Origin of the sequence: Erythrobacter sp. (genome assembly GCF_035194505.1) — a bacterium.
In the GTDB taxonomy this organism is placed as follows: Bacteria; Pseudomonadota; Alphaproteobacteria; order Sphingomonadales; family Sphingomonadaceae; genus Erythrobacter.
In genome coordinates this window covers 2,593,147-2,650,817 of sequence record NZ_CP136573.1, presented here as the reverse complement: position 1 = coordinate 2,650,817, position 57,671 = coordinate 2,593,147, and the positions used below count along the sequence as shown (strand labels likewise).

The following is a 57,671-nucleotide window of genomic DNA, read 5'->3' as shown; positions in this document are numbered from 1 at the left end:
TCAAGTCACGGCAGTCATATTCGCGCGGCTCTATGGTGCAGAAGAGTGCTGTTGCTCGCATCGAACACGCGCAGGAGCTCGAGGTACGCTCGGCAAGCCTGCCCGGCATGCTGGCCGAAGGCTTCGTTCCGGGCTTCTGTCGCGGCGTTTCGGTTCTCGCCCATGAGGGGCAAGTCCTTCAGGCATTCCAACACCGCCGCTTGCAGCAGGAGCATGCCACCGGGCCGAGTTCGTCGCGCGTTTCGGAACCGCTCGATACCCGGCTGCTCGATGCGGTGCAAAAGCTCATAGCCCATGCCGGCTATACCGGGATCGCGATGTTCGAGTTCCGCTACCAGGAGGGGAGCGACGCGTTCGTGCTGCTGGAGGTCAATCCGCGCATCTGGGGGTCGATCCAGCTTGCGATGCACGCCGAGGCGGACTTTGTGGCTGCGCTGCATGGCCTGCTCGTCGAAGACCGGCTGCCACCAAGGCGGATGGCGTTTCCGGCGGGCAGGCAAAAAATGTCGATGGAAGGCGAATGGGACAGGCACGTATTCGAATGGCAGGCGGCCGCCGGCATCACGGCTCAGTTCGTCTGCCTTCTCCGGTTTGCCACCTATTGCGGCTCGCTGGTCAATGGCGCCGGCTTCGACAGCTTTACGAGTGACGATCCCGAGCCGTTCCGGCGCGAACGGGCGGTAATCCTGTCGCGGCTGCGCGACAAGTTCCGCAAGCGGCATCCCCAAGTGCTTTCAGGAGCGCATGTCTGATGTCTGGCGCAGCGCAGGGCCGGACGAGCATTTACCGCGGCGCGGCCATGGCAGTCTTGCTGACATGGGCCTTGCGGGCGATCGGCCTGGTGTCGGTGTTCATCCTCGCCCGCGTCCTGCAACCCGACGATTTCGGCGTGGTCGGCCTTGCGATGACTGCGGTCGCGATGGTCGAGATCTTCTCTTTCCTCGGACTGCGGCAGGCTTTGCTGCTCTTGACGGGGGAACAGCGCGACTACTACGATACCGCCTTCACCATCCAGCTGACCGTATTTGGCGCTCTGGCTCTTGCCCTTGTCGCCCTTGCCGATCCCGTCGCCAGATTCTTCGCCGAACCACGGGTAGAGCCAGTGATCTTCGCCTTGGCCTTTCGCTTTATCCTTCTCGGCGTGACCAATATCGGCATCGTCGAGTTCGACCGGAACCGCGATTTCGGGCGGGATCTGAAGATGCGCGCCGGAGCACGAATCGTCTCATTTTTCGTGACGGTTGCCCTCGCACTGACGCTCCGCAATTACTGGGCGCTGGTGGCAGGCATGTTGATCCAGTCCGCGCTTCTCACTGCCCTTTCCTATAGCCTGCAGCCCTACCGTCCCAGACTTTCGCTGGTACGACGGGCGGAGCTGCTTGGCGTTTCCCTGTGGATTTTCGCCGGGGTCGCTGCGCAAGCCGTCTATTCACAGGTCGAGCGGGTGGTGCTTGGCCGCGTGGCGGATACCGAGACGGTCGGAGCCTTCGCGGTCAGCAAGGACCTGTCGAGCATCCTGACCCAGGAAATCGCGACGGCACTCAATCGGGTGACTTTCGTTCAGACAGCAGAATCAGGCGCGCTGGCCGAACAGGGCACACGCATGGCCAAGGCGCTCGGCGCCTATGCGCTGATCGTTGCCCCGCTGGGGCTTGGACTTGCGGCAGTCGCCGAGGACTTCATTGCCGTTGTGCTCGGCACAAAGTGGATAGCGACCGCCGTGCTCGTACCGCCGATCGCTGCCGCAAGTGCACTGATGGCGGTCTACAAGCTGGTTGCCTCCTCGCTCCAGGCGGGAGGACATGAACGCATCTCGGCACTCGCCAGCATGGCAGGCGCTGTGGTGCTGGCGGTGACTGCGGGCGGTGTTGCGGCCAATGGTGGAGGCGTGCTGGCCATCGCGCAGACCGGTCTGCTGGTGACAACGGCGCTCCTGATCGGCGGGCTGATGCTGCTCGCGCTCAAGTCGCGACACCCAATTGGCGGATTTCTTGCGTCTGTGGGCCGCCCTTTCCTGGCTGGAGGAGTCATGCTGGTGGCCCTGCAATGGCTTCCTAGAGCAACCGAAGCACCCTTCCTTGAACTCGCTTGGCGCGTGATTCTCGGGGCCGGCATCTATTGCGCAATGCTTCTTCTGCTATGGGTTGCGGGAGGGCGTCGTGATACGGCCGAGGGCACGTTGATTACCCTCGTGGGCGGCGTGCTGGACCGGCGAAAAAGCAGTGAGGCTGCCTGAGGGCTCGGTCGATCTCATGCAGCGGGGCAGGTGGCGGAGCTGCTCTTCGGATCGCAACACATCTCGGTTTGATGACTGCTTTTTGCCAAGAACAGCCAGCGTTCGCTTCTCCGGAGGGGCGCTGGGTCAGGCTGCCGTTGCGCTTGCAAGGGCGTGGGCGAACATCGCCCTGTGCACGGGATTTTGCAGCATCCGCAGGACCTGTTCGTCCTTGCCGGTTGCGATTAGTCTCTTCCCGACTTCGCCGGCAGTCTTGCGATCACCCTTGGCGGCCGCGGCAATACACAAGCCTGCCGCGCTAAAGGGGTAATCCGGCGCTTGCACATAGGCTTCGAAAAGAAGTTCGTATGCCTTGTCGATTTGGCCTTCGAGCAAGTGCGAGAGCCCAATCCCGGCTAGTGCATAGGCACGGACCGCCCATATCGGTGTGATTTCCAGCCCCCGTGCCAGTCGCTGCCTTGCGCGCTCCGGCCGGCCGCCGATCAGATCGACCCAGCCTCCCCAGAACAGAGTGGAGGAATGATCGGGAAGCAGGGTGAGAGCGCGCCCAATCAGCTTGTCCGCAATCACCATGCTGCCGCCCACAGCCACCAGCGTGCCGGCCGCATAGCCGAGAACCTGAACATTGTCGTGATCGAGCCGCAAGGCGTTCTGATAATGTGCAAGCGCGAGATCACGCGTCTGGACGGGATCAGTGGTCCAGCCGTTGGCATAGGCAGTGCCGTTGCAGAACGCCGACATGGCATAGGCCCATGCGCTGTCCGGGTTTGTTCGAACCAGTTCCCCGGCTATGGCAACAGCCTGGTTGGAGGACGCTTGGTCAAGCTTGCGAAACAGCGCGTCTGCACGCCAGTAGAGCTCATAGCTCGATCGCGATTTCAGGGGCACAGTCAGGCTTTTGTGCCGCTCGTTGATGTCGATATTGGTCCAGACCTGCGGGATGATCGAGGCTGCGATGCGCTCCTGCAGGGCGAAGATATTGTCGCTGCTTTCAGTGAAGTTGGCCGACCAGACCTGGGTCAGCATCGGCGCTTCGACCAACCGGACGCGAGCCTGGATCTTCTCGCCGCTCTCGAAGATCTCGCCGGTGACGAGGTATCGCACCTTGAGCATTTCGGCGATCTCGCTGATCGGCAGCTTGTCCCGCACCAGCGTCACCGCGCTGACAGTCGAGATCACGAAGAGCTGCGGGTAGCGCGCCAGCTCGTCATTGATCTGGAAGGCGATCCCGTCGCCGATTAGCGACGTGCCGCCGGGTCCGTCAAACGGGAGGACAACCAGTGGCGGCCGTGGCGAGCCATCGGGTGCAAGGTGGACACCTCGAAGAACCGTCTATTTTCGGCCTGACGGCGGCGCGAGGGGTCTGATCGCGGTCTTTGGTGCGTGAGGGCTGTGCCTTTCGGCCTCGTTTCCTTGTTTTTCTGAGCTGGAGCGCCGCTTGGCACCTCGTTTTCGCGCTATGCGGGCGCACTTCGCCCCTCGAGCCAGGCGAGGCGCTGGAAGTTGTAGGCCAGGTTCGCCATGCCGATCTTGATCTTTGCGCGGGCGATGCCGATGGTGCGGATAAACAGCCCCATGCGGTGCTTCTGTCCGGCGAACACGTGCTCAACTGCCGAGCGCACAGCGGAGCGCTTCGCATTGGCTCGGGCGATGTGCTCTGGCATCGGCCGACGCGGCATGCGTCGCTGGTGGATGTTGCTCTTGAACATTCCCCGCTCGAGGAACGCCTCGTTCTTCTTTGAGCGATAAGCCGTGTCGGCCCATACGCCCGAGCCGGTGTTTTGCTTGCTGATGAGCTCCGGCAGCCGTGCCCCGTCATGGGCGTTGGCCGCACTGGCATCCCAAGTGCGGATCAGCCCGTGAGCCCGGTCGATGCCGATGTGGTTTTTGTAGCCGAACATCGGGATGGCAAGATCGACCGGCTTGAAGCCCTTGGGGTCGCCGCCCTCCTTCACCTTGGCCTTCGAGTACTTGACCGTCCAGCGCGCATCGCGGTCCTTCTGACGGACCTTGGCAGGCCTCTCCTTCCAGCGCTCCGGGATCTTGCCCTGCTTGATCGCGGCCTTCTCGTCCTCGGTGTTCCGCTGCTTGGGCGCCGGCACCACGGTCGCATCGATGATCTGCCCGCCCATCGCGAGGTAGCCCCGATCGGTCAACGCCGCATCGAAGCGCGCGAAGAGCTTGTCGATCGCCTTGGCCTGTACGAGCCGCTCGCGGAACAGCCACACCGTGGTCGCATCGGGCACCCGGCCATCGAGCCCCAGTCCGAGGAACCGCTGGAACGACAGCCGGTCCTTGATCTGGAACTCGGTCGCCTCGTCTGACAGAGAGTAGAGCGCCTGAAGCACCAGGATTTTGAACATCATCACCGGATCGAACGGCGGCCGGCCGCCTTTGCCCAGATCGCTCCGCCTGAGCGCCACGATCAATGGCCCGCGGAACACCTCGAAATCGACCACCGCCGTCAACCGCTCCAGCGGATCACCCGCCGCACTCAGCGCCGCATACCGGTCCGACAGATCAAAGAAACCAGGCTGGCCAACCATCTTCGCCTCCGCTCATCCGCAAAGGCAGTGAATCAGATCAACGCCTCAAAGGCGAGGGTTTTTCGAGGCGTCCAGCTTGTCGATCGCCTTGGCCTGTACGAGCCGCTCGCGGAACAGCCACACCGTGGTCGCATCGGGCACCCGGCCATCGAGCCCCAGTCCGAGGAACCGCTGGAACGACAGCCGGTCCTTGATCTGGAACTCGGTCGCCTCGTCTGACAGAGAGTAGAGCGCCTGAAGCACCAGGATTTTGAACATCATCACCGGATCGAACGGCGGCCGGCCGCCTTTGCCCAGATCGCTCCGCCTGAGCGCCACGATCAATGGCCCGCGGAACACCTCGAAATCGACCACCGCCGTCAACCGCTCCAGCGGATCACCCGCCGCACTCAGCGCCGCATACCGGTCCGACAGATCAAAGAAACCAGGCTGGCCAATCATCTTCGCCTCCGATCATCCGCAAAGGCAGTGAATCAGATCAACGCCTCAAAGGCGAGGGTTTTTCGAGGCGTCCAGGTTGCGTTCGTTCCGGCCAGGCCCTGCCTGACGGATCCCGACCGCGGCATTGTCGCCACCTGCTGAAAGGATGGAGCGCAGCGACGGAGCGAACAGCTGGCCGATCCGCAGGCGCTCCTCGCGCAGCCAATCAAACCTACAGCGGAATGACCCAAGCCCAAATGATCCATGAACACTTACACCCGAAAGGATGTATACTTATGAAGTAATACAATATTAACTAATTTTTATACATTAAAAGAGTAAAGAGAGAAGGCAAAATTTAATTTATAAATCAGAAATTTAAAGGATAAATATATGCTTGTTTCGAGATTTATCCGTAATATTTTTTATAATACGGCTGGAATAACTTCGATTGAGTACGCTTTGATTGCTGCGGTTATTTCGGTTTCTGCTTTCGCAGCTATGGGGAGCATTGGTGAGAGCGTCAACACTATGTTCGATGCCATTTTGGTTGGTCTTAATCGCTAATCGCTGACCAAGATGGGCTGTCACTACCCCAATTGGCTTTGGTTTGAGGTTGATGATGCTCTGATCGAGTTGCCCATTCTGCCGCCGGCTCCAATCACCAATGGTCGGGTTCAGGCCCTTCATGAGGGACCTGCCTGTCGATTATCACTTAAGAAATTTGCGTAAATCCCGGCAACCAGGTGGTGAGCGCAGTCAAGGAACGATGGCGCGACTTTTCCCGACTGGCCCGGACAGCAACGTTGTTTCGCTGTCAATTTGAAAAGAGTCACATCGATGGAACGTTCTTTCACCCGTCGGCTATTCGCTCATCGGGGCATCGGGGGGCAATACAATCTCCGAGCGCCGAACGTCGCCGCGCACGCCGCTGCTGCTCCCCGCAAAGCTTGTCTGCGTTTACGGCACCGTTGACTGCATTGTGCTCGATCTTTCGGCGGTCGGCGCGCTCATCAAGACGGCGAGCCCGCTCTCTGTTGGTGCAAGCGCCTACCTCCGCGCCGGACCTTTCGACATTTTCGTGGCCGGCGTCCGGATAGCTTCCCGCTCACGTGCCTATGCATTAACCGGCATATTGTTTGAAGACCGGCTCACGCAGGCCCAGATCAAGGAGCTGCGTAGCTATGGGCGGAATTGTATCCAGGCCGAGCGGCGAGCAAGCTATGAAAAAGCGAGGGAATGGTGGGAATGCGACGGCGACTGAGAGGACAACCGGGTAGCCGCGCAGACGACGGGAAACCCACACCGGCCTTTGTGCCAACCTCTGTTGACATTCACCATCCAGAGCATATCACCCAGTAGATAACCCCAAACAATATATCCAATATGGTGGGTGGTCGCGGTGGGGGGGGGGCTCGGCTACGCTAGGACAGTTTGATGCGCTGTCAGTTGAGCTCGTCAATTTGCGCTCTATCCCCTGGCCTTTCGTAGAGGGCGACCGCAATAAACGCATCTGTGGACGGCGCCTTCAGAAAGACGGATGAGTTTCTCGTGCAACACCATGATCAGGAGAGGTTATCCCACTTTATTGCCCAGACGACGACTGATGCATTCGTCGCCATCAACCCGGATAACTGCATAATCTATTGGAACCGTGGGGCGGAGCGGCTGTTTGGCTGGAGCACTCGGGAAATTCTCGGTCAAAGCCTAAATCGCATCGTGCCCGTGATCCACAGGGCTAATCATTCCAAAGCAGTTCGACGCTTGTCGGACGGAGGTGAGTCCCGCCTCTTGGGTCAGACGACAAATGTAACCGCTCTTTGCCGCGACGGGCGATTGGTCGATGTGGAATTGTCCCTTACGCACTGGCACAATCCGGAGACAGGCGAGGTGGCAGGCTTTGCCGCGATCATGCGGGATGCAGGGGCGCGACTTCGGCTCGAGGCCGAGCGCGATGCTTACCAGAAGAAGCTGGAGGATCAATTTGCTGCCATCGAGGCGACCTCGGATGGCGTGGCCATCACTGATGCAGAGGGCTTCTTCGTCTACTTGAACCAAGCCCACTGTGCGATGTTCGGTTATGATGATGTCTCCGCCTTGATCGGGCGGCATTGGTCGGTTCTTTACAGGAATGATGAGGCCAAGCGCATCGAAGAGGTCGCGATCCCAACGGTCTTGGAGACGGGTAGCTGGCGCGGAGAGGCTTGCGGCTTGCGCCGGGACGGTAGCGCCATCGAGCAGGAGGTGGCGCTTGCACTAAGTCCAGGGGGCGGGCTGGTGTGTACCACCCGCGACATCGAAGAACTCAAACGTGCAACGAGGGACCGTATTCGCGCACGCGAAAGGCTTCTGCTGGTTGAACGCAAGGAGATGATCGGCCGTGCGGTTTCTGGCATGGCTCACGATCTCGCAAACTTTATCGCGGTGATTTCGGTCTCGGCAACTACGCTACGGGTCAAAAATCAGCCGTGTCCACCCGAAATCGAGCGGATAGAGGGTGCTGCCAGACAAGCGAGCAAAATGCTCGAATCCGCGCTCACCGCGAACCCTGCCGAGCGACAGTCCCATGCGTTCTATGCGAAGGCAGCCCTTGAAACCGTCATCGAACTCACCGCTTTCGCATTGAAGGCGTCTCACTCGATCACGCTCAAGGCGAAAGACGACGGAATTGTGCTGCAGGCGGCGGAGACCGAATTCCTGCGCGTGATGATGAACCTTTGCAGCAACGCCCGCGATGCCCTTCCTGTCGATGGGCCCGGGTCGATCAAGGTAATCCTCGAGAAGCTTGATCCGGCGCGAAAGCTCTCCAACCCGGTGGTTGGTGCGAAACCCCAAGTGCCAAGCGCACTCATCACCGTGAAGGACACGGGCTGCGGCATTCAAAATGAAGACTTCGCGCGCATTTTCGAGCCGTTTCATACCACGAAATCCTACGGCACGGGACTGGGCCTAGCCGTCGTATCGAAAGTGGTCACGGAGGCAGGCGGTTCGATCCACATCAAAAGCGGGAGCGAAGGGACTACATTCCAGCTGGCCTGGCCGCTCGCCACGTGTCCTTTCGGGCACAACAGCGGCGAGGACGCCAGTCCTGAATACATGCTTCTGGGGGCAAAAATCCTGATCGTCGATGACAATCCTTTGCTTCTCGATCTCATCGCTAGTGAGGTAGGCAAGACGGGCGCGGAGGTGACTGCGGTTTCAAGCCCGCTTCAGGCTGTCCACGAACTTGAAGCCGATCCGACCGGCTGGGACGCCATTATTCTCGACTACGACATGCCGGAAATGAACGGCGCAAAGTTGGCGGCGCGCATTCGTGCCGATCTGCCGCGTCTTCCGATCATCCTCTGCAGCGCCCTGTACGAAATCGAGATTGACGTAGATGCCTCCCTTTTCGATGCGCGCGTCATTAAGTCCGCCATCTCCCGCACCCTTAATCAAACGCTTGCTCGAGTACTCAGCAGTACGAAAGTTGAGATGGCCTGATGCGTATCCTGTTCGCCGATGACCACGACCTTCTGAAAGACTCGCTCAAGGCCTATCTTGAGAGTGGCGCAGAATTTACGGTCGAACTTGCATCGACCATTGACGAGGCGCTCGCCGCGATTGCCCGTGACGGCCCGTTCGACCTCGTCCTGCTTGATTACCAGATTCCAGGCATGGACGGACTTCTTGGCCTCAGGCTGATCGTCGCTGCACAGGAGGCTCGCCCGGTCTTGCTCCTTACGGGTGTGGCGACGGAAGGTACGGCAAATGCCGCAGTCCGCTTTGGGGCAGTTACGGTGCTCAGCAAGACCATGCCGGTCGAAAGTCTCAAGAGCGTTATCATCAGCGTCATTAATGGCAGCTTCGTCCAGCCATATCGTGGTGCTGCCAGTCAGTCAGACAAAGCCGACGCGCCGACATTGACGCCTCGGCAAGAGCAGGTGCTGCGATGCATCTGTCTGGGCCTGTCCAACAAGCAGATCGCAAGGGACCTAAATCTGACCGAGGCTACTATAAAAATGCATGTCAAGATGATATTTTCTAAGCTGGGCGTGAATAGCCGGACCCAAGCGATCTTGATTTCGAAGAATTTCAATCTGATATAGGTCTCATTGACATAAAGATTTTGCTTTATGCACTTGGCTACAGCGCAGAGCATTCATCAACATGCTACCCAGCTGGTTCCACCTCTACAACACCGTCCACCCGCATCGCGCCCTTGGCTTTCTCGTCCCGCGCGAATACATCAGCCGCTCAACCAGAGAGGAACCGTCTGGTAATTAAGGGAAAACGACAGTTTTCCCGGAAGCGACCCGTGTGTCCGTCGTCAGAACATTCGGCACAACACGGGGCGTAAATTAGCGGAGTGCGGGCCTCGTCCGGGGGTTGATGTTACGCGGCGAGGTTGCGGTGTTGCAAGCGCCGATGTTCGATGGTCTGTCGCTTGATCCTTTCACGCTGTTTGATGATGGCTGGGGCCCTGCCGAAGTAGGCGTCGGCGGGTGTCACGTTGGACAGCGCTTCGTGATAACGCTGGTGGTTATAGTGCTCGACGAAGGCCTCGATCTGGGCCTCGAGGTCGCCGGGCAGGAAGTAGTTCTCCAGCAGGATGCGGTTTTTCAGGGTCTGGTGCCAGCGCTCGATCTTGCCCTGGGTTTGCGGGTGCATCGGGGCGCCGCGCACGTGGCTCATCTTGTTGGCCTCGATGTATTCCGCCAGTTCTCCCGCGATGTAACTGGGACCATTATCGCTGAGCAGCCTTGGCTTGTGCAGCACCGTGGCGCTGTCGCAGCCGGAAGCTGCCAGGGCGAGGTCCAGCGTGTCGGTCACATCCTCGGCCCGCATGTTGGTGCACAGCTTCCAGGCGATGATATAGCGCGAGAAGTCGTCGAGCACGGTGGAGAGATACATCCAGCCCCACCCGATGATCTTGAAGTAGGTAAAATCGGTCTGCCACATCTCGTTTGGCCGGGTGGTCTTGGTATGGAACGCATCAGCCGCTTTCACCACGACATAGGCCGGGCTGGTGATTAGGTCGTGTGCTTTCAGCAGGCGGTAAACCGTGGCTTCGGACACAAAGTATTGGCGTTCATCGGTAAATCGCACGGCCAGTTCGCGTGGGGACAGCTCGCTGTAATCCAGCGCGAGTCCGACGATCTGATCCTGCACCTCAGGCGCGATGCGGTTCCACACCCGGCTCGGCGCGGAGGGCGATCTTCCAGCGCCTCCGGCCCGCCCTCGAGATAGCGGTCATACCAGCGGTAGAAGGTCCGACGGGCGATGCCCAGCTTGTCGAGCGTCCGCTTGGCGGGCAGGTGGGACTGCTCGACGACCCTGATGATCTCAAGCTTCTCGGATGCGGGATACCTCATTCTTCGCCCTCCCCATCCGCGATCATGCTTTTTTTCAGCAGACGGTTTTCGAGCGTCAGGTCCGCAACGCATTCTTTGAGGGCACGGGCCTCGCGGCGCAGATCCTGCACTTCGCCGGTGGTTGCGGCACGAGCAGTATCACCGGCAAGTCGGCGCTTGCCCGCTTCCATGAACTCCTTCGACCAGGTGTAATACAAGCTCTGGGCGATGCCTTCCTTGCGGCAGAGCTCGGCGATGCTGTCTTCACCGCGTAGCCCATCGAGCACGATCCGGATCTTGTCTTCAGCCGAGAAATGACGACAGGTCTGCCGCCGGATGTCCTTCACAACCCGCTCAGCGGGGGGCTTTTTGGGTGCCGATTTTTTCAAGGAGGATTGGGTCTTCATCTTCGTTCCTTCGTCACTACGACGAAGCCCCAACCCTCCTTAAATCACAACCTCAAATCTGTGCCATTGGTGCTGACGGGGGACACACCTCGCCCTCGTGATCGACCGCGCGCCACAGGTAATGCATCTCACCGTTGATCTTCACATAAACCTCGTCGACGTGCCACTTCCAGTGGCGAAAGCCGCGCATCCGGCTTACCCGTTGACGTCGGATATCAGCCGCGAACATTGGCCCGAATCTGTTCCTCCACAAACGAACGGTCTCGTGACACAGGTCGATGCCTCGTTCGAACAGCAGTTCCTCCACATTTCGCAGAGACAGCGGAAACCGCACGTACATCATGACCACGAGGCGGATTACCTCGGGCGATGAGTGGAAATATCGGAATGGATTGGCTGGTTTCTTGGGTCTCGGCATGCCCTGCCCTTACCGCGCTGCAGCCTCTTGGCCAACCGGTGCAATCCTTCTGACAGAGCCGGCAGGTCACGTGGACGAGCTGCCGGGGCAAAAGAAAAAAGGGGCCGCGACAGGATGTCGCGGCCCCTTTCCCTGATTACATCATTGGAGTGATGAAATCATCCTCGAGCGGACGAATGGGGAGCATCCCGCTTTCGAGCATCGGGTAGGGCGGCAAGTCGGCCAGCATGGCACGATCAGCCACGGGGCTTGATTCATCGCCCCCGATGTTGGCCACCGGCGAGGAGCTCTGGCTCTCGATGACGGCCAGAGCATCGCTCAGCAGTTTGTCAATCGCGGTTTCCTCCGCCAGCCTGAAGTCGTCCATGTCGACCTGCTGGGTGTTCTTGAGAGTCATGCTCTGCGAACCGACCGAGATCATCGTGTCGTTGCCCATGCGGGTGAAGCTGACTTGTTCCTCGAAGGTAGCCTCCGTGATCCCCAGAGCGGTGAGGTCGATGAGGTCATCGTCGCTCCGGAAGTCGAGAACGAGGTCGCCGTCACCGAACACGAAGGCGTCGCTGCCCTTGCCGCCGAAGAGGACATCCGCCCCTTCACCGCCATCCAGGTAGTCAGCGCCCTTGCCGCCGCTCAGGGTGTCGATACCTTCACCGCCGAACAGAATATCCCGGCCGCGTCCGCCAATCAGCATATCGTCGCCAGCACCGCCATGGAGACGATCATGACCGCCGATGCCGAACAACACGTCATCGCCAGCAGCGCCGAACAGGACTTCGGAGCGCGAAGTGCCAGTCTGATCGAGCGAGACAGGTTCCTCGACAACCGGGGGCTTCTCGGACGGAGCAGCAAGCTCAACCGCCACCGGAGCCGGGGTCGCCTCGGACGGAGCAGCAAGCTCAACCACCACCGGAGCCGGGGTCGCCTCGGACGGAGCAGCAAGCTCAACCACCACCGGAGCCGGGGTCGCCTCGGACGGAGCAGCAAGCTCAACCGCCACCGGAGCCGGGGTCGCCTCGGACGGAGCAGCAAGCTCAACCACCACCGGAGCCGGGGTTTCCTCGGACGGAGCAGCAAGCTCAACCACCACCGGAGCCGGGGTCGCCTCGGACGGAGCAGCAAGCTCAACCACCACCGGAGCCGGGGTTTCCTCGGACGGAGCAGCAAGCTCAACCACCACCGGAGCCGGGGTCGCCTCGGACGGAGCAGCAAGCTCAACCACCACCGGAGCCGGGGTCGCCTCGGACGGAGCAGCAAGCTCAACCGCCACCGGAGCCGGGGTCGCCTCGGACGGAGCAGCAAGCTCAACCGCCACCGGAGCCGGGGTCGCCTCGGACGGAGCAGCAAGCTCAACCACCACCGGAGCCGGGGTCGCCTCGGACGGAGCAGCGGGTTCTTGCGTCACCTGAGCACTGGCTTCAGCGGCCAGTGTGAACTGCGCTGCGGTCAGAGCGGTCGGGCTGACATTGGCGATCAGCATTGATTCCGTACCGATAGTGATCCGGGCACCGCCGCGCACTGCCGTGATCGAGACCATTTCGGCAAAGTTCGCCGCAGTCACGCCCATCGCGCTGAGGTCGATCATGTCCTGATCAACGGCGAAGTCGGTAACGGTGTCGCCATTGCCGAAGGCAAAGGTATCGTTTCCGGTTCCACCCGTCAGTTCATCATCGCCGGCACCGCCGTCGAGGTAGTCGTTGCCCGAACCACCCGACAGGGTGTCGTCGCCTTCACCACCGTCGACTCCGTCGTTGCCCGAACCGCCCGACAGGAAGTCATCGCCTTCCATGCCGAACAGGTAATCGTCATTCGAACCACCCGAGAGACGGTCGTCGCCCAGTCCAGCGACCAGAATGTCCGAAGCGCTGCCGCCCTGGAGTTGCTGATCGAGAACCGGAGCCGGTTCTGCTGCCGCAGACTTGAAGGTTTCCATCACGGGGGCAGGCTCGTCAGTCGCGACCTTGATCGCTTCCATGACGGGGGCCGGTGCCTCTGTCACAGCCGGTGCTGCCTTTTCTGCCGTCGGCAGGGCCGTCGCATGGTGCGAAGGCGTTACTGCATTCGGATCCATGTTGACGATATCCTGAGGACGGAGATCGCCGATAATGGTGTCCTGGCCGCCGTTCGAGGTGAAGACGATGCGGTGCGCGGATTCAAGCGCCGAAATGTCCACCGTGTCGTTGCCAGTGTTGCCGTCGATGGTGATCGTGTTGAAGTTGAGGCTGGTCTGGTTGAAGTCACCGACCACCGAGATGGTATCGCCCGAAACGGTGCCGCCATTGGCGCCGCCCGGAGACGTCACACGCAAGGTGCTGACGACGATTTCCTCGATGTTGTCGAGCTCGCTCATCAACCTGCCGTTGCGGGTGATGACGATTTCGGTGTTGGCGTTCAGCGTCAGGCCGGGGATGGCGTTGAGCGCCGCTGCCCGGGTGTAGATGACGAAGGCTTCCGCCGTGGTCGTGTCCGTGGTGACGGTGAAGGTGTCCTCATCGGCACCCCCGTCCACGAAGTCGCGTCCACCGGTCCCGCTGTCCTGGGTGATCGAGTCCACACCGCCGTTGGCATAGATCAGATCATTGCCGCCCCCGCCGTTGATGGTGTCGTTCCCGGCCAGAGCAAAGATCGCCTCGTTGGCCGCCGCGCCGCTCATGGTGTTGCCCAGCGCCGTGCCGGTTACCACGCTGTGGTTCGCGCCGTTGAAACGCAGGGTTTCCACGAGCGACACGGTGTCCACGCCTTCTGCACCGGTATTGTCGGTTACCGTGATATTCGTGCCGTTGGAGCTCAGCGTGAAATTGCTGCTCGCCCCGGCATAAACCGCGGTGTCAGCGCTAGCCCCGCCATTGATGATGTCGTTCCCGGCACCGCCAGTGATGACATCGTTACCGCCGCGCCCGTTCAGGGTGTCGTTCCCGGCAAATCCGTTCATCGTGTCCGAACCGCCCAGAGCATTGGAGGCGTCCGCCCCGTTGGCGATATCGTCCCCAGCCGTCCCGGTGAAGGTGGTGAGAGTGACTGGGACGCCCGTCCAGTTGTCACCCACCACGCCGGTCACCGACGAGGTCAGGGTTTCAACCGTACCAAGACCATCGGTGAAGCTGGCCGAGACCCGCAGGATCGAACCGACCTGCGCCTGTGCCGGGGTAAAGCTGGCAGCAGTTGCACCAGCGATATTGGTCCAGGTGACACCATTGTTGGTCGACGACTGCCACTGATAGGACAGGGTTCCCACACCGTTGAGGTCGGCAATGCTGCTGACGTTCAGGGTAAGGGCCTGCGTTTCAGTCGGCGTCAGGTCGCTGATCACCGGCGCACCCGTGGCTGGCGTCGGCCCCCGGACGATGGCGGCAGTCGCAGCCGAAGTCAGGGTTTCGAGCGTGCCGGTGGTGATGTCGGTGAAGGTCGTGACAACCTGCAACAACGAACCGATTTGCGCCTGCGTCGGCGTATAGCTGGTTCCGGTTGCACCATTGATGTTGGTCCAGGTCGCACCATTGTCGGCCGAAGCCTGCCACTGATGGGACAGCGGACCAACGCCGTTGGCATCGGCAATCGTTGCGGTATCGATCGTCAGCACCTGATCGGAGAACGGCGTGGTGTCGCTGATGATCGCAGCGCCTGTCGCGGCTTCCAGCAGATCCGCCACAGGAGCGGTCTGAGCGGAGACGAGAACCTCAACCGTACCGAGACCATCGGTAAAGCTAGTCGAGACGCGCAGGATCGAACCAACCTGTGCCTGTGCCGGGGTAAAGCTAGCTTCAGTCGCACCAGCGATATCGGTCCACGTAACACCATTGTCGGTCGAGGCCTGCCACTGATGCGACAGGGTCCCCACACCGTTGATGTCGGCGATGCCGCTAACATCGATGGTAAGGGCCTGCGTTTCAGTCGGCGTCAGATTGCTGATCACCGGAGCACCGGTGGCAGCGATTGGACCCTCCACGATGGCCGCGGTAGCAGCCGAGGTCAGCGTTTCCAACGTACCCGTGGTGATGTCGGTGAAGGTCGTGACAACCTGCAACAACGAACCGATCTGCTCCAGCACCGGCGTGTAGCTGGTTCCGGTTGCACCATCGATGTTGGTCCAGGTCACACCATTGTCGGCCGAAACCTGCCACTGGTGGGAAAGCGGACCAACCCCGTTGGCATCAGCAATCGTTGTGGTGTCGATCGTCAGCACCTGACCGGCGAACGGCGTGGTGTCGCTGATGATCGCCGCACCGGTTGCTGCTTCTGCAAAGTCTGCAACGATTGCGGTGGGGGCCGAATTCAGGTTTTCGAAGGTGCCGGTCAAGTCGAAATAGGCAACATTGACGCGCAACTGGGCACCGACCTGATCCTGGCCGGGGATGAAGGTGGCATCAACCGCCCCAACAATATCCGTCCAAGTCACGCCGCCATCCGACGACATCTGCCACTGAAGGGTGGGGTTGATGACGCCATTGGGGTCAATGATGCCGGTCAGATCGACCGTCAGAACCTCGCGCTCGGTCGGGACGCTGTTGCTGATCGTCGGAGCACCCGATGCAGCCACAGGGACCACAGCGTTGATGTCATAGAAGATAGTGCCACCATTGCCGTCAGAGAAGCCGAGCTTTTCGATGTTGAGCAGACGGTCAACACCGTCTGACTCAATACCCGGCGGGACGATTGCATGGGTAATCGTGGTCGAACCATCGGCGTTGCGGACAAAGCTGTAGTTGGTCAGGACATCACGATAGACGGCGACATCCTGATCGTTGGCCTGATTGCCGTCGAGGATTTCCCTGACGATGTTGAGCTGACCGGGGTTGAGCTCACAGCTGAGCATGAGCTGGTCGAGCGTCTTGCCGCCGAACAGCAGGTTGCCCTCCAGATCGACGACCTTGCTCGTCATGTGCTCGGCCGATGCCATCGGGTTGCCATTTACATCATTGATGCCGATGCGGACGTTCAGCCAGCGGTCGCCATCGATGATGTCGTTGCCGGCCTTACCCTGGATGATGTCGCTGCCGCCGCCGCCGAGGATCATGTCATGCGGAGCACCGTTGATGCCGGTCGCATTGCCATCGGCGTCACGCACGATGTCGGCTTCGTCGAAGACGACCACTTCATGGGTTTCGCCGGTCGGGGCGTTGATCGTTGCCCGACCCAGATGGGCCACCAGATCAGTCAGTCCGTTGATCCGGGCGACGCCTTCCGAGGTCAGCGCGTTCGAGTAGGACAGGAACGGAGCGGTGGGATCGAAGACCGCAGCAGCGCCGCCAACGCCGGCCTGGCCGGCCACGAAATCGCGGCCAGTGAGCATGTCGTCGAACTTCCAGCCCGAAAGGCCTTCGACGAGGTCATAGCGATCGCGCAGGATGTTGGCCTGCTGGTTGACGAAGATCGGAACACCAAGGTCCGAGTCCGCCGCAACAGGATTGTCCTTGTTGATTGCCCAGTCGAAGCCCGCCATGCCATTGTTGCGCTGGACACCCAGCCCCTGGAACATGATGTCGTCGCCGGATTCGGCATCGTAGTCGTTGTCGTTGCCGCGACCGTTGAGCACGTCATGGCCGATGATCGGGCTGTTGAAGAACAGTTCGGAGTTTTCGCCTGCGAGCACGTCAACCCCGCCAACACCGCCTTCGAGCCAGTCATCGCCTTCATTGCCCTGAACGATGCTTGCTGCTTCACCACCGCGTGCAAAGTCATTGCCTTCGCCCGAGGTGACGGTCTTGCCGTCACGACCACCGATGATGAAGTCCTGACCGCGGCCACCGAAGATCAGGTCGAGACCTTCGCCCGCGCTGATGACGTCGTTGCCGTCTTCACCGGAGAGTACGTCAGCGGCGCCAGTCGGAGTACCGCTGTCGGTGATGATGTCGTCGCCATAACCGCCCGAGATGTGGTCAACGCCTTGCCCGCCTTCGAGCCGGTCATCGCCGCTGCCACCCCAAAGGGTATCGTCGCCTTCACCGCCGATCAGCGTATCGCTGGCTTCAGTGCCGCCGAGGACCACATGGTCGACGCCGGTAAAGCGCAGGTAATCGTTTACACCGTCGCCATCCGTGTCCTTGCGGATCACCATCGGGCTGATTGCCTGCAGGATGAAATTGTCATGGACGGGGTCGGCCATGTTCTGCAGGCTCTGGTTCAGTTCCAGAATATAGGCCGGGGTCAGGAACAGCGAGCTGGGCAGATGGGTCGCATCGGCCGCTTCCAGATCGGTGTTGCGCATTGCCAGCTTGGCCCAAGAGTCGCCTTCGAGCTCGTTGAGCAGGTTCATGCCCTGCGAACGGCTGAGGTAGTAGAAGCGGTCACCTGCCTGCAGGTTCTCGATCTGGGCTTCGAAGACGAAGGTGAAGGTCGAGCCGAGCAGACCGTTGAAGGCCATCTTCTTTTCGGCAAGGCCGCCAATCCAGAAGTCGACCAGGTTGAGACCGGTTTCCTGTCCCGCCCAGGCGCCCGTGCCGTTCAGGAAGTCGAGCGCGTCAGCCGGTGCAGCGGCACCGCCAAGCACGAGGTTGAACGCTGCATCCCGCTTTTCGTCCACGGTCACGGCGTTGAGGATGTCCGGGTGCTGACCATAGGCGGCGATGAAGTTGATCACCGAAGCCGGGGTCTTGATCGCAAGAGCGAAATCAAACCAGCTGCTGTAGGGTTCCAGCTGGGTGTCGCCTGTCTTCGCGAAGAAGTCGGCACGGACCGCATTCAGCGATGGCACCCCGGTGTCACGGGCGCGAGCGATGTTCAGGGCCGCGAGATCGAGCGGCAGGCCGACCAGATCGTTCCGCAGCGCGTCGGTGACATATTCGTCGATCTCGTTGCTGACCTGACGGGACATGCCGCGGATGATGGCACCTGCCGCCGCGTCCGGGTTGGTGCCGGCGGTTGCGAAGGCGACGGGGTTGAGGAAGGCCTCGACCAGAGTCATGTCGGTCTGGGTCTGGCCGTCCGCGCTGATCATCGGCACGGTTTCATTGAGCTGCGAGTGGCCGAAGCGGTAGACCGCGTGAGCGAACTCGGCAGTAATCGCCGGGTCGATATCAACAGTGTTCGAGAAGACGAACGCATCGATGTTCGGGTTGACCAGACGGGCGAACTCTTCGAACACGAGGTGCTGGTAGACCTGTTCGGTGGTGAAGCGGGCAGCCTGGAACAGGCGCTCGCCGTGCCACTGCATCGTGGTGAGATCGGCCGGGATCTCGGCGACCTCGACGAGCAGCCACTCGTTGAGCAGCGCCACATCGCCATTGGCGATCAGTTCGGCCTTGATCTGGTCAACACGGCGGTTGTGTTCGGAATGGAACACGTGGTGGAGCGCCGTGAGAGCGATGTTCTCGTTCCCGCGCCCGTCGCCGACGATATAGTGCTTGTCGAGCAACTCGTTGTCATAGGTCGCACGGTTGCCACGCGCGTCGAGCGGGATGGCATTGCCCACGTCGCTGTCGGCATCGGCGGTCTGGCCGGCCTTAGGATCGGCATTATGCGCGATGTCGGCGAGGAAGACGTGGCCGGTCGACATGGCGCCGCTTGTCGACACCGGCGTGGCCAGGTTGCCTTCAACCAGCGTGTCCGGCCCGGTCACGAGCTGCGGGAAGCCATTCGCGCCCGGAATGAAGTTGCCATAAAGGTCGGTGGCAAGCAGCGGAACGTCATGAACGTTCATGTCGCTGAGCTCGATGCCCAGCTTTTCCCTGGCCTGCAGCTTGATGTCGGCCCAGGTCGGCGGTCCGCCGTTTGCGCCTTCGAGGAGCCAGCCGGTGGCGACAGGCTTGCCGTCGACCAGCTTGTATTCGCGCAGGAACACCTGATGCGATTCATTCGAGGCATAGGTCTGGTTGAGGTCGATCCAAGGGGTCGTGTCGTTGGTAGCCTCACGGATGTCGTCAGCAGTGCCGAGAATGCCGTCTGCACCGGGCTGATTGGTCGCGCGGGTCAAGACCATGAAGTTGGTGGGGCTGCCCGGGACATAAAGCGGGTCATCAGGCTGCAGCGGGATGAACACCGAGCCACTGCCACCCTTGTCGATCATGGTCAGGCCGTGATCGAAGAACTGGCCGAAGATGGTCATGAACCCGTTGAGCGGTGCAGTGCTGCCCAGATCGGTCATGACGTTCGGCAGAACGAGGTTGCCGTTCTGCATCTCGACACCGGCCAGCGAGAGCTGCGCTGTGGCCTCGATCATGGCGGCGTCGCGCGCCGCATAGGCTGCATCGCGCGTCTGAGCCGCTTCCTGGCGAGCGTCGAATTCCGCACCGCTGGTGGGTGCGCCGGCGGCGAGCAGCGCAGCATCGGCAGCGACCAGCGCCTTGTCAGCAGCATCGGCCGCACGGATCGCGATCCGTGCGGTTTCGGCAGCCGTCATGGCCGCGTCGTAGAGTGCGCCGCTCGTGATGCCGACATAGTTGAGCGCCGAGACCACCGCGATCGGGTTGCGGAGCGACTGGTCGGCGATGAGGTTGGAGATGATACGCGGTTCGGCATCATAGACGGAGCCCGACAGGCTTGCGTAGCTGGTCGGCTCGCCGGTGCGCGGATTGACATCCGCGGCATTCCAGACCGGAGCGGTCTGGCGCGGCATCAGCTGATCCGCCGAACCGGCGGACTGGTTGACGAGATTGTTGTACTCACCGCTCACGGTCCGCAGGCCGTAAGGAGTCAGATTATTCAGAGGATTACCCAGATGGTCAACAAGTTGACCAGTTGCAGTGTGGTTCTCGGCGACTTTGATCTGCTTCAGAATGTGAACGAGATCGTTGATGTTCAATTTAAGCACAGTCTTTACTCCCCATATTTCCGCTAAACGATTACCTGCCTCGCCTTAGACGCAGGACTTGCTGGAAACGCGACGAGCTCTCATTTGAGCCGTCGATAGGGACGCCTTTTCAAAAAAAATCGTCGCAGACAACTAAGTGTCCAAATAATTAACCAATAATATCTCGCCGTTTCAATATTTTAATGAAATATTAACTATCGTCTCGAAAGATGTTAACTATACATATGATTGTAAATCACCAGAAAAAGTAATTTTTCATATCGGACAAATTTTCCATGGCCTTTAGCAATGCGAGTGCGGTTAATGAGGGCTGCGCGCCAGTTAACCAGCGATGGAAATCATGATGAGGCCGAATCGCCGGTGATGCAGGTTGCCTGAATGGCGTCGGATACAGGCTGGTCTGAGCCCCTAGATTTCCTCCAGAGATGAGTAGAGTCCGGCCCTGACGAGGAGACGGACGAATGAAGCGGAGCAGGTTCAGCGAGGTGCAAATCATCGCTGTTTTGAAGGAGCAGGTAGCGGGGATGGCGACGGCGGATGTGTGCCGCCGCCATGGGATCAGTTCGGCAACCTTCTACAAGTGGAAGTCCAGATATGGCGGGCTGGAAGTGTCGGATGCCCGGCGGCTGCGCCAGCTGGAGCAGGAGAAAGAGCGGCTGAAGAAGCTGCTGGCGGACTCGATGCTCGACAACGCCATGCTCAAGGAGATCAGCGCAAAAAATTCTAGCGCCCCGTGCCACGCGGCAGGCGGTGGCTCATCTCCAGGAGGTCTTCGCGGTGAGCCAGCGTCGTGCCTGCGCGGTGCTGGGCGCGGACCGGACCATGGTGCGTTACGTCAGTCATCGGCCTGACGATGCAGAGGCGCGCGACCGGATCAGGGAACTGGCCAGTCAGCGTCGCCGGTTCGGCTATCGGAGGCTGCACTGGCTGCTGTGCAGGGAAGGCTGGAGAATGAACCACAAGAAGTTCCGACGGCTCTATCGAGAGGAGCGGCTGCAGGTGCGCCGTCGTGGTGGTCGCAAGCGGGCGTTGGGCACGCGGGCGCCGATGACGGTCCCACAGGGACCCAACCAGCGCTGGAGCCTCGACTTCCTATCCGATGCCTTCGCCTGTGGCAGGCGGTTCCGGATCTTCGCCGTGGTCGATGATTACAGCCGGGAGTGCGTGCGCCTGATCACCGACACGTCGATCTCGGGCGCACGGGTCGGGCGTGAGCTTGATGCTGCAGTCTTCGAGCGGATGGCGCGGCCCCATACTATCGTCAGCGACAACGGCACCGAACTGACCAGCATGGCGATCCTGCGGTGGTCGAAGGAGCGCAATGTCGAGTGGTGTGGACCGGCGTGCAAAAGGGACCCCGTTAGCGGGGTGATCGGCGTCTAAAAGGGACCCCTCATTCTGATGGTGTAGCGGACTGCCTGGTTTTCCAGGTGGTGAGATCGGGATGTTGGTGGTGGAGACGGTTGTTCGGATACGGCGGGAGCACGCGAGCGGGAAGGCGATCAAGGCGATTGCGCGGGATCTGCGGCTGTCGCGCAAGGTGGTGCGCAAAGCGATCCGGGCGCCGGAAGGCGCATTCGATTATCGCCGCACGGTTCAACCGCTGCCCCGGCTTGGGCCGTTCCAGGAGCGGCTCGACGTGCTGCTGACGGAGAACGAGGCCCGGCACCGGCGTGACCGGCTGCGCATGACCCGGATCCATGATCTGCTGTGCCGTGAGGGGTTCGAGGGATCCTACGACGCGGTCCGGCGCTACGCCCGGCGCTGGACGGAAGCGCGGCGCAAGGATGCGGGTGATGGCGCGCCTGCCTTCATCCCGCTCATGTTCAAGCCTGGCGAGGCTTACCAGTTCGACTGGAGCCACGAGGATGTGGAGATCGCGGGCAAGCCGATGCGGGTGAAGGTGGCGCAGATGCGGCTGTGCGCGTCGCGCGCGGTCTACGTCAGGGCCTATCCGCGCGAGACGCAGGAGATGGTGTTTGACGCGCATGCGCGCGGCTTTGCCTTCTTCGGCGGTGTTCCTCTGCGCGGCATCTACGATAACATGAAGACCGCGGTCACCACCGTGTTCGTCGGCAAGGAGCGGGTGTTCAACCGCCGCTTTCTGGTCATGGCCGATCATTACATGGTCGAGCCCACGGCCTGCTCGCCGGCTGCGGGATGGGAGAAGGGTCAGGTTGAACACCAGGTGCAGACCATCCGGGGCCGCTTCTTCCAGCCTCGCCTGCGCTTTACCAGCATCGAGGAGCTCAACGGTTGGCTGGAAGCTGAGTGCCTGCGCTGGGCCGCAACGCACGCGCATCCCGAGCAGAAGGAGCTGACTGTTGCCGAGGCGCTGGATCTCGAACGGCCAGCCCTGCAGCCGATGCTTGCGCCGTTCGACGGCTTCCATGAGACCGCGCATGCTGTGACCGGCACGTGCCTGATCAGCTTCGACCGCAACCGCTACTCGGTCATGGCCAAAGCGGCGCGGCGGGCCGTTCAGGTCCGCGCCTATGCCGATCGCATCGTCGTGCGCCTCGGCGATGAGGTAATCGCCGAGCATGCTCGGCACTTCGGCCGCGACCGGACGATCTATAATCCCTGGCATTACCTGCCCGTTCTGGCCAACAAGCCCGGCGCCCTGCGGAACGGTGCACCCTTCCAGGGGTGGGACCTGCCACCGGCACTGACGCGGTTGCGGCGCAAGCTGGGCGGCGGTGATGACGCCGACCGCCGCTTCGTGCGCGTGCTGGCATCGGTAATGACCGATGGCTTGGAAGCGGTCGAGGCCGCGATCCGGGAGGCGCTTAATAGCGGTGCTGTCAGCGACGAGGTCATCCTCAACATCCTGGCCCGATACCGGGATCCGCCATCCGCACGCCCCCTCGACGTGGCCGCCGATCTCAAGCTCAGCCACCCGCCGATCGCGGACTGCGCGCGCTACGATACGGTGCGAGGCCTCCGTGCAGCGGCATGAGATGATCGAGGCGATGCGCTCGCTCGGCCTCAAGGGCATGGCCGCGCGTTCGACGAGGCGGTCACCACCGGGTTGCAGCGCAAGCGCACGACCCACGAGATCCTGACCGACCTGCTGCGCGCCGAAGCCGCGCATCGTCATGCCGCCTCGATCCGCTACCGCATGACCGCAGCCAAGCTGCCGGTAATCAAGGACCTCGACGCCTTCACGTTCGAGGGCACCCCGATCAACGAAGAGCTGGTGCGCTCCCTGCACGCAGGTTCGTTCCTGCCCGGTCGCCGCAACATCGTGCTCATCGGCGGCACAGGGACGGGCAAGACCCATCTGGCCACTGCGATCACCGCCAGCGTCGTGCGTGCCGGTGCCCGCGGGCGCTACTTCAACACGGTCGATCTCGTTACCCGGCTCGAGGAAGAAGCTCGCATCGGCAAGGCTGGCGCCATCGCTGCTCAGCTCGGCAGGCTCGACCTCGTGGTGCTCGACGAGCTGGGCTATCTGCCGTTCGCCCGATCCGGTGGGCAGCTCTTGTTCCATCTGATCAGCAAGCTCTACGAGCAGACCTCGGTCATCATCACCACCAACCTCGCCTTCGGCGAGTGGCCCACCGTCTTCGGCGACCCCAAGATGACCACCGCGCTGCTCGATCGCATCACGCACCATTGCGATATCGTCGAGACCGGCAACGACAGCTGGCGCTTCAAAAATCGCAGCTGACCAAGTCAGAAAACCGCCTTCGCGCTGCTGACGCCTCCGGTCGGGCTACGCCCTCCCTACGCCGCCAGCAGCGCGAAACACGCGCCCAGCATCAACCACCCACCATCTCAACAAGGGGGTCCCTTTTGCGCGCCGATAGGGGGTCCCGATTGAACGCCGATTGACATTGGTGGGGCGGTTTTGCCTGCTGAAAGGGCGAAACCCACGGTGGACCCGGCTTACAAGCTAAAGATCGTTCGCTTTGTTGTTTCATTTCATGCTGTTGTAGGCACTTTCGGCGGGTGGCGCGTCGACCATAATGCCAGAGCGGCCTCCACCTTCACCAGCCGTCCAGCTGGGCCATTCTTGGGCCGGAACGCGTGCACGTAGGGAGGACCGTTTGGCAACGGGCAAGGCCACGTGTTGCTGACAGCGCCCTCACCTCTTGGCGATCCTTTGCTTTGCGCAGAACCGTTCCAGTGCAGCCGTTGCGCTGGCTTGGCACTCGAGCGCCGCTTTCAAAGAGGCGATAGCGTCGCGGTCCTGCGCATGTGTGCAGCCTGATAGAGCGAGAAAGGCAAAGGGCGAAAAACGCAAAACTGTAACCAGAAATTTGAACGCGGTAGAGATCGCTTGTCGCTTGGCGTTGCACCTGTAACGGAGGGCTTTGAAGACATCAGCAAGCGCGACGAAACCTGTAGGTAATCACCGTAGCGAGACCGATTGAGATGGCATCCAGTATTGCGGCTGTGAGCTTGATCGATCACTCATAGTTTAGCGGACATGACCCAAACGCCATCCCAATCGGAAGGCAAGACCGCTTGAGCGTTCGCCGTCCGCTCAAGCATTACGCGAGATGGCTTGTCCTGCGGATCGATATTGAGTGCCGCGTTGAATGCAACTGCAGCCTGATCCCACCGCGCGGCGCGATACCAGTGCAAGCCCTCTTCATAACATGTGAAAAGCTGCTGCCTCGAAGACGACAATCCACCTTTCAGCGCGGCAAGTTCATAAATCCTGAGAGGGACGCTGACCCCCGGAACCCGAATTAGGTCAACTTCACGTGCCTCGATCGCATCGCCCGCAGCGCAACGTGTTGGATGGTCGATCAGGACACGTGTGCCATAGATCTTGTTGACGGTCTCCAAACGGGAGGCCTGATTGACGCAGTCGCCCATGGCTGTGAAGCTGCGAGCTATCTCTGAGCCTACGCTACCAACGACAACCTCTCCGGTAACAATCCCTATGCGAAAATCGATGAGCGGTACGTCTCGACGTAAGCCGATGATGTCAGGGGTTTGCCTGTGAAAAGCGTCAAGATTATCTATTTGCTCAAGGGCTGCTCGGCAGGCAAGCTCGGCCTGTCGTTGGGCCTCGACGAATGGGGGCACCCAAAAAGCCATGATCGCATCGCCAATGTACTTGTCCACGATGCCAGAGTGTTTCTGAATTGGATCGGACATCGCCGAAAAATATGCGTTCATCAAGTTAACAAGTGTGCCTGGCGCAAGTTGTTCGGCAACTCCAGAAAATCCGACAATATCCGAAAAGAAAATACTCGCTACCTGCTTCTTTCCCTCAGTTACAGACTGACCTCCGTCGAGAAGTCTGGCAACAATACGTGGATCGACATACTGACCAAAGGTCTCTTTGATTTTTTCCTTATCTTGAAGGTCTAAAATCATCGCATTGAAGGCGCGTGTTACCTCACCGATTTCGTCGCGGGTTGTGACGGGCACGTGAGCCTCAGAAAGCATTCCGGCGCTGACTGCCCGTGCGCCGGTCTGCAATCGTACAATCGGGCGGGTCAAACCCCGTGAGACAACCCAAGCCAGCATCAAACCAACCAAAGTGGCGGAGCCGATCAAGCCAGTGTTTGCCTGAGCAGCGAATTCTTGGTTCTCGCGCGCGCTTCTGGAACTCCATGCGACGAATGAGGTGATTTCCAAGACGATCTTGTCGGATAGCCGCATGACGTCATCAGCCTGCGACTTCGCTGCCTCCATCTCGGTGACTGTCGCATCTCGTGCGCAAGCCTCGAGCGTCAATGCTGCCAAGCGCCTTTCCTGATAGGAAAGCTCATCAACCATGGGTGAAAAACGGGCGAGGGCCATCTGATTCTGTTCGGTTTGAACGTTCGCAAGACCTTGTTGGATCAGTTTCGTGGCTCGCTGCAAAAGATCGCGTGTTCTCGCTCCCTGTGTCTTCGCTTGTCCGAGGCAGGTGGTAACAGCTTCCTCTTCAGGTGTTTCCAGCAAGAAATCTGCGGTGACCTTCTGCTTCTGAACCTCAAGCTCAACATTCGCCATGGTTCTGGCGAGCGGAAGCATGACTTGTTCGAAGGTTTGAAGTTGACGATGAACCTGTTCGCTAGCGAAGGCCGAGCCGAATGCCGCCACCAGCATAATCAGCAGCAAGCCAACCGAAATCCCGAAAATTTTGAAGCTGATAGATCGAAACAGCGAAGCCATGCAGAACCGTTGCCCCTTCCATCTGGCGCAAGCTCTTCATTCGAACGGCAAAGACGCCAGCTGCGCTAAGCCTGCCGCCCGCACTTGAATTCAGCTGAACTTCCAGTGGTGCAACGGTTAGTATGCGGCCAAATCACCGCCTAATGAATTCATTACCAGGATGAAAGCATATCTCGTGAGGTCGCATGGTCGTTCAGCGCGAGCCCCCATAAGCGAGCGGCAATATCAAGATGGCACGTCTGATCTTCTTGTCTGCCATCTTGGCCGTTAAAGAGGTGCCATTCGCAGTTATGATTGCCTAGTCTTGTTAACCGCACATCCTTAATGGGTATAGCGCCTGGGCGGAAAAGTCGCTTCATTGTCGCAGCTGTGACATTGAAAAAGCCTCGTGACCGACGCCAACGGATTATTGTCTCTGCTTCGATGAATGCTGGCGGCAACGAGTCACCAGTGGTGATCCTTAACGTCTCGCAGCGAGGATTGCTTGCCTCTTCCAGCAGCCCGCCGCCACGCGGTCACTATGTGGAGATTCGAAAAGGCGGCATTATCATAGTTGGTAGAGTTATTTGGTCAGGCAATCAGACCTTCGGCGTTCGCACGCAGGATAACATTGATTTTCCGAGTCTGACTGGCATTCGGTCAACAGGGATGCCTAATGACGCTGCAAAGGTAAGCGGGAAGGATAGCATTGCCACTTTGCGCAGAGCGGATAAAGCAGGCTCGTTATCTGCCTACGATCAGAGCCGCATTGCATCATCCCGAATGACTTTCGTTGCGAGCGTTGTTGTCTCTTGTGCTATTGCCGCTGCTGCTGGCGCTCTAGCCTACGAGGTGCTCTCGAAACCAATTGAAGCCATCCGTGAGGCCTTGTCGCCGGAGAAAATCTAATCTGTGTGAGGAGCGAAGCTCGGGCATGTGGGTGTGATGACGTGCCTCGAACACAGGACGACGAGTGAGTAATCGAACAACGTCGCAGGCCGATTTCGACGGCCATATCGAGATCGTCAGGGCGCTCGCGGACAGCTCGTCACTTGCCGGCGATAAGCATCGTCGCGCCGGAAAGAACTGCAGCACAGATGAGGCAAGAACCCAGCGGAATACGCTGATCCTGCCAAGTGGTCCGCCGTGGCCCGAAAGGTCGTTGCAGCACGGCAAAAGCCAAGCCCAATAAAGCTGCGACCAGCAATATTTCTGGCAGCACTTGCCAACCTAGCCAAGCACCGATCCCGCCCAGCAGAATGGGATCCCCACCGCCCATGCCTTCACGGCCGCGCAGATTTCGATAGGTCGCAGCGACAGCGAAAAGCCCGAGATAGCCGACACCGGCGCCGATTAGCGCGCTACTTTTGGATATGCCAAAAGCTAGGTGGCCGACGATCAGTCCGGCAACCAGAAAGATGATATTGGGAACCAGTGGCAGGAGAAAATGGCGCGCATCGCTCCAAGCCATGATCCCCATCAAAACCAATGCACTGGAAATCAGCAGCACTTGGCTTGTGGCGGTGACCAGGCTTTCCATAGCGCGCTATCGGAAAGACGGTGGGCCGAAACGCGCAACGCCCTTTTTGTCGAACGCCACCGCAAATAGTCGTCCCTTGACACGTACTCGCCAGGCCATCCCTGGGCGGTGTGGGGGTAGAACCTCCAGTTCGGTCTTTGGGAAATGCCGTTTGCCGGCCGATAAAATGGCATCGATCGGGGCATAGCTGCGGCACACTAGCGTGCCCTTTGGCAAGGCGGTGGTCGTTGCAACGCTCTGGATCAGCCGCGCCTCGAAATTCTCGGAGTCAATTTCGAAAATCTTCAATTCCTTCCGCGTGGCCACGGCGACGCGGGCAACACCCGGCCGGGCCAAGCGGTAAGAAACAAGCATGCTGCCGAAAAGGTGTGACTGCGCAATCGCAACCTGCGCCGCGGCGACATTGCGTTCTTCGGGCGCGACAATAAGTCGGCCTGCACGGTCGAATGTCTGGGCCGCTAGGGGCAATGCTAAGCTCTGCGCTGCCGCTAGCGCCATCAAGGCTGCTGCCTTCATGACTTTGCCTTTTTTAGCCTTCGCACTGTTTCGATCAGGATCTCCGACGTCGACGTGTGATAACCATAGCCTGCCACCTTCGCACGCGGATCAAGAATATAGACCAGCGAGCTATGATTGATGCTGTGGCCGCGCTCACCCGCCCGCGGAGGCGTATGTTCGCGTGCTACTCGGAAGGCCGCAGTGGCAGCCGATAGCTGGCCCCGCGTTCCGGTGAGGATCTGCAATTCCGAACCAAAGCTCTGCTGCAACGAACGCAGCGCCGCATCACGGTCGATCAAATGCACATGGCCATCGGGGGCAGCGGCTTTGTTCGCCCGACGCCGGACATAGCCGACGGCAGGTGCTTCGATATCGACAAAGACAGCATTGGTCTTGATGCCGGACTTTCTCAATTCCTTGGCGGCCTTAGCGATCATCGGGATTGCCATCGGGCAACTGTCCGTGCAGCGGGCATAACCGAAATAAAGCAGTGTCCACTTTCCCTTGAAATCGGCATCACCGACCGGCTTTCCAGCCAAATCCGAGAAGTTGAACATCCCGCCCAACTGGTCAGGATTCGGCGGAAGATGACCTGAATGGTAATCACGTACGCGATCGTCGGCGGTTACCAGTTGTGCTGTCTCAAGGCTTGTGTCGCCGATAAGCGTGAAGCCACTTGCGAGGAAAATTGCCGGGATCGTCACGATACGATAATCCTTGTGTCAACGATACCGCGACCGTTATCCTGAACCTTGCCATTGACCCAGTGCAGGAAGCGGAAGCGCACCGGGAAAGTGCCGCGCGCGGTCGGGCGGATGATGATGTCACGGCGCTGCGCCGACGACATAGTGAACGGCCGGTTTGCAGGTAACGGCAACGGAGAAGACCACGGTTCAGTACCCAGGGAACAACCATCCATTGAATGGCAGATGCCCGGCAGGCCGATCGTCGTTTCCAGAACCGAATAGCTCGCATTTAGCAGGCGGATCAGGATTGTCTGGCCCAGCTTTGCATTGATTACAACACGCGGATCAGTGGTGGTGCGGTTGTTGAACACGCCATTGGCGAGGAAGTATTTCGGGTCGAAACGGTTGAGGCCGACATCGAGACCGCACATGCCGGCGTCATGTTCCAAAGTGTGCCAACGCGGATCCATATCGTCGAGCACAAGAAGGCGCTCGACATCATATTTGGGTCCACCGCTGAACAAAGTGCCCGGACCTTCGGGCGGATCGACAATCATCGGCCCGAACATGCCCATTTCGAAATGCAGCGGGGTGTTGCGGTGGCAATGATAGAAGAATGTGCCAGCCCGTGATGGCCGAAATTGGTAAGTATAGCGTGCATTGACCTCGAATGAGACGTGACCGACGCCATCATTCACCGTGGTCGGTTCGATGCCGTGATGGTGAAGCGTATGTGCATTCTTCTTCGGATCGAGCGTGCTGTGCACGATCTGGCCCTGACGGAATCGCATCAAAGGCGCAGGATGCATGGGCGCGCGTCCTGCCACTGTCGGTGCCAGGGGATCGGTGAAGGTCCAGACGCGAATTTTCTGGCCGTCCGGTGTCGGAAGTTCGAGGCTGACATCCATGTGTCGTTCGACATTTACGTCGGGCGCGACCCGGTCGGGCGTCGGGAAGTTTGATTCCTGAAATGGGTTGCAGCCAAAGGTAGAGTAAGTGAGCTCACCCTTAACGCCTGTTTTTGTCCAATCTGCCGCTTGCATGGCAAAGCTCCTGAAACAATAAGATGGGGGTCGCTGAAGCGATCAGAGAGGGCCAGTCATTTCCCAGTGGGTGACCATGCCTTGGGGATAGTTGCCCCCGCCGGCTGTCTGAGACATTTCGGTATGGCAGTGCATGACATAGCGCATCGGGAAGGGTTCTTCCTTTGGCGGCCATACGACGGCATCGATCGGCTTTTCGAACGGCAACAGAACGTCGCGGCGCGCCATCGGCTCCATCGGCCAGGCATCCAGCTCATAACAACTGGTGTTCAGAACCACGGTGCCGTTTGCACGGGTGTCCGACAGTTTGAAAATATGGTTGCCATGGATGTGCGGGCTGTGCGTGCACAGGCCGGCGTTCATGTTGCGGATCAGCGTGGGCTGGCCTTCGCGGCCATGCGGCATGATGCGCCCGGAGCCCTTTGACCAGTCAAGTGAGGCATCGATCTTATGCGGAGCGGTGTCATATCCGCTGAGCCCGTTGATCATGAAATAGCGCGGAAGGAAGGACGGCACCACGCTTGCGGGCGGGATAACCTCTCCGGCATCAACACGCGCCGCTATCAGCGGATCAACCTGTGAGAACAACCACAATTTGTCTCGCTCTACGTCGCGGGGCACCCATTTGTTGCCCGGAAAGCGCTTGTGCACGCCCAGCGCGTCGAACAAAGCGGCAACCTGCGGCGTATGTGTCGAGCGGCTATAGGGCGTCGGCGAACCGGCCGCCGTCGTGCCCAGCTTTGGATGGACGATGAACGCGCCGTAGAGACCGAGAATTCGGTTAAGCGGCGCAAGCGTCGGGTCGATATACATATAGGTACCGCCGACGGGCGCGGTGAATCGCACCGTTGCCGAGCCGCCCGGCGGGATCGACGCGACAGAAGCAGCGGGTATCCCGGGAATGCCAAAACCGTGTGGCCGGGTGTCGAGATTGGTGACGTTGATAGTCACAATATCGCCTTCGGTCACTTCCAGGATCGGGCGGCCTTCCTGGCTGCGATCAAAGAACATCAGGCTGAACACGAAGACGCCGTCGATCATCTCGGAGTCGACGGCTTCGATCGTGAGATCGAACGTGCCGCCGGTCGTTTGGGCGGTCGCCATCGCAGGAAGGGCAGCAGCCCCGACCACAACGGCACTAGCCTTCAAAAATTTACGCCTATCCATTTTTTCAAATCTCGCTCCAAAGGCTTGCGGGGCCAAAACGGATGGCTAAGAAAATGCCAACATATCCAAATGGGCGTGTTCCAAATTTGGACAATGGGATTTTCCATTTCGGAATTTAATATATTATTTTTTGAAATATTTTACTTCATAGTATTTGTGCTATTAAAAAAATTATATAACTTTTTTATTATATTTTCATGATCGAAATACTGCAATCGCATTAAAATTTGAAATTATTGCATTTTGATAATTTTATTTTTAATAATGAAGGGCCAAATTATTCAACGAGCGCCTCGAGCTTGGCCTGGAATTCCGCGTCGTCGGCTCCGAAGCCGATTTCGCCTGCGCGCTTGCCGTCGCGATCGATCAGGAAGATCGATGCGGTATGGTCGATCGCATAATATGTCTCGGAGTAGCGGACGGTTTCATAGAACACGTCGAATTGCTTGGCCGCGCCAGCGATATCGGCAGCACTGCCCGTCAAGCCTGTGACAGGCAGCGGGAAGGCGCTGAAATAGCTTTTCAGCGTTTCAGGCGTGTCACGTTCGGGATCGAGCGACACAAACAGGACGTGTAGCTCGTTGAACGGCGCACCAATCCGTTTGCGCATGCTCGCCAGCTTTTGCATCGTCATCGGGCACAAATCGGGGCATTGGGTGAAGCCGAAAAACACTGCAACCGGTTTGCCGTTGAGCGAGGCAAGATCGAACGGCTTGCCGTCGGCATCGGTCAGCTTGAGTTTGACGGGCGCCCCCAATGACGGGTCAGCCGCCGGTTTTTCTGTGATGGCCGAATTTTCTTCATTCGCTGCATAGTTAAGGTACGCAGCACCTGAAATTGCAAATACGGCAAGTCCCGCTAGGACGACTTTGGTTGCACGTTCAGTGATTTGCATGGGGACCTCCCTTCAGTGTGGATATTTCGGACGTATCGGTAACGGGCACCGCAACATTCAGATTGGCGCCACCTTCAAAGCGCAGATGCACCGTGATCCTGTCGCCTACCTTCAATGGCCGTTTCAAACCCATGAGCATGAGATGGGGGCCACCGGGTGTCAGTTTCAGCTCGCCCCTAGCAGGCACGGTGAGTCGCTCGACGCGCCGCATGCGCGCTATGCCGCCTTTGATTTCCGAACTGTGCATTTGCACGTCGGCGGCCACATTGGATGACGCGCCTAACAATGTCTGGGGCGCCTTGCCCCGATTGCGCAGAGAGACGTAGGCCGCAGTCATTATCTGACCTGGCCCAGCCGGGATTGCCCACGCAGTGCCGGCCTGCACCGCTGCCGGGGCCTTGCCATCGGCAGACTGCGAGACACCGGCAAGTCCGCACAGTAGGATCGTCCCTGTAAAAGCGATAGAAAAACGCATGATGCTCAACCTTTAATTTTTGTCTTCGAAACGCGAATAGCTGTGCAGGGGCACCGTTTGCCCCGGAAGCCAAGGCACCAAAGTAAAGGCTTTTTGGCCTCGACCATTCATCAGCCCGTTGATGGATTGGCTAAACTCGGACGCAATATTCTGCATCGTCTGGTCTTCGTTGATCACCTTGGGTGTCACGAGGATCAGCAATTCGGTCTTGCGTTTGGTCGCGCTGTCGACACGGAATGCCCGCCCCAAAAGCGGGATATCCTTCAACAAGGGCACACCGCGCTGCCCCATCGAAATGCTGTCTTGGATCATACCGCCAAGCACGGCGGTCATACCCTCGCGTAACGACAGCCGCGTCGTGACCGACCGGTTGCTGATCACCGGGCTGCCGATATCGGAGGTAACGTTGGGCTGCTGGCTCGACACTTCCTGGAAAATTTCGATGTCAATGCGGTCGTTGCTCAGCACAACCGGGCGGATATTAAGGATCACGCCCGTCTGGCGATACTGCACCGTCTGAAGGATATCGGTGTCGCCATTGGACTGGATATCCGCCGCGCGTTGCGATGTGATGATCGGCACATCGTTGCCAATAAGGATCTGCGCCTCGCCGCCCGACCTTGCGAGCAGCCGTGGCGTGGAAATGATGTTGAGATTCTGGTTGGTTGCAATTGCATTGAGGGCAGCGGTCACCGAAGTCTGCGAAAAGCCCTTTGCAAATGTAAGGCCCAGCCCTCCGGCCTCCCGTCCGAGCCCCCCGATGGTATTAGCCTGAACTGATCCGTTCGATAATTGCCGATCGAGGAACCATTCGATCCCAAAACGCGTTTCATCCGTCAACGTCACTTCGGCGATGGTGATTTCGACCAGCACCTGTTTGGGGGCGACATCAAGGTCCTTAAGCAGGCGCAGCAGCTGCGCATACTCGCGCCGGGTGCCGCGAAAAAGGATGCGATTGCCAGGATTGTCGACAATTATCTTGCCGCCGCTGTCCTCGCTGGCCGGGTTCGCCTGTGGTAGGCTAGACCGGTCCATGCCTGACGCCGGTTGACCGTTATCGCTGCGGCGATCTGGATTGTCGATCCGGCCCGGCGACGAGGCATAAATGTTGACATCATCGCCGCCGTTTGCGCGCCCGACAAGACTGCCCAGTTCGGCAGCCGTTGTGTTGCGCACCTGATAGACAAAAAAGCCGGCATGATCACCGCCTGATCCTTCGAGCGAGTCAAGCTGTTCGACCCAGTAAAGGACGCGGTTGAACAACCGCACATCATCGGAAAAAAGCAGCAGGCAATCGGGGCGCGACAGGTGCACTAGACTAGTGCCCCCAGAGCCCGCAGATCCGATCAAATAACCTTCACTTGCAAGCACTTCGCGCAGTTTTTCCGCCAGTGCGTCGGAACTCCACAGTATCGGGGCAATCCGAGCAACGCGCGCGCCGGCATATTGTGGCTGGTCAATTCCGGCGAGAAGGCCGCTGGCAGTGGTCACTTCGGCTTCGTCGCCCTGCAGCATGACACCATTGGCATCGGGCAAAGATTGCACCGCAACCCCACTTTGGCCTTCAACAATATCGGCAACGAGGCCGGCAGCCGGGTCTGCAGCGATATTGCCGAGTGCAACGATCTTCGTAACGCCCGCGTTTGGTTGTCGGGCCCCTCTCCTAGCCGGCGCCTCGCGCACTAGAACCGCGCCGCCTTCGTGAACAAGCACCAAACCGTATTGGTTTAGCGCTTTCTCGGCGAGCCGCAGGAATTGCCGCGAAGACATTTCCTGTGGTCCGCTCATGCTCACAAGATCGCGCCTCTGCGCGACACCGGGGCCCATGATATAAGGCACGCCCAATATCTCACCAAGGACAGTTTCGGCAAACTGGCCCAGCGGTTGCGGTGGCAGGCTTGCTGCCACGCTCTTGTCGGGCACCAGCATCGTCAGATCGGCATCGCCAAGGGGCGCATCGTATTCCGTCGATACAGGCGCATCAATCAACACTGTTGTGCGCGGCGTGATCTTCTCAATCGGCTCGGATTGAGGCGTGTCGACAGGCGACGACAATACTTCCTCCGAGAGCATCAGCGGCTCAACGGAAATACGCGGCTGAACATCGGCGGAAGAAGATGCAATGGCAATCGCCACAATCGCGGTATTGGACATGAGCATTTGAATCATAACTCTTGATCATCAGAGGTGCCGGGGCGCGGGATGCGCCGGCGCGGCCGGGAGGAAGCCGGAGGAGTGTTAGAATTGGCCGATTGGTTGCCGGCGGGACTGCCTGTGTTCGCTGCCGGTGGAAGATAGGGCGTAGCTGGCAAGGGCGAGCGCAAACTAAATCCCACAGGAACGGTGACTTTTGCGGAATTGCGCGAAAGCGTTACCGACTTCGTATCGATGAGTTCCACGCGCCAGCCGTCTCGATACAAATCACCCACCTGTAGCGTCCGTCGAATGCCATTGGCGGTGTCGATCACAACCAAGCTTGCGACCCCATCGCTACGCTTCACCGCCGCGATGCTTCGCGAAAGAAGCCCAGCAATCTGTCCGGCACTCGGCATGGAAGCGAACTTGGGTGGCTTGGGTGCTCGGTCTGAAGCACTTATGGGCACTGCCGGCATAACCGGTAGATCCGTGGTCAGCATCAGCCCATCGACCTGCGCTGGATCGTTAAGCGGCGCGACAACCCAAACCGATAGCGGGAGCTCCGACAGCCGTTCGTAGGCGGCCTTCGCTGTCAGATTAGGGTCGTCAAGGTTGGGAGGCTCTGGAGCAAAAGCGTTTGGCACGACATCCGTCGCACCGGTGGAGTTCACAAGGATCCGGCCGGCGGCAAATGCCAGCCCGGCCAACAGCAGACTGCCGGCGGTGAGAAGGGCGCGGTTCACGTCTCTGGCGCCTCTTTTTTGTGCAGTGCAAGGAACGTAACGCGCATCCGAAGCTTGTCGCCTTCTTGGCGTACTTCGAACCCATCGATGTAGTAGCTGCGGCCATCGTTTTCGACCTGTTCAATCAGGCGCAGCAGCCCTGACCAGTCAAAGTCGAACTCAACAGTAGCTGTTAGCACGACGAAGACTTGCCTGCCGCTCTTATCTGCCGTATCATTGTCAATGGTGTCATTGTCGAGAATGACCGGTGCTGTCAGGCCTGCTCTTCTAGAGAGATCCAGTACTTCGCCACGTAGCCTTATCTTGCTGATCGAAGGCGTCGCATCAACCACTAACAATTTTTCGAGCAGTTTTTTCTGCACTGCAATTTCGGCACGCAACTGGTTGTTCGACAGCAGTTCGACCTGAGTGCGTACTTTGGCTAATCTTTCTTGGGCCGCTACATTCTCCGACGCGGCATTTTGCCGTGTATCGACGGAAATGTAGAGCCAAGTGGCAAGAAGAATGCCGAGCAGAAGCTGCAGCAGACGCTTTTCCCGATCATCGGGACGCCAATCCAGAAGTGCGGTCAGGCGGCCGGCAATCATGGCTCCACCTCTGCCAAAAGAATCATTTCGCCAACGCCTTCACCGTCCTGCGCGGCGACATGAACAAAGCCGGGAAGCGCCTCGATCTGCGCAGCGACAGCGCGTAACCGATCGACATCGCCCCCGGTGCGGACGGCAAGGCGCAAGTGTTCGCGATCAAGCTGCATCGACGATAGCGACAGACCCGCATTGGCGACCTGAGCAAGAAGCGTTGCCAAGTCGGTGGCAGTGGTAGTTCGCCCCAATGCGCGTTGCGCAGCGTCCAATTCCTGCAGATCGGAATGGATTTTGGAGAAGAGTTCGTAGCTGGCGGTAAACCTTTCCAGCCGCATGGCCTCAGCCTTGTTGCGGGCGGCATTTTCCGCCAATGTGGTGGCCTCGCCCTGCCACCATCCACCAAGGATCGACACAAGCAGCAGTCCGGTGAACAGCACCTTCTCCGCAGCGGCCATCGGGCGTCGCAGCTCCGTTCCGCCACGCATCTGGGCAGTCAAGTGCGATCGTTCAATGCGAACCGCCGGAGGCAACGGGATGGCAACATCTCCGTCCGGCTCTGCAAGCGCGACGACATGCTGCCATTCGGCCTTGATAAATGCTGTACGCCGCCAGATGGAGGCAACGACCATTTGCCTCCGGACAAGCCGGGCCTCATAACCAATGTCAAGACATATATGATGCCATCCATCAGACAGGTTGGCGCACAGGCTTTCGGGAAGATCGCGACTGGCTTGGTTCTGAGGAGCGTCATTGATATTTGCCCATGCGGCGGCATCCCACCACCAAATGCCGACGCCGTCGCGGCCGCCGATGACTATCGATCCGGCATCGACAAAGGGGGCCTTATGCTCTGCGCGGAGCAGGCAGGCGGCTTCAAACTGTTGGCGGCCAAGATGGTCGGGACGTTCGAGATATTCAAAGCGGCAGAGACTTCGGGGAATGATTGCAGGCGCAATCAAGCGGCCTCTAGGCGGATCTGTGTCCAACCGATTACCGTTGCGGGAGCGGCTGAGCAGGTTCCTCCCAAAACGGAAAGCATTCGGATTGAAAGCCAGCATCGACTATCGGGCCTTTTGCAATAAAGGAAAGAGCAATGTCGTTACGACCAAGCTCAAGTGTCGACCGATAGACGTAAACAGGTAAATTGTCGGTTAACCCACGACGACTAATTTGTACACTTATCCGAATGTGCGTCGATACAGATGATATCTCTCCAACAGGAAGTTGGCTATTATTTTCATTTTGACTGCGTATTAATTCCAATTTGGATATATTTTGATTTCCTTCGCGAAGCAGCAGAATTTCTCGAGCGCGACGTTCGCTGCCAGTCAGAGCAAGCAGCACTGTTGGCGGCGCGGTCGGCAAATAAAGGCCGGGCTTCTCACTGCGCCGCCATGCTGTCGCAACCTCCAGCTTGCGGCGCTCATTGCCACGCAGATGGTCTCGCCAATCAAAATCGGACCTGTGACTGCGATCAGCCAAGATGTCTGCGATAATATTCAGCAACCTCGGACCAGTAATGCCACAGGCCGACATCAGATCTGATAAGGTGGTCCGGCTGGCTTCATGCAAGTTTATAAGGCCGCCTTCATCCTGCAGGCGAACGATGGCTTCGTTCGATCCATCAATTTTCATTGTATAAGGGCGCCCATCGAACAAAATGTTCCGTCGCATGGTCGGAAGTTCACCGCTGATCAGGCTTCCGTCAATTGCAAGGCGGGGGCCGCCAAACTCAAGACCGTTTTGCCCCACCGGTTCGGTCAGCATCAAAAAAGCGACCCGGCTTTGCGCGGTCACCGCCACACGTTCAACATTGAGCCGGGCATGGGCTTGGCGGAGCTCTTGTCCCAGCCGGTCACTGGCCGGAAGCGACATGACGAGCCCCAGTGCGAGCAACGCGACGGCAAGCGCAGCCATCGGTGCTGCAAATCCGTCGTTGTAACTCCCAGTCACGGTGCGATCCACACGTGTGATTGGTCGCCTTCCCGAAGGTTGAAGCGAACCATCTCGCTGTCGGCATCATTACTAGTATCGCGCCATATGAAGCCGTCTTTGCTGTAAGAGAAGCTGGCGACCCCCGCTTCCCAGCGCAAGACAGTCTGCGGGCTGCCTTGCGCTTGCAGCACAAGAGCATCGGGGAGGATCCGCAAATCGCCGAGCTGGCGCGCGTCAGCAAGTCCAGTTGCCCGAGCGGCCTCTGAAACGAAGATGCGGCGCGCCTGCAACTGCTCCACCGCAGCATGGCTGCGGGAGATGAAGCGGCGGCTTTGCATGCTCTCTGCCGTCAATAAATCGACGATAAGCGCCAACAGTACCGCAGTCATAGCCAAGCCAATCAAAACGTCGACAAGCGCAAAGCCATGCTCGCTATCGTTTGCCGGCATCGGCGCCGCCCACAAAAATGTCGCGCGCGGTGCCATTACCACCTGCCGAACCGTCGCTGCCCAGCGTACCGATGACGGGCCGTCCATCAGGCGTTTGTGGCTCGCGATAGATGAACGGGCGCCCCCAAGGATCCTTCGGCACATCTGCTGCCAGATAAGGCCCCTGCCAACTATCTACGACATCGGCGGCCGGAAACTGCAATAGCGAAAGCCCTTCAGCGCTGCTCGGATAGCGATCAATATCAAGCCGCATCGACGCCAGTGCCGATTCCAAAGAGCGGATTTGTGCGCGCGCAGCAACGACTTTGGACTTATCGAATTGCTCCATCAAACGTGGAGCAACCAACGCCATAATGAGGCCAATTATCGCCAGAACGATAATTAATTCTACCAAAGTGAAACCATTTTCGAAATGTGGGCGGGTATTTTTCATGTTTGATATACCAAATGATAGCAGTCATTGCGACTGAAGGATAAGGTGCACTCCGGAGCATCTCAGGGTTTTGTGATTTGTACATTAGCGATTTAGATTTCCTTAAATCAGATGGCTTGATTTCGCAGGCTGACCTTATTGAGGCTCGGGCGTTACAGGCGCATGGTGGCGGCTCGATCGCGTCGGCATTGGTCCGTTTGGGCGTTATCGGCGACGAGCGGCTGGCCGAGGCAGTGGCGGAGGTAATGGCCCTGCCATTGCTGACAGAGGCGCCTGGAAGTAGCCAGATCCTTGCCGCGCAGCAGGGCCTGCGATTTTCCCTGAACTGGCTTGCAGAGCAGGAAGTGCTGATCTGGCGCGACGCGCTTGATCTTCCCTGCATCGCTCTTGCCAGCGGCAGCAACGCGCTGATCGAAGAGGCGATGGAGCAGTGGGACATTGCGCCCGGTCGCCGCTTTGTGGTCTCGTTGCGCATGCTGCGCGCCGTTCTGGCCGATCTGGAGGAGGGTAGTGGCAATCTGCCTGCATCAGGCAACATCGGCAAGCTAGAAGAACTGGCGGAAGACGCGCCGGCAATCGAATTCATCAATGCAATGCTGTCGGAAGCGATGGCCCGCCGGGCAAGCGACATTCATATCGAACCCTTCAAGGGTGACATGCAGATCCGCTTGCGGATTGATGGAACGCTGCATCTCTGGCGTACCGTTCCTGGAATCCGCTTTGCAGCCATCGCCTCGCGCATCAAGCTCTTGTGCGGAATGGATATCGCTGAACGACGAACGCCGCAGGACGGCCGTTACAGCCTACGAATTGCCGGTCGCGACATCGATATCCGCGCATCCTGCCTGCCGGGAGTTTGGGGCGAATCGATCGTACTGCGCTTTCTGGGCCGCACCGTTGACCTACCCTCGCTCGTCGAACTGGGTGTAGCGCCGGCGATGGCCCAGCAATTGGGCAATTTGATCCGCCAGCCTGCTGGTCTGCTGTTGATCGCCGGCCCCACCGGATCGGGGAAAACTACCACGGTCTATAAACTGCTCGAGCAGTTGAATGACGGTTCACGCAAGATCATCACCATCGAAGACCCTGTTGAAATCGATCTGCCAGGGGTGATTCAGGTCAATGTTCGGCAGGATATCGGACTGGACTTTGCCACTGGCCTGCGGTCGATGCTGCGTCAGGATCCTGACGTCATATTTGTGGGTGAAATTCGCGATCCAGAAACGGCACAAATGGCAACCCGCGCCGCGATGACAGGGCATTTGGTGATTTCCACCCTACACACCCGCTCAGCCGCAACGTCCATCACGCGCATGGTCGACCTTGGCGTTGAAGGCTATCTGCTGGCTGAAGCGATCAGCGGGATCATCGCGCAACGTTTGTTGCGGCGGCGCTGCGCAGACAACACCTACAGCGGCCGGATCGGCGTCTATGAACTTATGGGCGTCGATCCGCTGTTGCGCGACGCGATCCGACGTAACGCCCCGCAGAGTGAGCTTGAACAAATTGCCTCGCAGACAAGCTATCGACCGATGATCGATGACGCCCGTGACAAGGCAGACGCCGGATTGACCGACGCGGCCGAAATCCAGCGTGTGCTGGGTGACCGAAATGGCTGATGACGATGAAAGCTATTGTTATGTCGCCATTGACGGCAACGGGCGGCGGCAGCGCGGGACGGTGCAAGCCGACAATGCGACCCAAGCCTTTGCCCGGGTCACCCGTCAGCATCTGACCGTTGTTAAGCTGGAACGCTCCGGTGCGGGCGACACTGCCGGCCGCAAGGCAGCATCCCGCCGCGACCAGATTGCTCTGTTGCGACAATTGGGATTGATGCTTCAGGCGCGCGTCGATTTGATGCAGGCACTTATGGCGATGCAGGCCGGGTCAGCCACGCCAGCACTGCGTTCGGCAATCGGCGTTGCTATGGCCGAACTGCGTGGCGGAAAGCCGTTGGGCGCATGCCTTAGCACCGCAATTCCGGGAATGCCGTCCGATATTCTCGCGCTGGTCAACGCTGGAGAGGCCGGCGGCTGCCTCGCAGAAACAATCGGCCACGCCATCGACCAATTAGAGGCAGAGGAACGCATTGCAGCAACCATCAAAAGCGCGCTTGTCTATCCCACCTTCTTGTCGATTGCCGGATTGCTGGTCGGCATGATCATGATGCTGTTTGTCATACCCCGCTTCGCAGCGCTAATCGGCGAACGTCGCGATCAGCTTGATGCGACCTCACGGCTGATTTTCTGGCTCGGGGACCTGGCGCAGCAAAGTTTTGGGTTGGCGTTGATCGTGCCAATGGTCGCGCTCCTTTTCCTAACTGTCACAGGCCTGCGTGGCGACAATGCCTGGCTGCGCCGCTTTGCAATCCGCCACATCCCTTTGCTTGCCCGGCTGGCGCTGCAAAGAGAGCGCGAAAGGTGGTGTCGGATCATGACCTTTGCGCTGCTCGCACGCATATCCATCGTCGATGCCATGGGGTTGGCTGCAGATGGCCTTAAGGATACGTCGTTGCAGGCACGAGCAATCAACGCGTCACGTGAATTGCGAATCGGCAGCCGGGTGGCAGACGCGATCGCTGCGATTGAGCTTTTGGATGAGGCCCAGTTGAGCCTCGTGCGAGCGGGCGAGGAATCGGGGCTTCTCGCCGACATGTTCCGGCGCATCGCAATCGACACGGAATTGGGACTTCGAGAGAGTCTGAAGCGTACAACCGGGGTGCTTGAGCAAACTGTGGTGGTTGTGGTTTCGCTTTTTGTCGGGCTTATCGTCTACGGCCTGATTGCCTCTTTGACGAGCGTATACGAAACGGTTCCACTGTGATCGCGCGTCGTCAAACACATGGCTTTAGTACGCTGGAGCTCTTGGTCGCGCTGGCCATATTGTCGGTGGGCCTGATGGCGCTGATCGATTTTCGTATGAGCCTGCTGCAGATGCAGTCGCGCCAACTCGCACAAGCAGAGGCGATTCAGTATGAGGCGAACGCGCTGGCACTGCTGCGTCAGATCAAGCCGGCGGCCGAACCGTCGGGCCGGAAGGCGCTTGGCCAATCGGTGTGGTTGCAATGGAACGCGCGCATGGTTGGAAATTATCGCCCGCAGCTTGCCTGGCTGGGCCGTGAGACAGGTTATCGGGTCGCGCTTTTTAAGGTGAACTACGCGATAATCGAAGCCGATTCGGTGATCGTGCGGGGCTCGGTCGAATTGATAGGCCGCACTGGACCCGATGGACGGCCCACGCTCTGACCTCACCACTTTGAAGGCGGACGAGTTATTGGGGCTCCGCCTTTGGTGTTGTCGATCGGAAGCTTTTTGCAGCACGGCGGATTACGGCAACAATAACGCTGCAGTACGCTGTACGAAGCGCGTGACCTGTCGCCCGCTGATCCCGTGGCGGCGGCAGACCTCCGTCGTCGCCATCCCAGCTTCCTGCTCCTTCAAGATCGCAATGATCTGTTCTTCGTTGAACCTGCTTCGCTTCATTCCGTCCGACTCCTTGCGTCAGACTCTACCAAAAAGCGGTCACATTTCAGGGGAGCACGTCACAGACCATGGCAACCGGCGTCCCCTCCTCACCCAACCAAGGAACCGTACGGAGGAAAACTTCAAGCGCAGGTGATCCACTTCTCAAACGGCAGAGCACCGAAAAATACACCCTTAAGGATGTATACCTAATAAGTAGTAAAATATTTACCTATTATTATCACCTTAGACTCTAAACAGAAAGCGTCTAAGCGATGTGAAATGCTTATTCGAAATCGAAAAAATGAATAATTTGATCGAAAATTATCTGTAAAGGTATTTATAAAAAAGATGGTGTGGCCTCTATCGACTGCAGATTTATAGCTGATAACATTGTTGTTTGTGCTTTAACTGCCATGGGGAGCGTCGGTGGCGGCCTCAACACTCATTTTGATGTCGTTGCTACCGAGCTTAACGGCTAACTGCTGGCCAAGATGAGCGGCGCCCTGTCTCCCGCTGCTGCATATTCGGATGGCTGATTGGCTAATTACGGGTGCCGTCGCTCGATGCATTGTCTGGTCCCGGTGCATCGAGCGGCGGACGCGCGGATGGACGCCTAAGGTCGGCCTCCGCCAGCCCAAGGTGCTGTGACTAGATGATGGTAATGTCGTGACCGAGACCCGCATGCTGCTGCCGGTACTGTTGGTCAGCGGTCGGGTTCGGGCGCCTTCGTTAGGGACCTGCGTTTTGATTATCGCGTGGGTCATTTGCTTGGGTCATTGCAATCAGACTTTGGTCCAAATTGACCAACACGGCTGCGATCTGTTCCGATTGGCTTCGGCGCTCAAGATTGTTTCGCGGTTAAACTGAAAGGAATTGGGCCAATGGAGCGTTCTTTCGATCGTCAGGGGATTGGAAGTGATCCAATGTCCGAACGGCGTGCCTCGCCGCGTACACCGATGCTCCTCCCCGCAAAGCTTGTCTGCGTATACGATACGCTCGACTGCGTGGTGCTCGACCTTTCGGATGTCGGCGCGTTCGTCAAGACGACGAGCCCACTCTCTGTTGGGTCAAGCGCCTACCTTCGCGCCGGACCTTTCGATATTTTCGCGGTCGGTGTCCGCATAGCTTCCTATTCGACTGCCTATGCGTTGACCGGCGTAGTGTTCGACAACCGGTTAACTCGGGACCAGGTCATGAACTTGCATACATACGCACGGAATTGGACTCAGGCCGAGGAGCTAAGAAAGTATCTTGCGGCAAGGGAATGGTGGTATGCTGGCGGTGAGTAGAGGGCCAACTGCGCGGGCGCGCAGTCGGGGCGTGGCCTGAACTTGGCATTGTGACAATTTTGGTTGACTTTGGTTTTTGAGATCAGTTTTCTAGATTGATTTACCCCAAAGGATAAATCCAATATAGTGAGCGGTTGGGGCAGGGCTCGGCTAGGTTACTGAGTGTTAACATGGTGACAATTCCGTTTAACGGCATGCGCCCTATGCCCCCAGGTATTCTAGCCTAAGCTCAAAAACCGCACCTATCGAGGGCGCCTTCAGAAAGACGGGTGAACACACCCAGGTGGCGCCAGCGGATAAAGCGGTTGTAGATCGTTTTGTGCGGACCATACGCGGCCGGCGCATCGAGCCACCGCAGCCCGTTCCTGATCACGAAGATGATGCCGCTCACGATCCGGCGATCATCGACCCGCAGGATGCCGTGCGACAGTGGGAAATAGGCCTCGATCCGGCACATCTGCGCCTCGCTCAACATCCAAACCTCAGTTAACGGCAGCGCCTCCTCAGCGCCGCCATTGAGTTAACCGAAGGCCGCTTGTGCAAGAAATTTAATGGGTCCTGAGCCTAGCTCGAAACCGAGTTCCGCTCGCTGCAGCGCTCATGGCCCTAAAGCCAAAGGCAGCTGTACCAGCAATGGGCAGCTTTCAAGACCCCGCAGATGGTCTAGAGAAACCCTGCGCGGCTTTTTTTGCTGGGTCCGATCCCATCATGTGCAATCGGCATGCCTTCCAAAACACGCGCCGCAAGACCAGAATGGTTTTCGAATTGAAAAATTACCTTATCAATATGGATAAAATATGTTGGGTGAGGAAATTCGAGGTTAACTGGCGATTAGGAGATTTATTTTATGAAATGAATCATGATCAAACACAATCTATTCGTCGAAAACCGCGAAGTATCAGTAAAATGCAACCGGAGGTCTGTAAGATTTCTCGTTACTGCTGGATGGCTTGCAGCGATTTTTTATAATATTGAAAGTCCATCTAAGGCGGAAGATCTGACGCAAGCGTTGCAGGCCGCATATCAGCGAAGCGAAGTCATCGCTAATGCGGTAGCTGAGTACGAGGCTGATCTTGAGCGCGTCACCATTTCCCGAGCCGACGGGCTGCCGGAGCTCAACGCAAACCTCAATGTCAACGAAGCTGTTGTGGGACCGCGCCTGGGCCCCAATCTGGTGTCGGTTCAAGCGGAAGTCACCCTACCCCTCTATCGAGGCGGAAGTGTAAAGAACCAGATCAAGGCCGCCGAGGCACAATCCGACGCGTCCAACGTTGGAAAGCGAGCGGCTGAGGCGCAAGTTTTCTCCGAAGTTGTCTCGGCCTACGCGAATGTCATCCGTGATCGCCAAATCCTTGCGTTGAGCAGGGACAACTTCGAAACCTTGAACACTACCCTCAAGGCCACGCGGGCGCGCTTTCAGGCGCGCGATCTGACCCGGACCGATGTTGCGCAGGCGGAATCCCGCGTTGCTCTTGCATATGGCGAAGTGCAAACAGCTGAGGCCAATCTGATCGAGGCAATAGAGGAGTTCCAACGCGTTACAGGAATGCAGGCGGATGCCCTCGCGCCCTTGCCGCTTCTTCGCAACATGCCTCCCGATCCCGAAACTGCGGCAGCCGAGGCGCTTGAGGAAAATCCCGAGGTCCTCGCAGCGCGCGCAGTTGCCGAGTCCCGGCGTTACGAATGGCGCGCAGCCAGGGGGCGGGCGCTTCCGTCGGTGTCCGCCGTTGCCAATGGTCGGTATGGCAATGTGGCACAGGCTCCTCTCCAAGGGGACACCAGCCCCTTTGGAGCGACCGTAGGCTTCTCGGTGAATTTTCCCTTGTTTCAGGGAAGCAGAACTTCCGCCGGTATCCGCGAAGCGAATATACGAGAGAACCAGGCCGTCCTGACTATTCGCGATCTTGAGCGGACACTCGCTGCACGCGCGAGAAGCGAATATGCCAACTGGCAGGCAACCAGTTCCGTGGTCGTGGCAAGCGAGCGTGCCGTTGCTGCGGCGCGCAGTGCCCTGGCCGGCGTCCGTGCCGAAAGCGACGTCGGAACCCGAACAATCCTCGATATCCTCAATGCTGAACAGGAGCTGCGGAATGCTCAGGTTCAACTGGTGACAGCGCAGCGCGATTCCTACGTCGCGGCGTTTGCGCTTCTGACGACTATGGGGCGGACGCAGGCGCATCACTTGGGGGTGGGACACGGCGCGACAGAGCTGGTTCCGGAACCTGAAACCGGCATCGTCGCCGGCTCTGCATCCGTTCCCATCATCAACGCACCACCGACTGCGGCTCCGCCGATCGCTGATCCGTGGCCGACGCTCGCGGTGGAGGAGATGCCGATTGCGGCTGCTGTACCCTCGCTGTCCGATGTGCAGCCGGTCCGGCCCGAACGCCAAGTGGCGCCTGCCGGGCGGACCCCCTCAATCGCATCCTCGCCTCAACCCGCCCGTCCAATCACTGGGATCGAGCCAACCCAATGGGTCATTCAGTTGGCAGCGTTCTCCAAGGAAGCATCCGCGCGGCAGCATTGGGAAATGGTCAAGGCTGAAACCACCCGCATTGTTGGCCATACCTTGCCGGTCATCACCAGCTTCAGATCCGCTGACAAAGAGATGTTCCGCCTCGCTGTCGGGCCTTTCGCGGACTTCGAAGCCGCGGAAGCGGCGTGCCACGATTTGCGCCTGGGGCGTCAGAACTGCATCGTCCGCCGCTTCTCGACGCTGGGTCAGCCGCGATGGACCGGAACGCAATCTGACACTGATGGAGCCCGCTGAAATGGAGAAAAAATTCATGCCTTTCGCCGAGTTCCACGGATCGAAGGATTATATCAAATCAGCTCTGAGAAAATCGCGCACCGCGATTGTGGCGATATTTTTTCTCTCAGTAATCATAAATCTTTTCGTTCTCAACGGATCGATTTACATGATGATGGTTTATGATCGAGCTCTGCCATCTCAAAATATGGCGACCTTGTTCAGTCTTTTCGGGCTGGCGACGCTGATCTATTTCGCGCAAGGATTCTTCGAGGTCCAGCGAAGTGCGATGTTGGCGGATATCGCGTCCGACCTTGAACGATCAATCAATCCGCTTGCGATCCGCGCTGCGCACGAACTTGCGATCAGCAACGATCCAGCGGATCGCACGGGTGGCCCCCTGCGTGATCTCGAGCAGGTCCGGAGCTTCATCGCCGGACCGGGCCCCGGCGCATTCATGGACCTTCCGTGGATCCTGTTCTTCCTGGCAGTTCTGTCGATGTTGCACGTCTGGCTGGGGGTGGCAGCATTTGTCGGCGCCTGCGTGCTGGTCGTGCTGACGGTGATCTCTGAAAAGCTTCACAAGAAGTCTGCCAGCACGATCAACGAACTGGGGCAGAAGAGGCAGTACCTCATCGATCGCAAGCGCCGGGGTGCCGAAACGATCCAAGCGCTGGGGATGCGACACCGGTTTGCGCGAATGTTCTTGGGGCTGAATGCTCAACTGAGTCTCCAGCAGGCCGAAGTCAACAATACGCTGATCATCCTTTCGACAATCAGCAAGACAATGCGAATGTTCATCCAAAGCGCATTGCTGGCTGTCGGTGCCTGGCTGGTCATTTCGGGAGAAACGTCTGGCGGCGTAATCTTTGCCAGCTCAATCCTTGCCGGACGCGCGCTCGCACCGATCGACCAGGCGATTGCCCAGTGGCGAAACTTCTCCTCGGCCCGGACGAGCTGGGCCCGTCTCAACCAGACACTTCTGAAATACGGAATCCCGGAAGCGCGCGTCGCACTTAGCAAGCCGAAGGGCCGGCTGGAGGTTTCAGAACTGCAGATCGTTCCTGCCGGACAGGAGACCCCAACGCTCCATGGCGTGAGCTTCGCTTGCGAGCCGGGCTCCATTGTGGGCGTGATCGGTGCCAGCGGGGCCGGCAAGTCCTCTCTCGCGCGGGCGCTGGTGGGGATATGGCCTCCGAGCGGCGGAACCATCCGGCTGGATGGCGCGACCCTCGCTCAGTGGGAAAGTGACACCCTGGGTGGCTTCATCGGCTACCTGCCGCAAACGGTGGAACTGCTCGAAGGAACCGTTGCACAGAACATTGCCCGCTTCGACCCGCACGCCACATCGGAAGACATCACCGAAGCCGCAAAGCAAGCCGGTGTGCATGACCTCATCCTGCATCTGCCTGATGGATACGAAACCGAAGTGGGAGAAGAGGGGCGGCGGCTTTCCGCTGGCCAGAGACAGCGCGTAGGCCTTGCCCGTGCGCTTTACCAAAAGCCCAGCCTTGTGGTGCTCGATGAACCCAACAGCAACCTCGATCCGGCAGGTGAGCAGGCGTTGGCCGCTGCGCTGATCAATCTGCGCAAGAATGGCTCGACAGCGGTCGTCGTCACGCATCGTCAGTCAATGCTGCGGTTCGCCACGCACATCCTCTATCTTGCTGACGGCAAAGTGGTCGCATTCGGCCCGCGCGACGCAGTGCTTAAGGCAATCAAGGAGCGGAGCAACGTCCAGACCATGCCTGAGGACGAGGCCGCAAGCGCGTAATCCCTCCATTCAATTCTGAAGCGAAAAGCAGACCATGACACCTGATATCCTGTACGATGCCGACGACATCTTGCCTCAAAGCGGCCTGAAGCAGCGGTCGCGCATTGCCTATCTCAGCATCGGCGTAACCGTGGCAACGATAACCGCTCTATCGACCGTCGTGACCGTGGCCGGCGCCGTGATCGCGCCTGGCAATCTGTCGGCTTCCACCCAGACTAAATTGATCACGCACCCGACAGGCGGCGTGCTCTCCGACCTGCTGGTTGCAGACGGTCAGCGGGTGGCCGAAGGACAGGTCCTATTGCGCCTCGATACGAATGTTGCCCAGACCACTGCCGCGGTGTCGGCCGATGGTGTCGCGGCACTGGCGGCCCGGCGCAAGCGACTGGAAGCTGAACTGACGGGCGCAGGCAATGCACAATTCGCCGCGATCGACAGTGTTGACCGGGATCCTGCCATTCGCACCTCGATCGCGCGCGAACAGGAGTTGTTTCAAGCCAGGCGGGCAGAGACCGAGGCTCAGGTCGGGATGCTGGCGGCAAGACTGCGGCAGCTGGAGGCAGAGATCACCGGTCACCGAAGCCGGATCGCTTCTCTGCGCAATCAGCAATCGCTCCTCGCCCCCGAGCTTGAGGGTCTGCGCAAGCTGTACCAGCAGGAACTGGTCACGATCAATCGGCTGAACGAGATCGAACGATCCGACGTGGTGCTGCGCGGAGAAATTGCCGCCGCAGAAGCCAGTATCCGTCAGGCTCAGGCGCGAATAACGGAAACCAGCCGCGAGATCAGCTATGCACGCCAGAATTTGCGGACTTCGGCCGGTCAAGAGCTCAATCAGGTCGTGACGGAGCTTGGCGAAGGCCGTTTGAGGCTGGTTGATGCAGGGGATGCTCTTGAGCGTGCGACGATCAGGTCACCACAGTCCGGAGTTGTGGACTCCGTGGCCTATGTCACGCCCGGAAGCTTCGTGCCGCCCGGTCAGACAATCCTGCGGGTCGTGCCCGATCAAGACAAGTTGCTCGCTGAAGTCCGGGTCAACCCCGCAGACATCGAACAGGTTCGGGTAGGCCAGGATGTGCGGCTCCGCTTCTCGACGCTTCAGTTGGAAAAGTCGCCCGAAATATTGGGGACTGTTGCCTTTGTCTCACCGGAGCGGGTCGAGGACCCGCAAACGGGGCAACCCTATTTCAGAGTAAAGATCGACAGCAGTAGCCAGGAGCTAACCGCAATCGGGAAGACTGCGCTGGTGAATGGCATGCCTCTTGAGGCCTACATTTCCACTGGGGAACAGTCCTTGATGAGCTATCTTTTGAAGCCGCTCATTGATCAGATACGCAAGGCATTTACTCAATAATTTAAAAATTATAACGAAAACAGAAATAAAAATATTGTAATTAATTGTAGGTTTCAATTATGTTGTTTGAAATTATTCTCATATGCCTCCTTTGTATGATGATTTCGATTCTTCTAATGAAGATAATTGAGTATCGTTCTGTCGAGGGCTGGCAGGACGAAAAGGGTTTTCACCTCGGCCGAGAGGAAGGCCCTGGCGACGACACTCATTTATGAATGGGGTGGTGTCTCCAATCCCCTCTGTGTGCGTTGGGTGGTACAGACATTAGGCTGCGGCGAGCTAAAGGCTCGAACCCCCCAGTACAGTACCCATAGTACCAGCCGGCTGCAAGCAGTTGGTGCTTGATGCTGGGATGGTCGAATTGGGAGCTTGATCTTTGCGATCTCGGAGGAATTGCTGGCTCGCTTGGCCAGCTGGTGGTTAGATAGAGATATCGGACGACAGGAGAAAATCGGATATCGCCGAATGAGTATCATCCTCCAGTTCCAGAAGCACGCGCCGCTGATCGAGCGGGTCCTTCCAGCGACGCACCATGCGGTGATCAACCAGATTTCCAATGTGACGGTATGCCGTCGTAAAGGGTGCTGATGCGGCAGCACATGCGCTTGAAATGGGCACCGGCACTCCTTGCAGCTTTGCAAGCGTCAATTCCAAAATGATATCCCATGCGGGGTCGGAGAACAATTCGCTGCCGAAGTATTCATTGCGCTGCTGACGAAACGCGATTGTTTTTCGGATCAACTTCATCAGCTTTTGCTCGGGGGACTGATTGAGCCCCTTGGCCATTTTGATGTCCGGCTCGAGATCATCTGTTGACTGGGCTGTGGCGAAAGCGGCCAGAAGTTTGATGCTTGCAAGTTGGGAGCGCCGCAAAAGGGCTCTGCGCAGCGCTCGGACCAGGGCTGCGTCATTTAGGGGCTTATCCAGAAGATCGACCGCATTTGTGTTCATCGCCCGGATTGCCACTTCCAATGAAGGATCGCCCGCCATAACGATCGGCACCACCGGTCGAAGCAGGCCGAACCGTGCGTCAATTTGCTCCAGAAGATTGAAATCGCCCGTGAAGGCCATCGACACATCGGCCAGGACAATCCCGATGTCCACATCATGTTCCAGCATCTCGGTGGCGTTGACCGGATCGGCCGATAGCAGGCATTGATAGCCCAACCCCCGGACGCTGCCGGCGATCGAAATGGCGCCATTAACGTCAGCGTCGACAATCATCACTTTGCAGGAGATTTCGGGCCCGACAGGGCCTTGGAGTGTTCCTGCTGTAACTCCTGATGTTTGGGGAGATGCAATCGGATACATTCTGGTAGTGTCGATCCCACGGGTGAAGACGGATGGTCAAAAAACCGAACACAGCGACGAACGTTGAAAATGTATCTGCCCAATATTTATGCCAGATTGCGTCAGGCAATAGGTCATGCCGGCGCTCTAGTGTATACACCCAAAAGGATGGGATAAAGTTGTGCCGGTACCGGCAATGCTGAATCGCCAGCGCGAGGACTCGCGTGGCACGGGGCGCTAGAATTTTTTGCGCTGATCTCCTTGAGCATGGCGTTGTCGAGCATCGAGTCCGCCAGCAGCTTCTTCAGCCGCTCTTTCTCCTGCTCCAGCTGGCGCAGCCGCCGGGCATCCGACACTTCCAGCCCGCCATATCTGGACTTCCACTTGTAGAAGGTTGCCGAACTGATCCCATGGCGGCGGCACACATCCGCCGTCGCCATCCCCGCTACCTGCTCCTTCAAAACAGCGATGATTTGCTCCTCGCTGAACCTGCTCCGCTTCATTCGTCCGTCTCCTCGTCAGGGCCGGACTCTACTCATCTCTGGAGGAAATCTAGGGGCTCATGTCCGTCGTCAGAACATTCGGCACAACACGGGGCGTAAATTAGCGGAGTGCGGGCCTCGTCCGGGGGTTGATGTTACGCGGCGAGGTTGCGGTTTTGCAAGCGCCGATGTTCGATGGTCTGTCGCTTGATCCTTTCACGCTGTTTGATGATGGCTGGGGCCCTGCCGAAGTAGGCGTCGGCGGGTGTCACGTTGGACAGCGCTTCGTGATAACGCTGGTGGTTATAGTGCTCGACGAAGGCCTCGATCTGGGCCTCGAGGTCGCCGGGCAGGAAGTAGTTCTCCAGCAGGATGCGGTTTTTCAGGGTCTGGTGCCAGCGCTCGATCTTGCCCTGGGTTTGCGGGTGCATCGGGGCGCCGCGCACGTGGCTCATCTTGTTGGCCTCGATGTATTCCGCCAGTTCTCCCGCGATGTAACTGGGACCATTATCGCTGAGCAGCCTTGGCTTGTGCAGCACCGTGGCGCTGTCGCAGCCGGAAGCTGCCAGGGCGAGGTCCAGCGTGTCGGTCACATCCTCGGCCCGCATGTTGGTGCACAGCTTCCAGGCGATGATATAGCGCGAGAAGTCGTCGAGCACGGTGGAGAGATACATCCAGCCCCACCCGATGATCTTGAAGTAGGTAAAATCGGTCTGCCACATCTCGTTTGGCCGGGTGGTCTTGGTATGGAACGCATCAGCCGCTTTCACCACGACATAGGCCGGGCTGGTGATTAGGTCGTGTGCTTTCAGCAGGCGGTAAACCGTGGCTTCGGACACAAAGTATTGGCGTTCATCGGTAAATCGCACGGCCAGTTCGCGTGGGGACAGCTCGCTGTAATCCAGCGCGAGTCCGACGATCTGATCCTGCACCTCAGGCGCGATGCGGTTCCACACCCGGCTCGGCGCGGAGGGCGATCTTCCAGCGCCTCCGGCCCGCCCTCGAGATAGCGGTCATACCAGCGGTAGAAGGTCCGACGGGCGATGCCCAGCTTGTCGAGCGTCCGCTTGGCGGGCAGGTGGGACTGCTCGACGACCCTGATGATCTCAAGCTTCTCGGATGCGGGATACCTCATTCTTCGCCCTCCCCATCCGCGATCATGCTTTTTTTCAGCAGACGGTTTTCGAGCGTCAGGTCCGCAACGCATTCTTTGAGGGCACGGGCCTCGCGGCGCAGATCCTGCACTTCGCCGGTGGTTGCGGCACGAGCAGTATCACCGGCAAGTCGGCGCTTGCCCGCTTCCATGAACTCCTTCGACCAGGTGTAATACAAGCTCTGGGCGATGCCTTCCTTGCGGCAGAGCTCGGCGATGCTGTCTTCACCGCGTAGCCCATCGAGCACGATCCGGATCTTGTCTTCAGCCGAGAAATGACGACGGGTCTGCCGCCGGATGTCCTTCACAACCCGCTCAGCGGGGGGCTTTTTGGGTGCCGATTTTTTCAAGGAGGATTGGGTCTTCATCTTCGTTCCTTCGTCACTACGACGAAGCCCCAACCCTCCTTAAATCACAACCTCAAATCTGTGCCATTGGTGCTGACGGGGGACAATGGTACGGATGAACAAAAAGACTCGCTCGACGAGATCGTACGAAGCTTCAACGAACATTGGTTTCAGGGCTGGAGTGCAACGCCAGAAGAGCAACGCGTCAAATTTGTTAACATAGCAAATAGCATCAAAGCGCACCCGGATTTTACAGAAAAATATAAAAACAACCCCGATCCCCATAATCGGGAGTTAGCGTTTGAGAAGATGCTGAAGGATGTAATGTTGATGCGAAGAAAAGATGAGCTCGAGCTATATAAGCTATTTGCTGGAGATGCGGCATTCAAAGCTTCTTGGCAGCAAAGTATGGAGCGTTTGATTAATAGATAGGTTCGATAACTATAAAACGAAAAATTCGATCTGGTTTACATTAAGTCCTGTCAATGCGGATGCTGCCAGCCTCCAAATTAACGCATGATCTTTTAAAAAATGTCACAATTACAATGATCTAATATGATCCACTAAAACAGGCCCAGTCGAGAGCTTTGGAGAATATGGGGCCTAAGAGAGCATATATGGGAAACCGCCACAGATGCGCGGTGGAGAGGTTGCTACCTACAACCCTTGAAATGCAGGGGATTTTTTGCGCCAAACCCAAGGAATAGAATGATTCCAATGGGTTGAATGGCGGTGGAAGAGAGCCTGAAGGCGAACTCTCTTTCTATTATCTTATTGATATTAAACGTCTAATTTTTCAGGCCCTTTAGGACCAACGCTGCTTAACAAGGGCACCATTTGTAGCGAAGGGGTGCACCATCAAATGCTGGGATCAAACATCTAGACAGGCCAAAATGGTTTGCCTGATAGTGCTTGAACAAAGAGGAAGGTTGCGAACATCAACTGAACAATAGCAACGCCAACGACCAGCTTCACGCCCGGCCATCTTTTAAGGTCAGCGATATATCCAGCAAGCGGCAGCGTTTGCATCAAGTGGAGTGAAACAAAGTGAGCTGGACGTAAATCTCCGATCTCGCGAGACCAGCCAAAAAACGGAACCACCATCCCGACATGGTCCAGGTCGCCACCCACATAGCGCCCATACGACGACATGTAGCCGGCGAAGATCAACGTCGAGATGAAACCAAGCGTCAGTCCCAATATCGAGCCCCAACGCAGACCGGCCATCGACTTGTCGCCCTTGCGATAAATCTGCACCGCAAGCGCCATAGCAACTGCTATCAGCAAGAACGCGCCTAGCCCCATCAATGCAAACATTAACGCTTCGAACTGGCTATCATAATTGTAATGTGATCGCCTTGCGCGTGCGGCTTGCAAGCTGACGTAACCCCATTCGAAAACCAGTGAGACTGCGGCAGCATAGGAAAAACCGATCAACACTGAGCCGCTTCGGACCTCCCGTGGCAATTGCTGTGCAAGGACTGCAAGTGTCGCGAAATGCAGTGCAAGTGAAACGGTGAACTTTTGTGGCTTGGTCCAAACGGAGGCGCCGTCTAAAACGCGCGGATCAAGGAACCACGCAGGAGCAAACACGACAAAATTCGCAAGCATGAACAAGCAGGAAACAAGCAGCAGGCGGGTGACTTGGTCGTCATCCAACTGAGGCATAAGGGGCTTTCGATAAGCTATGTTTATATCGCTCATATGCCTGCCTCCCGCTTACGAAACTGGCCTGCACGCATTGCCAAGAACAATGCCAGTCCCACCGGTCCGAACATGAAAGTCGCGACCAGGATTGGCGCCTGGAGCACTCTACTTAGGCCAACTTTATCCGCTTCAACCGCGATCCAACCGCCAATAAAGAGATCAAACGCTAGGTAATGTACCCAGCCAGCCAACAACATCTCTTCTTTTGAGAGCAAAAGTCTGACCTGATCTAGCGATTCGTAGCCTCCCCCTTCGATTGTAAAGAAGTGCGTAAATGCAAGTCCGGCATAAAGCAGGCTGAGTCCGAAAGGGATCATATAACGCGGAATAAACAAGAGCTGTGGCCAGCGTCTCGGCAGAAAAATCAGGATGCCCCAGCCGATCATGGCTGCTTGTCCAGCCCATCCGAACATTGCTTCCGGCGCAACCGCGGCTGCTTCGCCCATAATTCGCCACCCTCCGCTTGCGACCCGCGCAAATGATGTTAACGTCGTCAACATGACAGGGGATGATAACAGTGTCAACATAGCGCCAGCGCTTGGCCGTGATGCCTATCACCACGGCGATTTGCGCAGCGCGCTGATCGAAGCTGGTATGCATGCGCTGTCAGTGCACAGCGCCGACGCACTGTCGCTGCGGGCGCTGGCGCGGGAAGTGGGGGTAAGTGCGACCGCCGTGTACCGACACTTCCCGGACAGGGATGCATTGCTGGTCGCTCTCGCGCTGACCGGTTTTGATCAGCTGGCGGCAGCACAGCAGGCAGCCTCGCGCGCCGCATCGGGGCAAGGTGCGCTGGCAGCATTTTCCGCAAGCGGTGCTGCCTATGTGCGTTTTGCCATCATCAATCCGGAGTTGTTCAGGCTGATGTGGAAGGCGGCGCCACGGGGGGATCAACTTCACCTACCGATCGACCAAGCCCACCCTGCCATGGCCAACCTGCGCCGGACAGTCGAGGATGTCGCCCCGCCCGGATCGTCGGAGGATGACAAGCGCGCCACGGCGCTACGTTGCTGGGGGCTTGTTCATGGCCTCGCCACGCTGTCACTCGATGGTCAGATCGATCTGGATGATGACATGATCGGCCGCGTGATCGTCGGGCTTACGGGTGGACTGCGGACATGAGCGATATTCGCCGCATCATCATTCTGACCGGGACCAGCATCAGCTTGTCCAGCGTCTGGTCAGATACCGCTCGGCGCAAACGGGCATTTTCCTTCTCGAGGTCTTTCATGCGGCGGGCCTGATCCATATTCAGGCCGCCATAATCCTTACGCCAGCGGTATTAGCTCTGCTCGGTGACGCCGATCCGGCGACACGCATCCGCCACCGTTCCGCCCTGCGCCAGCACAATCTCCGCTTCACGCAGCTTGCCGATGATCTCTTCCGGCTTGTGCTTCCTTGACATCCCATTCCTCCTTCGTGGCCAATTCTAAGATAGAAATTGGGCCACTCAGAAGGCGGCGACTCAATTCATTCTGGCCTGCCATTTTCGATGCGAACTACGCCAGTGGCGTAGGTCGTCGCAGACAGCGAGAACATCATATCGACCGAACCTAGAAAAAAGGGGTTCGGTCGGTGAAAATGCCCGTTTTCTGGGACTTTAGGCTGTTGGACAGGTGATAGAGTTCGTGGCGCTCTCGGTAGGCGGGCGGTTTTTCCAACTCACGGCCTGTGGGTGGCGAAGCGGCAGTGGAGAGCCATTCCGCTCAGAAGCAACCGAAATTCAACGGTTTTCAAGAGGTCATGCCTACTGACGATGGTCGGGGGAGACAGTTTGTTTCGCAACTCGGTGCGTTGGCGGAGCGAGAGCGACCCCCAACCAACTCTCTCAGTTATATATCTGTTTTAATGCATTTTTTCTCTAACGCGGCCGTTCGCTGGCGCTTTCTGAATAGCAACAAATCTGGGATATATGCCACAATTGGTCGTCCATATCCGACCCATCTGGGTCGCTCAGCGACGATTGGCGATATCCTGAAACCGGTCGTTGAAACGATCAAGCTAATGACGGCAACGGGCTACAAGCCGCCACAGCGTGTTTCATGATCAGTCGCGCCAATCCACAAGGCTAGGCGCACTTGCCATGCCATACCCCGGTGCCGGAGCTGCCGTTCAGCTTCAGATCCTCAGAAAGGCCGCTGCTTCCATGAGAGCTCCGTCGGCCTCCGTTATATTTCCGATGAAGGCCTGCCAAACGTGCGGCATGTCCGGCCACAGCGACAGGCGCATCGGCACGCCGAGCGCCCAAGCGCGTTGTGCCAAGACTAGCGCCTGCCCGCGCAGGGTCTCGGCCGCGCTCACCTGGATCAGTGTCGGCGGCAGCTGTGTCAGCCGCGCGTCGGGCGCAAGCAGCGGGCTGATCGCCGGATCGTCCGGATCGCGGCCCGGAGCGTAGAGCTCGGCCACTAACCCCATCGCATCACTCGCGACAGCGGGATCGTCCGGCTCGCCGGCGAACCCTCCAGTGACAGGCGTGATCGCGAGGAAGGGGCTCAGCAGCACCACGCGGTCGGGGCGCGGGACATCCGCCAGCGGAGCAAGGCCGAGGGCCACCACCGCCGCGAGATTGCCTCCCGCCGAATCCCCGGCAAGCGCCAGCCGCCTCGCCCGGCCCGGCCCTTCCGGTCCGTTCGCTGCGGCATGCGCCAGCGCCGCAGCCGCATCAGTAAGACCTGCAGGGAACGGATGTTCGGGCGCAAGCCGGTAGTCGGCCACTAGGACCGCCTGCTCAGCCAGCAACGCCAACTCCGCCGCGATCGCGCGGTGGCTGGCCAACGAGCCCGCCACCCAGCCACCGCCGTGGAGGTAGACGATGCGGCCGTCCCCGGCAGCGGGCGGCACCAGCCACTCGGCCGCCATGGTCCCGATCCGCACCGGCACCACCTGGCAGGCGGCTAGTCCCGCGCCGCTGCACCCCATGCCGTAGCCTTCGACCTTCGCGCGCATAGCGCTGACGGGGTCGGCACCCCCGTCCGGTTCCTGCCGGAGGTGCGCAAAGATCTCTGTCAGTTCGGGGCGCATCGCGATTAGAACCGCCGCTCGATGCCAATGCCGAAGTGGCGCGGCGCCTCGAGCGAGGCCACTCGCACCGATCCCAGCAGCGGCGAGACCACTGCGAGGCTCGACAATACCCGGCGATCGGTGAGGTTGCGGGCGAAGATGTTGACCGCCCAACTGCCGTCTGCGCTGGTCCACATGGCGCCCAGATCGAAGCGCACAAAACCGCCCTGGCGAGCATCGGCCGTGTTGAACTCGGTAAAGAAATACTCCGAG

The 57,671-nt window shown here is 58.7% G+C and carries 42 protein-coding genes and 8 pseudogenes (2 of these 50 only partly in view); 19 read left to right on the top strand and 31 right to left on the bottom strand.

Translation table 11 applies throughout. The annotated features are described in order from the left end of the window. Positions 1-752 carry the 3' portion of a carboxylate--amine ligase gene (locus RSE14_RS13025; protein WP_324074302.1) on the top strand. 493 nt of this gene lie to the left of the window's left edge, so the window shows 752 of its 1,245 coding nt (coding positions 494-1,245); its start codon lies off the left edge, out of view; it ends in the stop codon at positions 750-752. Beyond that, complete coding sequence (locus RSE14_RS13020; RefSeq protein WP_324074300.1) at positions 752-2,236, top strand: oligosaccharide flippase family protein; 1,485 nt, start codon at positions 752-754, stop codon at positions 2,234-2,236. Before RSE14_RS13025 ends, RSE14_RS13020 begins: the two co-directional genes overlap by 1 nt. 126 nt (positions 2,237-2,362) lie before the next feature. Here RSE14_RS13020 and RSE14_RS13015 read toward each other — a convergent pair whose 3' ends face one another. The 3 genes and pseudogenes from RSE14_RS13015 to RSE14_RS13005 form a co-directional block, all read right to left on the bottom strand. Continuing rightward, positions 2,363-3,415 (bottom strand): hypothetical protein, encoded by a 1,053-nt coding sequence (locus tag RSE14_RS13015; RefSeq protein WP_324074297.1) that lies wholly within the window; start codon positions 3,413-3,415, stop codon positions 2,363-2,365. Between the two features lie 278 nt (positions 3,416-3,693). After that, positions 3,694-4,782 carry an IS5 family transposase gene (locus RSE14_RS13010; RefSeq protein WP_324074295.1) on the bottom strand — a complete coding sequence of 363 codons (1,089 nt, stop codon included), beginning with the start codon at positions 4,780-4,782 and terminating at the stop codon, positions 3,694-3,696. 72 nt (positions 4,783-4,854) lie between these two features. Beyond that, positions 4,855-5,223: pseudogene (locus tag RSE14_RS13005) on the bottom strand (transposase); the annotation flags it as partial. A gap of 372 nt (positions 5,224-5,595) precedes the next feature. Between RSE14_RS13005 and RSE14_RS13000 the strand changes: the two are divergent. The 4 genes from RSE14_RS13000 to RSE14_RS12985 all read left to right on the top strand — a co-directional run bounded on the left by RSE14_RS13000 (position 5,596) and on the right by RSE14_RS12985 (position 9,290). Further along, a complete protein-coding gene (locus RSE14_RS13000) occupies positions 5,596-5,769 on the top strand; it encodes a Flp family type IVb pilin (protein ID WP_324074293.1) in 174 nt (57 codons plus the stop codon). A gap of 307 nt (positions 5,770-6,076) precedes the next feature. After that, a complete protein-coding gene (locus RSE14_RS12995) occupies positions 6,077-6,466 on the top strand; it encodes a PilZ domain-containing protein (RefSeq protein WP_324076923.1) in 390 nt (129 codons plus the stop codon). Positions 6,467-6,717: 251 nt separating this feature from the next. Further along, on the top strand, positions 6,718-8,685 hold the full coding sequence (locus RSE14_RS12990) for a PAS domain S-box protein (protein ID WP_324074290.1): 1,968 nt from the start codon (positions 6,718-6,720) through the stop codon (positions 8,683-8,685). Next, positions 8,685-9,290, top strand: coding sequence for a LuxR C-terminal-related transcriptional regulator (locus tag RSE14_RS12985; RefSeq protein WP_324074288.1), 606 nt, complete (start codon positions 8,685-8,687; stop codon positions 9,288-9,290). The genes RSE14_RS12990 and RSE14_RS12985 overlap by 1 nt, the downstream gene beginning before the upstream one ends. A 286-nt stretch (positions 9,291-9,576) precedes the next feature. Here the strand turns inward: RSE14_RS12985 and RSE14_RS12980 are convergent. The 3 genes and pseudogenes from RSE14_RS12980 to RSE14_RS12970 form a co-directional block, all read right to left on the bottom strand. Then, positions 9,577-10,942 (bottom strand): annotated as a pseudogene (locus RSE14_RS12980) (IS3 family transposase). A 52-nt stretch (positions 10,943-10,994) separates the two neighbouring features. Next, positions 10,995-11,360: a DDE-type integrase/transposase/recombinase gene (locus RSE14_RS12975; protein WP_324074281.1), complete on the bottom strand. Its 366-nt coding sequence runs from the start codon at positions 11,358-11,360 to the stop codon at positions 10,995-10,997. Positions 11,361-11,496: 136 nt separating this feature from the next. Then, positions 11,497-19,965, bottom strand: coding sequence for a peroxidase family protein (locus RSE14_RS12970; RefSeq protein WP_324074280.1), 8,469 nt, complete (start codon positions 19,963-19,965; stop codon positions 11,497-11,499). Positions 19,966-20,564: 599 nt separating this feature from the next. Here RSE14_RS12970 and RSE14_RS12965 point away from each other — a divergent pair. The 3 genes and pseudogenes from RSE14_RS12965 to istB all read left to right on the top strand — a co-directional run. Then, a pseudogene (locus tag RSE14_RS12965) lies at positions 20,565-21,435 on the top strand (IS3 family transposase); the annotation flags it as partial. A gap of 112 nt (positions 21,436-21,547) precedes the next feature. Continuing rightward, on the top strand, positions 21,548-23,062 hold the full coding sequence (gene istA / locus RSE14_RS12960; protein WP_324074278.1) for an IS21 family transposase: 1,515 nt from the start codon (positions 21,548-21,550) through the stop codon (positions 23,060-23,062). Further along, positions 23,049-23,776 (top strand): annotated as a pseudogene (istB, locus tag RSE14_RS12955) (IS21-like element helper ATPase IstB). The gene istA and the pseudogene istB overlap by 14 nt, the downstream one beginning before the upstream one ends. 746 nt (positions 23,777-24,522) lie before the next feature. Here the strand turns inward: istB and RSE14_RS12950 are convergent. After that, entirely contained in the window at positions 24,523-26,226 is a 1,704-nt protein-coding gene (locus tag RSE14_RS12950; RefSeq protein WP_324074277.1) for an adenylate/guanylate cyclase domain-containing protein, read from the bottom strand. 324 nt (positions 26,227-26,550) lie between these two features. Here RSE14_RS12950 and RSE14_RS12945 point away from each other — a divergent pair, with 324 nt between their 5' ends. Then, positions 26,551-27,114, top strand: coding sequence for a hypothetical protein (locus RSE14_RS12945; protein ID WP_324074276.1), 564 nt, complete (start codon positions 26,551-26,553; stop codon positions 27,112-27,114). A 139-nt stretch (positions 27,115-27,253) separates the two neighbouring features. Here the strand turns inward: RSE14_RS12945 and RSE14_RS12940 are convergent, their stop codons facing one another. The 14 genes from RSE14_RS12940 to gspG all read right to left on the bottom strand — a co-directional run bounded on the left by RSE14_RS12940 (position 27,254) and on the right by gspG (position 38,789). Next, positions 27,254-27,745 (bottom strand): prepilin peptidase, encoded by a 492-nt coding sequence (locus RSE14_RS12940; RefSeq protein WP_324074274.1) that lies wholly within the window; start codon positions 27,743-27,745, stop codon positions 27,254-27,256. A 6-nt stretch (positions 27,746-27,751) separates the two neighbouring features. Beyond that, complete coding sequence (locus RSE14_RS12935; protein ID WP_324074272.1) at positions 27,752-28,261, bottom strand: hypothetical protein; 510 nt, start codon at positions 28,259-28,261, stop codon at positions 27,752-27,754. Further along, on the bottom strand, positions 28,258-28,947 hold the full coding sequence (locus RSE14_RS12930; protein ID WP_324074269.1) for an SCO family protein: 690 nt from the start codon (positions 28,945-28,947) through the stop codon (positions 28,258-28,260). Before RSE14_RS12930 ends, RSE14_RS12935 begins: the two co-directional genes overlap by 4 nt. Further along, positions 28,944-29,972: a multicopper oxidase domain-containing protein gene (locus RSE14_RS12925; RefSeq protein ID WP_324074267.1), complete on the bottom strand. Its 1,029-nt coding sequence runs from the start codon at positions 29,970-29,972 to the stop codon at positions 28,944-28,946. Before RSE14_RS12925 ends, RSE14_RS12930 begins: the two co-directional genes overlap by 4 nt. A 42-nt stretch (positions 29,973-30,014) precedes the next feature. After that, positions 30,015-31,139 (bottom strand): multicopper oxidase domain-containing protein, encoded by a 1,125-nt coding sequence (locus RSE14_RS12920; protein ID WP_324074265.1) that lies wholly within the window; start codon positions 31,137-31,139, stop codon positions 30,015-30,017. A gap of 277 nt (positions 31,140-31,416) precedes the next feature. Beyond that, a complete protein-coding gene (locus RSE14_RS12915) occupies positions 31,417-32,034 on the bottom strand; it encodes an SCO family protein (RefSeq protein WP_324074263.1) in 618 nt (205 codons plus the stop codon). Continuing rightward, positions 32,021-32,509, bottom strand: coding sequence for a copper chaperone PCu(A)C (locus RSE14_RS12910; RefSeq protein ID WP_324074261.1), 489 nt, complete (start codon positions 32,507-32,509; stop codon positions 32,021-32,023). Before RSE14_RS12910 ends, RSE14_RS12915 begins: the two co-directional genes overlap by 14 nt. Before the next feature lie 12 nt (positions 32,510-32,521). Next, entirely contained in the window at positions 32,522-34,669 is a 2,148-nt protein-coding gene (locus RSE14_RS12905; protein ID WP_324074259.1) for a secretin GspD/PilQ domain-containing protein, read from the bottom strand. 5 nt (positions 34,670-34,674) lie between these two features. Beyond that, positions 34,675-35,388 carry a hypothetical protein gene (locus RSE14_RS12900; protein ID WP_324074257.1) on the bottom strand — a complete coding sequence of 238 codons (714 nt, stop codon included), beginning with the start codon at positions 35,386-35,388 and terminating at the stop codon, positions 34,675-34,677. Further along, complete coding sequence (locus RSE14_RS12895; RefSeq protein WP_324074256.1) at positions 35,385-35,975, bottom strand: hypothetical protein; 591 nt, start codon at positions 35,973-35,975, stop codon at positions 35,385-35,387. The genes RSE14_RS12900 and RSE14_RS12895 overlap by 4 nt, the downstream gene beginning before the upstream one ends. Beyond that, entirely contained in the window at positions 35,972-37,030 is a 1,059-nt protein-coding gene (locus RSE14_RS12890) for a hypothetical protein (RefSeq protein WP_324074254.1), read from the bottom strand. Before RSE14_RS12890 ends, RSE14_RS12895 begins: the two co-directional genes overlap by 4 nt. Beyond that, entirely contained in the window at positions 36,963-37,889 is a 927-nt protein-coding gene (locus RSE14_RS12885; protein ID WP_324074252.1) for a hypothetical protein, read from the bottom strand. The genes RSE14_RS12890 and RSE14_RS12885 overlap by 68 nt, the downstream gene beginning before the upstream one ends. 32 nt (positions 37,890-37,921) lie before the next feature. Further along, positions 37,922-38,392: a hypothetical protein gene (locus tag RSE14_RS12880; RefSeq protein ID WP_324074250.1), complete on the bottom strand. Its 471-nt coding sequence runs from the start codon at positions 38,390-38,392 to the stop codon at positions 37,922-37,924. Further along, a complete protein-coding gene (gene gspG / locus RSE14_RS12875) occupies positions 38,340-38,789 on the bottom strand; it encodes a type II secretion system major pseudopilin GspG (protein WP_324074248.1) in 450 nt (149 codons plus the stop codon). Before gspG ends, RSE14_RS12880 begins: the two co-directional genes overlap by 53 nt. A gap of 77 nt (positions 38,790-38,866) precedes the next feature. Here gspG and RSE14_RS12870 point away from each other — a divergent pair, with 77 nt between their 5' ends. From RSE14_RS12870 to RSE14_RS12860, 3 genes are read left to right on the top strand one after another with little or no spacing between them, the layout of a single operon-like run. Further along, complete coding sequence (locus tag RSE14_RS12870) at positions 38,867-40,408, top strand: GspE/PulE family protein (RefSeq protein ID WP_324074246.1); 1,542 nt, start codon at positions 38,867-38,869, stop codon at positions 40,406-40,408. Beyond that, positions 40,401-41,612 (top strand): type II secretion system F family protein, encoded by a 1,212-nt coding sequence (locus tag RSE14_RS12865; RefSeq protein ID WP_324074243.1) that lies wholly within the window; start codon positions 40,401-40,403, stop codon positions 41,610-41,612. The genes RSE14_RS12870 and RSE14_RS12865 overlap by 8 nt, the downstream gene beginning before the upstream one ends. After that, positions 41,609-42,034: a type IV pilus modification PilV family protein gene (locus tag RSE14_RS12860; RefSeq protein WP_324074241.1), complete on the top strand. Its 426-nt coding sequence runs from the start codon at positions 41,609-41,611 to the stop codon at positions 42,032-42,034. Before RSE14_RS12865 ends, RSE14_RS12860 begins: the two co-directional genes overlap by 4 nt. An 81-nt stretch (positions 42,035-42,115) precedes the next feature. On the opposite strand, the gene RSE14_RS12855 is transcribed toward RSE14_RS12860, so the two are convergent. After that, complete coding sequence (locus tag RSE14_RS12855; protein ID WP_324074239.1) at positions 42,116-42,271, bottom strand: transposase; 156 nt, start codon at positions 42,269-42,271, stop codon at positions 42,116-42,118. Between the two features lie 863 nt (positions 42,272-43,134). Between RSE14_RS12855 and RSE14_RS12850 the strand changes: the two genes are divergently transcribed. Next, positions 43,135-43,542 (top strand): PilZ domain-containing protein, encoded by a 408-nt coding sequence (locus RSE14_RS12850; protein ID WP_324074238.1) that lies wholly within the window; start codon positions 43,135-43,137, stop codon positions 43,540-43,542. A gap of 253 nt (positions 43,543-43,795) precedes the next feature. Here RSE14_RS12850 and RSE14_RS12845 read toward each other — a convergent pair. Further along, positions 43,796-44,017: pseudogene (locus RSE14_RS12845) on the bottom strand (transposase); the annotation flags it as partial. 384 nt (positions 44,018-44,401) lie between these two features. On the opposite strand from RSE14_RS12845, the gene RSE14_RS12840 reads away from it, so the two are divergent. From RSE14_RS12840 to RSE14_RS12830, 3 genes are read left to right on the top strand one after another with little or no spacing between them, the layout of a single operon-like run. Next, a complete protein-coding gene (locus tag RSE14_RS12840; RefSeq protein WP_324074236.1) occupies positions 44,402-46,312 on the top strand; it encodes a TolC family outer membrane protein in 1,911 nt (636 codons plus the stop codon). Next, the gene (locus RSE14_RS12835) at positions 46,299-48,065 is read left to right on the top strand and encodes a type I secretion system permease/ATPase (protein ID WP_324074235.1); all 1,767 of its coding nucleotides are present in this window, start codon (positions 46,299-46,301) and stop codon (positions 48,063-48,065) included. Before RSE14_RS12840 ends, RSE14_RS12835 begins: the two co-directional genes overlap by 14 nt. A gap of 34 nt (positions 48,066-48,099) precedes the next feature. Continuing rightward, positions 48,100-49,419: an HlyD family type I secretion periplasmic adaptor subunit gene (locus RSE14_RS12830; RefSeq protein ID WP_324074233.1), complete on the top strand. Its 1,320-nt coding sequence runs from the start codon at positions 48,100-48,102 to the stop codon at positions 49,417-49,419. Between the two features lie 420 nt (positions 49,420-49,839). Here the strand turns inward: RSE14_RS12830 and RSE14_RS12825 are convergent, their stop codons facing one another. The 3 genes and pseudogenes from RSE14_RS12825 to RSE14_RS12815 form a co-directional block, all read right to left on the bottom strand. Beyond that, the gene (locus tag RSE14_RS12825) at positions 49,840-50,646 is read right to left on the bottom strand and encodes a hypothetical protein (RefSeq protein ID WP_324074232.1); all 807 of its coding nucleotides are present in this window, start codon (positions 50,644-50,646) and stop codon (positions 49,840-49,842) included. Positions 50,647-50,939: 293 nt separating this feature from the next. Beyond that, a pseudogene (locus RSE14_RS12820) lies at positions 50,940-51,212 on the bottom strand (transposase); the annotation flags it as partial. A 134-nt stretch (positions 51,213-51,346) separates the two neighbouring features. Continuing rightward, positions 51,347-52,712: pseudogene (locus RSE14_RS12815) on the bottom strand (IS3 family transposase). A 60-nt stretch (positions 52,713-52,772) separates the two neighbouring features. On the opposite strand from RSE14_RS12815, the gene RSE14_RS12810 reads away from it, so the two are divergent. Beyond that, positions 52,773-53,123, top strand: coding sequence for a hypothetical protein (locus RSE14_RS12810; protein WP_324074230.1), 351 nt, complete (start codon positions 52,773-52,775; stop codon positions 53,121-53,123). A gap of 447 nt (positions 53,124-53,570) precedes the next feature. Here the strand turns inward: RSE14_RS12810 and RSE14_RS12805 are convergent, their stop codons facing one another. Next, on the bottom strand, positions 53,571-54,395 hold the full coding sequence (locus RSE14_RS12805; protein ID WP_324074229.1) for a hypothetical protein: 825 nt from the start codon (positions 54,393-54,395) through the stop codon (positions 53,571-53,573). Further along, positions 54,392-54,844: an ABA4-like family protein gene (locus RSE14_RS12800; protein ID WP_324074227.1), complete on the bottom strand. Its 453-nt coding sequence runs from the start codon at positions 54,842-54,844 to the stop codon at positions 54,392-54,394. The genes RSE14_RS12805 and RSE14_RS12800 overlap by 4 nt, the downstream gene beginning before the upstream one ends. Positions 54,845-54,896: 52 nt before the next feature. Here RSE14_RS12800 and RSE14_RS12795 point away from each other — a divergent pair, with 52 nt between their 5' ends. Next, positions 54,897-55,520, top strand: a complete 624-nt coding sequence (locus tag RSE14_RS12795; protein ID WP_324074225.1) for a TetR/AcrR family transcriptional regulator — start codon at positions 54,897-54,899, stop codon at positions 55,518-55,520. Between the two features lie 34 nt (positions 55,521-55,554). Here RSE14_RS12795 and RSE14_RS12790 read toward each other — a convergent pair. The 3 genes and pseudogenes from RSE14_RS12790 to RSE14_RS12780 form a co-directional block, all read right to left on the bottom strand. Next, positions 55,555-55,803, bottom strand: a pseudogene (locus RSE14_RS12790) (transposase); the annotation flags it as partial. Positions 55,804-56,516: 713 nt separating this feature from the next. Further along, complete coding sequence (locus RSE14_RS12785; protein WP_324074222.1) at positions 56,517-57,419, bottom strand: alpha/beta hydrolase; 903 nt, start codon at positions 57,417-57,419, stop codon at positions 56,517-56,519. A gap of 5 nt (positions 57,420-57,424) precedes the next feature. After that, a protein-coding gene (locus RSE14_RS12780; protein WP_324074221.1) for a TonB-dependent receptor crosses the window boundary here: on the bottom strand, positions 57,425-57,671 show its end. 1,931 nt of this gene lie beyond the right edge of the window; only the last 247 of its 2,178 coding nucleotides appear in the window; its start codon lies off the right edge, out of view; it ends in the stop codon at positions 57,425-57,427.

Bases quoted from the DNA above. Each gene is read 5' to 3' on its own strand.
- RSE14_RS13020 (WP_324074300.1), top strand. From the start codon at position 752: ATGTCTGGCGCAGCGCAGGGCCGGACGAGCATTTACCGCGGCGCGGCC.
- RSE14_RS13010 (WP_324074295.1), bottom strand. From the start codon at position 4,782: ATGGTTGGCCAGCCTGGTTTCTTTGATCTGTCGGACCGGTATGCGGCG.
- RSE14_RS13000 (WP_324074293.1), top strand. From the start codon at position 5,596: ATGCTTGTTTCGAGATTTATCCGTAATATTTTTTATAATACGGCTGGA.
- RSE14_RS12985 (WP_324074288.1), top strand. From the start codon at position 8,685: ATGCGTATCCTGTTCGCCGATGACCACGACCTTCTGAAAGACTCGCTC.
- RSE14_RS12975 (WP_324074281.1), bottom strand. From the start codon at position 11,360: ATGCCGAGACCCAAGAAACCAGCCAATCCATTCCGATATTTCCACTCA.
- istA (WP_324074278.1), top strand. From the start codon at position 21,548: ATGTTGGTGGTGGAGACGGTTGTTCGGATACGGCGGGAGCACGCGAGC.
- RSE14_RS12950 (WP_324074277.1), bottom strand. From the start codon at position 26,226: ATGGCTTCGCTGTTTCGATCTATCAGCTTCAAAATTTTCGGGATTTCG.
- RSE14_RS12945 (WP_324074276.1), top strand. From the start codon at position 26,551: ATGGGTATAGCGCCTGGGCGGAAAAGTCGCTTCATTGTCGCAGCTGTG.
- RSE14_RS12940 (WP_324074274.1), bottom strand. From the start codon at position 27,745: ATGGAAAGCCTGGTCACCGCCACAAGCCAAGTGCTGCTGATTTCCAGT.
- RSE14_RS12935 (WP_324074272.1), bottom strand. From the start codon at position 28,261: ATGAAGGCAGCAGCCTTGATGGCGCTAGCGGCAGCGCAGAGCTTAGCA.
- RSE14_RS12925 (WP_324074267.1), bottom strand. From the start codon at position 29,972: ATGCAAGCGGCAGATTGGACAAAAACAGGCGTTAAGGGTGAGCTCACT.
- RSE14_RS12920 (WP_324074265.1), bottom strand. From the start codon at position 31,139: ATGGATAGGCGTAAATTTTTGAAGGCTAGTGCCGTTGTGGTCGGGGCT.
- RSE14_RS12915 (WP_324074263.1), bottom strand. From the start codon at position 32,034: ATGCAAATCACTGAACGTGCAACCAAAGTCGTCCTAGCGGGACTTGCC.
- RSE14_RS12910 (WP_324074261.1), bottom strand. From the start codon at position 32,509: ATGCGTTTTTCTATCGCTTTTACAGGGACGATCCTACTGTGCGGACTT.
- RSE14_RS12905 (WP_324074259.1), bottom strand. From the start codon at position 34,669: ATGCTCATGTCCAATACCGCGATTGTGGCGATTGCCATTGCATCTTCT.
- RSE14_RS12895 (WP_324074256.1), bottom strand. From the start codon at position 35,975: ATGATTGCCGGCCGCCTGACCGCACTTCTGGATTGGCGTCCCGATGAT.
- RSE14_RS12890 (WP_324074254.1), bottom strand. From the start codon at position 37,030: ATGCTGGCTTTCAATCCGAATGCTTTCCGTTTTGGGAGGAACCTGCTC.
- RSE14_RS12885 (WP_324074252.1), bottom strand. From the start codon at position 37,889: ATGGCTGCGCTTGCCGTCGCGTTGCTCGCACTGGGGCTCGTCATGTCG.
- RSE14_RS12880 (WP_324074250.1), bottom strand. From the start codon at position 38,392: ATGGCACCGCGCGCGACATTTTTGTGGGCGGCGCCGATGCCGGCAAAC.
- gspG (WP_324074248.1), bottom strand. From the start codon at position 38,789: ATGAAAAATACCCGCCCACATTTCGAAAATGGTTTCACTTTGGTAGAA.
- RSE14_RS12865 (WP_324074243.1), top strand. From the start codon at position 40,401: ATGGCTGATGACGATGAAAGCTATTGTTATGTCGCCATTGACGGCAAC.
- RSE14_RS12855 (WP_324074239.1), bottom strand. From the start codon at position 42,271: ATGAAGCGAAGCAGGTTCAACGAAGAACAGATCATTGCGATCTTGAAG.
- RSE14_RS12850 (WP_324074238.1), top strand. From the start codon at position 43,135: ATGGAGCGTTCTTTCGATCGTCAGGGGATTGGAAGTGATCCAATGTCC.
- RSE14_RS12840 (WP_324074236.1), top strand. From the start codon at position 44,402: ATGATCAAACACAATCTATTCGTCGAAAACCGCGAAGTATCAGTAAAA.
- RSE14_RS12835 (WP_324074235.1), top strand. From the start codon at position 46,299: ATGGAGCCCGCTGAAATGGAGAAAAAATTCATGCCTTTCGCCGAGTTC.
- RSE14_RS12830 (WP_324074233.1), top strand. From the start codon at position 48,100: ATGACACCTGATATCCTGTACGATGCCGACGACATCTTGCCTCAAAGC.
- RSE14_RS12805 (WP_324074229.1), bottom strand. From the start codon at position 54,395: ATGAGCGATATAAACATAGCTTATCGAAAGCCCCTTATGCCTCAGTTG.
- RSE14_RS12800 (WP_324074227.1), bottom strand. From the start codon at position 54,844: ATGGGCGAAGCAGCCGCGGTTGCGCCGGAAGCAATGTTCGGATGGGCT.
- RSE14_RS12795 (WP_324074225.1), top strand. From the start codon at position 54,897: ATGACAGGGGATGATAACAGTGTCAACATAGCGCCAGCGCTTGGCCGT.
- RSE14_RS12785 (WP_324074222.1), bottom strand. From the start codon at position 57,419: ATGCGCCCCGAACTGACAGAGATCTTTGCGCACCTCCGGCAGGAACCG.